This window comes from Rathayibacter sp. AY1C2 (assembly GCF_002931195.1).
In the GTDB taxonomy this organism is placed as follows: Bacteria; Actinomycetota; Actinomycetes; order Actinomycetales; family Microbacteriaceae; genus Rathayibacter.
The window spans coordinates 57,672-113,166 of the sequence record NZ_PSWG01000010.1 but is presented as its reverse complement, the minus strand read 5'-3'; the positions used below and the strand labels follow the sequence as shown (position 1 = coordinate 113,166).

The window sequence follows — 55,495 nt, the reverse complement described above, 5'->3', positions numbered from 1 at the left end:
TCGGCGTGACCCCGGAGGGGCGCGTCCTGCCCTATCCCAAGCCGCTGTCGGTGAAGCCGCTGACCGGATCGGCGCCGAAGGCGCAGCTGGCCCCCGGGTCGCTCGCCCTCCGACCGGTCCCGGAGGCGCCCCTGCGGCTGGCGGGAGTCCTCCTGCTCGAGCGCCGCGACGGCGTCGGGACGCCCTTCCTCGAGCACGTCGACCCGGTCGACGCGATCGAGGACCTGGTGCCGCAGACCTCCTACCTCTCGGCCCGCCCGCGGCCGATCGCCGATCTCGTCCGCACCCTCTCGGCGCTGGGCGGCGTCCGGCGACTGGTCTACTCCGAGGCCGCGAGCGTGGTGCACCTGGTCGAGGAGGTCTTCGCGTCCCTCGGCGCCGAGGCCCCGTCCGCCTGGTCCGAGGTGGTCTCCGTGCAGCTCGACCCTGTGGGCGAGGCCCTGCCCGGCACCGTCCTGCGCACCCCTGCGGACGACGCTGTGGAGCTCGCCGACGGCCAGCTGCTCGTGTTCTGCGGCGGCACCCTCGTGCGCCTGTCCGGCATCGGCCCGACGATCTGGCGCCAAGCCGGCCGGGGCTCCGATCTGCCCGGTCTCGTCGCCGCGGTGCTCGAGGAGGCGGGCCCGCCGCCCGCCGGCGTCGATGCGGAGGCGGTCGTCGAGTCGGCGGTCGTCGAGCTCGAGGGCCTCGGAGTGATCACGAGAGGGACTCCGCCGGAGCCCACCCCCGACGGGTGGCACGGTTGACGCGCCTGGCGCCGAGGGCGCGGAAGCGCTGTGTCAGAATTCGGAAGAACCCGTCTCCGGCGCCCGCCGCGTGATCCGTACCAGCGAAGGAAATCTGACTCTGTGGAACTTCGAGACGTCCTCCGGCTCCTGCGCGACCACTGGATCCCGATCGTCGCGGCGATCCTCCTCGGCACTCTCGTCGCCTTCGGCTGGTCGCTGACGCAGAAGCCGCGGTACGTCGCCGACTCGCAGGGCCTCGTCTCCGTCGCCACCACCGGTGCCGACGACAGCCAGGCGATCTACACGCAGCAGATCGCGCAGTCCGTCGCCAAGTCGAGCCTCGCCACGTACGTCCCGATCGCCACCTCGCGCGACGTGGCGCAGATCGCGATCGACAGCCTCGGCCTCGACGTCTCGCCCGCCACGCTGATCTCGGCGATCGCGGTGCAGGCCGACACGGTCGCCCCAGTGATGAAGGTCAGCGCCACCGCCTCCACCCCCGAGGGCGCGCAGAAGCTCGCCGATGCCTGGGTCGCGGCCATCGCCACCAAGGTGCAGCAGGTCAACCAGGAGACGGGCGTCGGCGACACGGTCTCCCTCACCGTCCTGCAGACCGCGGCGCTCCCGTCCTCGCCGGCGTTCCCGAACCTGCGCCTCGTCCTCGCGGTCGGCGCGCTCGCGGGCCTCGTCCTCGGTCTCGTCTACGCGTTCGTCCGCAACACTCTGGACCGGCGCATCCGCACCGCCGAGATGGTCGAGCGCCTGTTCGACCTCCCCGTGGTCGGCACCCTCCCCGTCGACAAGCGCCTCAGCGAGACCAACCGCATCGTCCCCGAGGCCGACACGACCGACTACATCAAGGCCGACGGCAAGCACGCACTCGCCGAGGCGCTGCGCGAGCTCCGCACGAACCTGCAGTTCATGAACATCGACAGCCCGCCGCGCATCATCGTCGTGACGAGCCCGCTGCCCTCGGACGGCAAGTCGACGGTGACCGCGAACCTCGCGGTGACGCTCGCCGCCTCCGGCCAGCGCACCGTCGTCGTCGACGGCGACCTCCGCAAGCCGACGGTCGCCAAGTCGTTCGGCCTCGTGCCCGGCGTCGGCCTGACCGACCTGCTGATCGGCAAGGCGGAGCTGCAGGACGTCCTGCAGCCGTGGGGCCCGTCCGGCAACCTCTGGGTGCTCGGAGCCGGGTCGATCCCGCCGAACCCGTCCGAGCTGCTCGGCTCCAACGGCATGGACATCCTCCTGCACGAGATCGCCCGCGAGGCCATCGTGATCGTCGATGCGCCGCCGCTCCTGCCCGTCACGGACGGCGCCATCCTCACCGCCCGCACCGACGGCGCGCTCGTGGTCATCTCCGCGGGCAGGACGACGACCGACGAGCTGGGCAAGGCGATCCAGAACCTCGAGCGGGTCAGCGGCCACACCCTCGGCGTGATCCTCAACCGCGTGCCCGCGCGCGGCCAGGTCGGCCGGGGCTACGGCTACTACTACACGAGCTACTACGGCTCCGAGCGATCGGGTGCCCGCCCGGACACGGCCGTCGAGCCCGAGCCCGCGTCGACCTCGGCCTGAGCGCCCCGCGATGATCTTCCCGGGAGACGACTCCGCCCGCCCCCCCCGCCGGAGCTGGCGACCGGACGAACCGGTCGCCGCCTCCGCCGCCCCCGTCTTCACCGTGCTCTCGGTCTGCACCGGCAACATCTGCCGGTCGCCGATGGCGGAGCAGCTGCTGCGCGCCGCACTCGCCGACGCGACATCACCCGCGGGAGGTCCGCTCTTCGCGTTCACGAGCGCCGGAGTGAGGACGCGCGACGGACTGCCGATGGACCCGGTCTCGGCCCGCTTCTCGGCTCAGCACGGGGGAGACCCGGCCGCGCACACGAGCGCGGTGCTCGGCGACGCGATCGTCGGCGACGCCGACCTCCTGCTCACGATGACGCGCGACCACCTGGTCGACGCCTCCCGGCGCTTTCCGTCGCTCCTCCTCCGCGGCTTCACGCTGCTCGAGTTCGCCCGCGTGCTGCCGTTCGTGCTGCGGGAGGTGCCGCTGCCGACGGTCGAGGACCCCGCCGCGCGGCTCCGCGCCGTCGTGCGGCTCGCCGCCGCCCACCGCGGGCGCGCCCCGCGGGGCGAGGGCGGCGACGACATCGAGGACCCGATCGGCCGCAGCGAGGCCGTGCACGAGCGCGTGGCGGCGCAGATCGCGGCGGCTGTCGCCGACGTCTCCCGTGATCTGAGAGCATTGGCGCGGCGGTAGTCGCGCGTCCGCGGGCGCGCTGACGCGTCGCCGCATCGCATCGCTCCTCCTCACCGTCGCGACCGCGACACGAACCCGCCACGATTCGGAGAACCCCTGTGAAGCTTTCTGTCATCGGCTGCGGCTACCTCGGTGCCGTCCACGCTGCCGCCATGGCCGAGCTCGGCCACGACGTCATCGGCATCGACGTCGACCAGAAGAAGATCGACGCCCTGGCCGCCGGCACCGCGCCGTTCTTCGAGCCCGGCCTCCCGGAGCTGCTGTCCTCCGGCGTCGCCTCCGGGCGCCTGCGCTTCTCGACCGACATGGCCGACGCCGCCGGTGCGGCCGTGCACTTCGTCGCCGTCGGCACCCCGCAGAAGCCGGGCGAGAACGCCGCGGACATGACCTACGTCGACTCGGCGATCGACGGTCTCCTGCCCTACCTCGAGGCGGACTCCCTCGTCGTCGGCAAGTCGACCGTCCCCGTCGGCACCGCTGCCCGCCTGGCCGACCGCATCGCCTCCTCCGGTGCGACCCTCGCCTGGAACCCCGAGTTCCTCCGCGAGGGCTTCGCCGTGAAGGACACGATCAGCCCCGACCGCCTCGTCTACGGCGTGCCCGCAGGCGAGGCCGGAGCAGCGGCGAAGGCGACCCTCGACGAGGTCTACGCGACGGCGCTCGCGGCCGAGACCCCGCTCGTGGTCACCGACTACGCCACCGCCGAGCTGGTGAAGGTCTCGGCCAACGCCTTCCTCGCGACCAAGATCTCGTTCATCAACGCGATCGCCGAGATCGCGGAGGTCACCGGCGCGGACGTCACGCAGCTCGCCGACGCGATCGGCTACGACGTGCGGATCGGCCGCCGCTTCCTGAACGCGGGCATCGGCTTCGGAGGCGGCTGCCTCCCGAAGGACATCCGCGCCTTCTCGGCCCGCGCCGACGAGCTCGGCGTCGGCGAGTCCGTCGCCTTCCTCAAAGAGGTCGACGCGATCAACCTGCGTCGCCGTCAGCGCGTCGTCGACCTCGTCACCGAGGGCCTGGGCGGCTCCGTCGAGGGCCGCCGCATCGCGGTGCTCGGTCTGGCGTTCAAGCCGGAGTCGGACGACATCCGCGACTCGCCGTCGCTCGACGTCGCCGCTCGCCTGCACGACCTCGGTGCGACCGTGGTCGCGACCGACCCCGAGGCGATCGAGAACTCGCGCCGCCGCTACCCCGAGATCACCTACACGACCGACGTCGACGAGGCGCTGGCCGGTGCCGACGCCGTGGTCGTCGTGACGGAGTGGAAGCAGTTCCGCGCCCTCGACCCCGCGGCCACGGCGGCGAAGGTGGCCAACACCTTCCTCGTCGACGGTCGCAACTGCCTCGACCCCGCCGCCTGGCGTGCGGCCGGCTGGGAGTACCGCGGCCTCGGCCGCTGACGCGGCGGAGCCGTCGTCTCAGCGGACGCGGCTCGGCTGATCCGCCACGACGCCGGAGGTGCCGCGGAGGGGGATGTGCGCGAAGGCGTCGTCCCACTCCGCCGCCCTCCGGCGTCGTCGTGCGCGGACGACCATCCGGAGCAGTACGCCGGCGACAGCGCCGAGGAGGGCGCCGGAGGTGTTCATCACGACGTCGTCGACGGTGGCGAAGCGCGCCGAGAGGAAGAGCAGCTGGCCCGCCTCGATGAGCGAGCTCACGACGGCGCCGACGGCGACGGCGACCCACGCCCTCCGGAGCCGCAGGTTGAGGGCCAGGAGCAGCCCCAGGGGCACGAACAGGGCGATGTTGGCGATCGACTCGATGAACGCGTAGTCGACCATCGGGAGGCCGTGCCGGGCGAACCAGGAGGTCACTCGGCCGAGATCCCCCCGCACTCCCGCATCGACGGGCGTCGGCCAGAAGGCGATCGCTGCGAGCGCGACCACGTAGGGCACGCTGATGGCGAGGGTGAGGCGGGTGAGCGACCGGGTCACGGTGCTCCTCTCGTCGGTCGTCGGGCGGGGGCGGCGACGACGGCGGAAGAACAGTCTCGCTCCCGGCTGCTGGGATCGGGCCGGGAGGCGCGGGGGAGTGGGCTGGAGGCACGCCCGTGCGCAGGACGCTCGGGACGCCGACAGGGGTGCTCGAGCCGGAGAGCGCGGGGCGGTGATCGCGCCGGCTCCGTCGTCGACCAGGCTCCGGCCCGGGCGAGCATCCGCCTGCGGGCGAGCCCCGCCACAGCAGAATTCCGAGAACGCCCCGGGAACGACGAAGCCCGGCCGGATCATCGATCCTGGCCGGGCTTCTCACCGGTCGGGGTAGCGGGATTCGAACCCACGACCTCCTCGTCCCGAACGAGGCGCGCTACCAAGCTGCGCCACACCCCGGTGTGCTCATCACGGAGAACCGCTCACGAGCCTCGACAATAGTAGCCGATTTCCGGACCGCCGTCGGACACCCCTCGTCAGGCCGCCGGAGTGAGCGTGACGAGGGTCACCTCGGGCCGGCAGGCGAAGCGCACCGGTGCGTAGATCGAGGTGCCGACTCCGGCGGACACGTTGAGGTACGAGCTGCGCAGTCCGTTGTCCCACGTCGTCGAGCCGGCGACCTTGTCGCGCGGGATGTCGCAGTTGGTGACGAGGGCGCCGAAGCCCGGGACGCAGACCTGCCCGCCGTGCGTGTGCCCGGCGAGGATCACCTCGGCGCCGCGGGCGACGAAGTCGTCGAGGATGCGCTGGTAGGGCGCGTGCGCCACGCCGATGCTGACCCCGGCCGGTCCGTCCTCCGCGCCGCGCAGCTCGTCCACGGCTCCGGCGACGAGGTCGATGCGGTCGAGGCCGATGTGCGGGTCGTCGACGCCGAAGAACTCGATGCGCGTCCCCTTCACCGTGATGCTCTCGGCGCGGTTGTTGAGGTCCACCCAGCCGAGCCCGTCCGAGAAGAAGCCGGTCAGCCCGTCGGTGTCGAGATCGGCCTCGTGCTGCTTGGGGTTCTTGGAGGGGCCGACGAAGTAGCGGAGCGGGTTCTTGATCCGAGGGCCGAAGTAGTCGTTGGATCCGTTGACGAAAGCGCCGGGGATCCCGGCGAAGGGCTCCAGAGCCCGGCGGATGCCGAGCACGCCGTCGCGGTGGCCGAGGTTGTCGCCGGTGTCGACCACGACGTCGGGCGCCAGGGCGAGGAGCGAGCGGATCCACTCCTGCTTCTTGCTCTGCCACGGGGCCATGTGCAGGTCCGACACGTGCAGGACGCGGATCGGCTCGGAACCGGCGGGCAGCACCGGGAACGACGTGCGCCGGACGGTGAACAGCGTCCGCTCGACGCCGATGCCCCAGGCCGCGGCGACGGCTCCGGCCGCGGCGACGGTCGCGAGGGCGGTGGTGAGGGGGCGACGGGTGCGTCCGGTCATGGGTCCTTCTCTCGCACGTCGGCCGCGAGCGCGGCCGCGTTCATTCTGCCGGACGCTCCCTCGGGAGCAGCCGGGGGTGCGGGGGCTCAGCCCGCGCGGGGCGGGGCGCCCGGTCCGGCGCTGATCTGCAGGGTGATCTCCGCGCCCCGGGAGACGCGCGACCCGGCGGGCGGGTTCGTCTGCGCGACCGTCCCTGCCGGGCGGTCGGAGGGGACCGGAGAAGTGTCGACGCGGACCGTGAAGCCGACGGAGCGCAGGCGTGCGGCCGCCGCAGAGGGGCTCTGGCCGGTGACCTGGGGCACGGCCTCCTGCGGAGCGTCGACGAGCGAGCGGACCGGAGCCGGGAACGCCGTCCCGCCGTACTTCGCGTCGGCGACGCGCATGATGCGCGGCCAGATCTGGTGGCGCACCTGACCGGCGTTCACCCGGTTGAGACTGAATCCGCGCATGGAGGTGAAGCCGGTCACGTTGCCGACCCAGGTGGCGGTGGCGACCTCGGTGCTCGCGCCGACCATCCACGTGTGCAGCGCGTCGTCCGTGGTGCCGGTCTTGCCGATGTGCGGCACCCCGGTGCGGGGGTTGGAGGGGGCGCCGGTGCCGCCCGTCACCACTTGCTGCAGGGCGTAGCCGGCGGTCGCGGCAACCTCCTCGGACATCCCCTGGCTGCACTCGGAGGCGGGCGGCGCGACGTCCGCGCCCGTGCGGTCGACGATCCGGTCGATCGCGATGGGCGTGCAGACGGTGCCCTTGTTCGCGAAGCCGGCGAAGGCCGTGGCCATCGTGAGCGGAGCGATCTCGTTGGTGCCGAGGATGGTCGGCGCGAGCTTCTGCAGCTCGGTCCCGTCGGCACGGTGCACGCCCATCGCCAGCGCCGTGTTGCGGATGCCGCAGAGGTCCAGCTGCTGGGCCATGGCGGCGAACGAGGTGTTGATCGAGCCGGTCGTGGCCTGCAGGGCCGTGGTCACTCCTCCGTTGCCGCCCTCGTCGTTCCCGGGGTTCCAGGACTCGCCGTAGTAGACGCCGTCGGGCTCGCAGCTGTCACGGAAGGTCGTGTAGGCGCGGCGGGTGCCGTCGACGCTCTCGCCGAGCGAGTGCCCCTCCTGCAGCCACTCCGCGAGGGTGAACACCTTGTAGGTCGAGCCGACCTGGAATCCCGAGGAGCCGCCGTACCCGAAGTCGGTGTTGTAGTTGACGCTCGTGTAGTTGGGGCCCGTCAGGTCCGGATCGTTGGAGTAGTCCTTGTTCTGGGTCATCGCGAGGATGCGGCCGGTGCCGACCTCGACCGAGACGCTCGCGCTGCCGATGTTCACGTTCGCCATCGACTTGGGCACCCAGTCGTCGGTGGCCGAGACGGCGGCCTGCTGCAGGTCGGAGTCGAGGGTCGTGTAGATCCGGTAGCCGCCGCGCTTGAAGGTGGCGTCGCGCTCGTCCTGGCTCGCACCGAACGCGTCGTCGTTCTTGATGACCCAGGTGACGTAGTCGCAGAAGAAGGCCGCGACTCCGGCCGTCTGGCAGCCGGTGCTCGGCTCGGTGATGTTCGGCGTCACGGGCTCGGCGACGGCCGCCTGCGCCTGCTCGGACGTCACCTTCGACTCGAGGTCCATGCGGGTGACGATGTAGTCGCGCCGGTCCCGGGTCTGCGGGTAGCCCTCCGCGGCGGGGTTCGCCGGGTCGCCGGGCCGGTCGAAGCGGAACTTCTCGGGGTTGTTCACGATCGCGACGAGCGCGGCGGACTGCGCGAGCGAGAGGTCCTTCGCGCTCACTCCGAAGTAGTAGCGGGCGGCCGCCTCGACGCCGTAGACGGTGCCGCCGAACAGGGCGATGTTGAGGTAGCCCAGCAGGATGTCGTTCTTCGGATACTCCTTCTCGAGCCCGATGGCGAGCCGCATCTCGGCGACCTTGCGCTCCGGAGTGGTCTCCGTGGCCTCGCGGTAGGCCGCGTCGCGCTCGATCGGATCGCTGAGCGCCTCCGCCTTCTGCACGAGCACGTTCTTGACGTACTGCTGCGTGATGGAGGAGCCGCCCTGGACGTCCCCGCCCATGGCCGTCGTCGCGGCCGCGCGGACGGTGCCGAGCAGATCGATGCCGCCGTGCTCGTAGAAGCGGGGGTCCTCGGAGGCGACCACGGCGTCCTTCACGAACGGCGAGATCTCGTCCCAGCCCACCTCGACGCGGTTCTGGGCGTAGAAGGAGGCGAGCAGCACGTCGCCGCCGGAGGAGTCCTTCGCGTACACGTCGCTCTTCTCGGCGAGCGTGCCGATCTCGAGGTACTCGGGGAGGTTGTCGAACATCTCCACCGTGTTGCCGGCGGCCATGCCGCTCAGCGCAATCGCCGGCGTCACCGAGGCGGCCACCAGGACTCCCGCGACGACGCTCATGGCGACGATGCCGATCAGACCGCCGACGGCGCCCCCGATAGTCTTCACGACTCTGGTCCCGCCCTGCCCCGACATAGAATCAGCGTAGTCGCCGCGCTCGGACGAGCCGCGGCGCTCATCCCGCCGACGCGCGGCGCTCAGCAGTCGTCCCGCACCGGCCGCACCCGAGGAGAGCCATGTCCGTCCCGCGCTGGGAGTACATCACCACCCCGCTGATGATCCACAACACCACGGCGATCCTGAACACCTGGGGATCCGAGGGCTGGGAGCTGGTCCAGATCGTGACCGGTCCCGAGGGCGGCCTCGTCGCGTACCTCAAGCGCCCCGTCGCCGAGGCCGGCGCGTGATCGCCGAGCGCCTCGCGGAGCTCGGCGTGGAGCTGCCCGCGGTCGCGGTCCCCGCCGGCGCCTACGTCCCCGCCGTCGTGCACGGCGGCCTCGTCTACACGGCGGGGCAGATCCCCTTCGTCGACGGCGCTCTGCCGCTGGTCGGCAAGGTCGGCGACGAGGTGTCGCCCGAGCAGGCGAAGGAGCTGGCCCGCACCTGCGCCCTCAACGCGCTCGCGGCCGTCGCCGACGCGATCGGATCGCTCGACCGGGTGACGCGGATCGTGAAGCTCACCGGCTTCGTCGCGTCCGCCTCCGGCTTCACCGGGCAGCCCGGCGTGATCAACGGCGCCTCGGAGCTGCTCGGCGACGTGTTCGGCGAGCCCGGCCGTCACGCGCGCTCGGCCGTCGGGGTGGCGGAGCTGCCCCTCGGCGCTCCCGTCGAGGTCGAGCTGATCGTCGCCTTCGACTGACGCACCGCCCCCTCCGGCCCACACGGCGGGAGGGGGCGGCGCCCGGTCAGTCCGCGGCGATCGCGGAGGAGATCACCGCCATCACCTGCGTGTCCGCGAGCGTCGTCGTGTCGCCCACGGCACGTCCCTCCGCCACGTCGCGCAGCAGCCGGCGCATGATCTTCCCCGAGCGGGTCTTGGGCAGCTCCTGCACCACGAAGATCCGCTTCGGGCGGGCGATCGCGCCGATGTGCTCGGCGACGTGCGCCTTCAGGGTGGCCTCGAGCTCGTCGTGTCCGTGGGCCAGCGCCTCGGCCTGGCTCGCCTTCGCGATCACGAACGCGACCACGGCCTGGCCGGTGGTCTCGTCCGCGGCTCCCACGACGGCCGCCTCGGCGACGACCGGGTGCGAGACGAGGGCCGACTCGATCTCGGCCGTCGAGAGGCGGTGGCCGGAGACGTTCATCACGTCGTCCACGCGCCCCAGGAGCCAGAGGTCGCCGTCCTGATCACGACGCGCCCCGTCGCCCGCGAAGTAGCGGTCGCCGAACTTCGACCAGTAGGTCTCGACGTAGCGCTCCGGGTCGCCCCAGATGCCGCGCAGCATCGCCGGCCAGGGCTCGGTGATCACGAGCAGTCCGCCCTCGTCGGCGCCGACCGGCGTCCCGGAGTCGTCGACCACGTCGATCGAGATCCCCGGCAGAGCTACCTGCGCGGACCCGGGCTTGAGAGTCGTCACCCCGGGCAGGGGGGACACCATCATCGCGCCGGTCTCGGTCTGCCACCACGTGTCGACGATGGGGGTGCGGCCGCCGCCGATGACGTCGCGGTACCAGACCCACGCCTCCGGGTTGATCGGCTCGCCGACCGATCCGAGCAGGCGCAGGCTCGAGAGGTCGAAGCGCTGCGGGATCTGCCGGCCGAGCTTCATGAAGGAGCGGATCGCCGTGGGCGCCGCGTAGAGGATCGTCACGCCGTGCTTCTCGACGATCTCCCACCAGCGGCCGGGATGCGGGCTGTCCGGAGTGCCCTCGTACATCACCTGGGTGGCGCCGTTGGCGAGCGGGCCGTAGACGACGTAGCTGTGCCCGGTGATCCAGCCCACGTCCGCGGTCGACCAGTAGACGTCCGACTCGGGGTGCAGGTCGAAGACCGCGCGGTGCGTGAAGGCGACCTGGGTGAGGTACCCGCCGCTGGTGTGCAGGATGCCCTTGGGCTTCCCGGTCGTGCCGCTGGTGTAGAGGATGAAGAGGGGCTGCTCGGCGGGGAACGGCTTGGCGACGTGGTCGGCGTCGACCGCCACGATCTCCTCGTGCCACCAGAGGTCGCGCCCCTCGTGCCAGGCGACCTCGTTGCCTCCGCGGCGCACGACCAGGACGTGCTGGACGCTGGACTCGCCGCCGAGGGCGAGCGCGGCGTCGACCGCCGGCTTCAGGGGCGAGACGGCGCCCTTGCGCCAGCCGCCGTCGGCGGTGATGACGAGTGTCGCCTCCGCGTCGTCGATGCGCGCGCGCAGGCTCTCGGCGCTGAAGCCGCCGAAGACGACGGAGTGGACCGCCCCCAGCCGGGCGACGGCCAGCATCGCGATGACCGCCTCCGGGATCATGGGCAGGTAGATCGCGACGCGGTCGCCGGCGCGGACGCCGAGGCTCGTGAGCAGGTTCGCGGCGCGCTTCACCTCGGCGGTGAGCTCGGCGTAGGTGATCGAGCGGGAGTCGCCGGGCTCGCCCTCCCAGTGCAGGGCGACGCGGTCGCCGTGGCCGGCCAGGACGTGGCGGTCGAGGCAGTTGTAGGCCACGTTCAGCTCGCCGTCGTCGAACCACTTCGCGAACGGGGGCTCGCTCCAGTCGAGGGTGCGCGTGAACGGTCGGTGCCAGTGCAGGAGCTCGCGGCTCCGGTCGGCCCAGAAGGCGAGGCGGTCGGCCGCGGCCTCGTCGTAGAGCGCGGCGGTCGCGACCGCTCCGGCGGCGAGATCGGCCGGCGGCGGGAACCGGCGGGTCTCGTGGAGGAGGTTGTCGATGGCGTTCCGGTCGGCGGCCGGGGCGTCGGGGGGAGTGGACATCTGCGATTCGCTCCTTCGCGAGTGAGACGTTCGCCGGCCCGCGCGGTCGGCGTCGCACCACCGTAGCGCCCGCCTCCAGCGGGGATCGCCGAGCGCCGCAAGCTGAGTGCGGGGCGGGTGTCGGATAAGAGTCCGCAGAGAACAGGATCCGGGCTTGGCGAATCGCGATCCGTCCCCTACAGTTGCATACGGCCGAATGAACTTCGGCCCAGCGGCGCAAGTGATTCCCCCCAATCCAGCGCCGCCGAGGCGGCACCTGTTCCCCCCAATGGGTGCCGCCCCCTTCTTCCCGCCTGATCCGGCGGACGGACGCCCCCGCTCGAGCCCTGCTCGCGGGGGCGTTTCCGCGTCGCCGGGACGTCTCCTCGTCGACTGGGCTTCTCTGCGCCGTGGGGCCCCTCCTCGGAGCGGCTCCCTGCCGAGAGCCCCGGGCCGCCCCTGCGCTCGCGTCCGGCCCGGGTCGTTCCTCCACAGGCGCCGACGCGGGCGTCTCTCCTCCGATCGGGCAGGGAGCGCCCCGGCGCGCGGAACGGGCTCCTAGCGTGCCGGGATGACCCGCGACTTCGTCCCCCTCGTCCCCGCCGAGCACCGCCGCGACCCGCTGCCGGTGCGGCCCGCCGCCGCCGGTCTCGGGCTGCTCGCGCCGCACGCCGCGGATCCCGCGGTGACCGACCTCTTCGTGAACGGCGGCGCGGGCCTCTGGATCGACCGGGGCGGTGGTGCGGAGCGGGTTCCGGAGTGGACGCTCGACGCTGCCGGAGCACGGCGGCTGGCCGTCGCGCTGGTCGCGGCCGGTGGACGGCACGTCGACGAGGCGAGCCCGTGCGTGGACGTCAGGCTCCGCCACGGGGTCCGCGTGCACGTCGTGCTGCCGCCGGTGGCGACCGGGGGAGCGCTCGTGTCGGTGCGGGTGCCGCGGTCGGACTCCTGGACGCTCGGGGAGCTGCAGGCGGCCGGGATGCTGGACGACGACGGAGTGCGGCTTCTGCGCCGGGCGGTCCGCGAGCGGTGGAACCTGCTGATCACGGGAGCCGGTGGATCAGGCAAGACCACCCTGCTCGGTGCCCTGCTCGGGTGCGCGGCGCCGACCGAGCGGATCGTCGCCATCGAGGACGTCGGCGAGCTCCGGCCGGCGCACCCGCACGTCGTCTCGCTCGAGGCTCGGCAGCCCAACCTCGAGGGCGCCGGTGCCGTGGGCCTGGACCGGCTCGTGCGGGAGGCGCTGCGGATGCGTCCGGACCGCCTGGTCCTCGGCGAGTGCCGCGGCGTCGAGCTGCGCGAGCTGCTGTCCGCGCTGAACACCGGGCACGACGGCGGTGCGGGGACCCTCCACGCGAACTCCCTCGAGGACGTGCCCGCGCGTCTCGAGGCGCTCGGGGTCCTCGCGGGACTCGGGCCCGAGGCGATCGCCCGCCAGACGGTCAGCGCGATCGACCTGGTGCTCCACCTCGAGCGCCGCGACGGGCGGCGGCGGCTGGCGGCATCCGGGACGTTCGCGCTCGACGCGGCCGGCCGCCTGAGGGTCGAGGACGGGTCGCTCCCGAGCGCCTCGAGGTCGAGCGCGTGACGGGCCGCGACGGGCTGGACGAGGTCGCGGCCGTCGTGCACCGACTGGCCGTCCTCCTCGCGGCGGGAGTGGCTCCCGCGTCGGCCCTCGGGCATCTCGCGGGGGCGGAAGGGGCGGACAGCGGGGACGCGCGGCGGCGGCGACTGCTCCGGGCGGTGTCGGAGGAGGCCGGCCGCGGGGGCGACGTGACGGAGGCGCTGCTGCGCGGGACGCCGGTTTCGCGGCGGAGCGGCTCGGAGCGGAAGCGGCCGCGACGGCGAGCGCCGGACACCGGTGAGGCGACCGCGTGGGCGGCGCTGGCCGCCGCGTGGCGGGTGGCCGCCGACTCCGGCGCGCCGGTCGCCGCCGCTCTCGGCGAGCTGGCGGAGTCCCTGCGCGAGCTGGCGCGCGCCCGCCGGGACATCGAGGTGGCTCTGGCCGGTCCCTCCGCCACCGGGAGGGTCGTGAGCGCGCTGCCGCTGGCGGCGCTGGGTCTGGGGGCACTGCTGGGCTTCGACGTGGTCGGCGTGCTCCTCGGGACGGTGCCCGGTGCGGTCTGCCTGGTCGGGGGAGCCGGGTTGATGGCGGCCGCGCACGCGTGGACGCGGCGCCTCGTCCGAAGCGCGGCCCCGGCCGATCCGGCGCCCGGGCTCGCGCTCGACCTCCTCTCGGTGGCGCTGGCCGGTGGCGGCTCGATCGAGTCGTCGCGCGCCCGGGTCGTGGCGGCGCTCGCCGAGTGCGGGCTCGACTCGGGCGAGCGCGTGTTCTCCGACGCGGACCCGGTGCTCGCCCTCTCCGCGGCGGCGGGCGTGCCGGCCGGACGCCTGCTCCGGAGCGAGGCGGCTCTGGTCCGGGCACGGGCGTCCTCCGGGGCGCGGGAGCGAGCCGCTCGGCTCGGCGTGACCCTGATGCTGCCGCTCGGGATCTGCGTGCTGCCGGCGTTCCTGCTGCTCGGAGTGGCTCCGATGGTCGTCTCGGTGCTGCTCTCGACGTTCTCGGTGGCGGCGTGACGCGGTCGACCGCTCCTCCACAGGGGCGGGACCGGGAGGCGTCTCCACGGATCGGCCGGAGGGTCGATCGGTGGGATCGGGAGTCCGCGATCCTCGGAGGAGGGGCGCGGAGCGGGGCGGAACGGAGCAGGACGGATGAGAAGTGACACGGCGATCAGCGGCGGGGGAGTCTCCCGGAGTCGAGGACTCGGTAGGAGCAGGGATGCGGGAAGTGGTGTGCCCGGAACGAGCCGGGGCTCGAGGAGCGGCGGAGGTGCGGCGTCCGGCGGAGGAACGGGCATCGACGTCTCCGCGGGGCGCGTCGAGTGGCGCCGACCCGGGTGGGGAGGTCTCGGCGCTCTGGGCGACGAGGAGGGGTCGGCGACGGCGGAGTACGCGATCGCGACGATGGCCGCGGTCGGTTTCGCCGGGCTGCTGGTGGTCATCCTCAAGGGCGACGAGGTGCGGAGCATCCTGACCGACCTGGTGACCCGCGCGCTCACCGCGGCGGGATGAGAGGCCTTCCGCTGCTGCGCGGGCGGCTCGTCCAGGAGGAGGGCTCGGCCACTGCCGAGCTCGCGCTCGTGCTCCCGGCGGTGGTCGCGGTACTGGCGCTGTGCCTGGGGTCGGTGGCGGCCTCGGCGCAGTACGTCCGGCTCGTCGACGCGGCCGCCGACGCGGCCCGGTCCGCGGCCCGGGGCGACGACCCCCGCACGCCGCTCGCCCGGGTGGCGGGGGCGTCGCTCACGGCGGGGGAGCAGGACGGACTGGTCTGCGTCGACGTCGCGGCCCGGCTGCGCCCGCTCCCGGCGGTGTCGCTCCCGGTCTCGGTCCGGTCCTGCGCGCTGGGCGGAGGCGGATGATCCGACGGCTCCCCGGGGCTGTCCGCGACCGGGAGGAGGGATCGGCCGCGGTCGTGGCGATCGGAGTCGTCGCGGGCACGATCCTGGTGACGGCCGCCGTGCTCGCCGGCTGCGCAGGAGTCGTCGGGCACCAGCGAGCGGTCGCCGCCGCGGACGCCTCGTCCCTGGCAGCGGCCGACGTCGCCTCCGGCCTGCTGACCGGGGATCCGTGCGGACGTGCCGCCGCCGTGGCCCGCGCGAACGGCGCCGAGCTCGTCCTCTGCGACGTCGACGGGGGCGTCGCGAGAACGGAGGCGGCCGTCGCCGCGGGTCCGCTCTCCCTCACGGCGCGGTCGAGGGCCGGCCCGCCGCCCTGAGGGCGGAGGCAGCAGCGGGCGTCGTCCGGACCGAGGTCCGGACGACGCCGCGGGAGCGCGTCAGTCGGAGGAGAGTCGCTGGTACCGGTACGCGGCGGCGGTCGGCAGGGCGCCCGCGCCCTCGTCGTGCTCGAGGCCGCCGGCGAGGAGGTAGATGTAGCGGGAGCCCGCCCTCGCCCCGGGGATCTCGAGGCGTGCGGCGGGGGCCTGATCGTCGCCGTATCCCCGGCGGAGGGTCTTGCCCTCCAGCGGTCCGTCGAGGAGCTTGGCCGTGTAGGCGGAGGTCGTGGTGGTGTGCGTCGTTGCCATGCCTCATCATGCGCCGATCGGCGCCGCGCGTCACCCCCGTCGTCGGCAGGCCGGGCAGGCGGCTCCGAGGCCGTGTCCAGCGTCCTCCCGAGGTCCCCGTGTCCTCGGGAGGGGGCAGGACGTCCGGGGTCAGTGTGTATGGTGTGCCTGTCGGGCGCCCCCGCCGATGGGGACGCGTCGCCGTTCCCCGCACCACGTCGCCGCGCACCGTCTCCCCGCAGCAAGGGGACGTCGGACCACTGGTCGTCCGACCCGACAGCACCAATCGAGGAGAACTGTGTCCGGCACGAAGAAGCTGGTGATCGTCGAGTCGCCGGCGAAAGCCAAGACCATCGCCCAGTACCTGGGCGACGGCTACGAGGTGCTCGCCTCCGTCGGGCACATCCGCGACCTCATCGAGCCGAAGAACCTCCCCCCGGAGCTGAAGAAGGGCCCGCTGGGCAAGTTCTCCGTCGACGTCGACAACGGCTTCGAGCCCTACTACGTCGTCTCCGACCAGAAGAAGAAGACGGTCGCCGACCTCAAGCGCGCGCTGAAGAACGCCGACGAGCTCTACCTCGCCACTGATGAGGACCGCGAGGGCGAGGCCATCGCGTGGCACCTCCTCGAGGAGCTCAAGCCCAAGGTCCCCGTGCACCGCATGGTCTTCCACGAGATCACGAAGGACGCGATCCAGAAGGCGCGCGACAACACCCGGGACATCGACACCTCCCTGGTCGACGCCCAGGAGACCCGCCGCATCCTCGACCGCCTCTACGGCTACGAGATCTCGCCCGTGCTGTGGCGCAAGGTCGGCCCCGGGCTCTCGGCCGGTCGGGTGCAGTCGGCCGCGACCCGCCTGGTGGTCGACCGCGAGCGGGAGCGCCTGGCGTTCGTGTCGGCGAGCTACTGGGACCTCGCCACCGTGCTCGCACCCGAGTCGGACGCCGCGGCGGGCTTCGACGCCCGCCTGGCGCGGCTCGACGGCAAGCGGATCGGAAGCGGCCGCGACTTCGACGACCGCGGTCAGCTGAAGGGCGACGTCACCGTCCTCGACGAGTCCACCGCCGGTGCCCTCGCCGAGGCGCTGCGCGACCCCGCCACCACGGTCCGGGTCTCGAACCTCGAGTCCAAGCCGTACTCGCGCCGCCCCGCCGCCCCGTTCACCACGTCCACGCTCCAGCAGGAGGCGGCGCGCAAGCTCCGCTTCTCGGCGCGCCAGACGATGAGCGTCGCGCAGTCGCTCTACGAGAACGGCTTCATCACCTACATGAGGACCGACTCGCCCGGGCTCTCGCAGCAGGCGCTGAACGCCGCACGCACTCAGGCCGCGTCCCTCTACGGAGCCGAGACCGTCCCGGACAAGCCCCGCCTGTACTCCGGCAAGAACAAGAACGCGCAGGAGGCGCACGAGGCCATCCGGCCCGCGGGCGAGACCTTCCGCACCCCGGACCAGCTCTCGGGCACCCTCCGCGGCAACGACCTCCGCCTCTACGAGCTCATCTGGAAGCGCACCGTCGCCTCGCAGATGGCCGACGCCAAGGGCTCGACCGCCACCGTGACGCTGCTCGCCGAGCCGGCCGGCGACGTCGCGAAGACCGCCGAGTTCACCGCCTCCGGAACCGTCATCACCTTCCGCGGATTCCTGCTCGCCTACGAGGAGGGGCGCGACGAGGAGCGTCACGGCGCCCGCGACGAGAAGGACGCCAAGCTGCCGGTGCTCGAGGTCGGCCAGAGCCTGGTCGTCGCCGAGGTCGAGGCCAAGGGCCACGAGACCTCGCCGCCCCCGCGCTACACGGAGGCGAGCCTGGTCAAGGCGCTCGAGGAGCTCGGCATCGGCCGGCCCTCGACCTACGCGTCGATCATCTCCACCATCGTCGACCGCGGCTACGTCACTCCGCGCGGGACCGCCCTCGTGCCCAACTGGATCGCCTTCTCGGTGGTCCGGCTGCTCGAGGACTTCTTCTCCGACCTGGTGGAGTACGACTTCACCGCCGAGATGGAGGGCGACCTCGACCGCATCGCCGGCGGCGAGGAGGACCGCGTCGCCTGGCTCAACCGCTTCTACTTCGGCGGAGGCACGCACCCCGGGCTCCGACACGTCGTGGACAACCTCGGCGAGATCGATGCGAAGAGCATCAACTCCGTCCGGATCACGGACGACATCACCCTGCGCATCGGCAAGTACGGCCCCTACCTCGAGGTGGCCCAGGAGGAGGGGCAGGAGACGCCGCGTCGCGTCAACCTGCCGCTCGAGCTGGCTCCCGACGAGCTCACGCCCGCCAAGGCGCAGGAGCTCGTCGACGCCCCGGTGCAGACCGACCGCGTGCTGGGAAGCAACCCCGACTCGGGCAAGACCGTCGTCGTCAAGGACGGGCGCTTCGGCCCCTACGTGACCGAGGTCGATCCGGAGCCGGAGACCGCGGCGGATCCCGCCACCGGGGAAGTCGTCGAGCCCGCGCCCGCGAAGCGCGGCGCGAAGAAGCCCGCTGTCGTGAAGCCGCGCACCTCCTCCCTCTTCAAGTCCATGGACGTCGCGTCGATCGACCTGGCGACGGCGCTGCGCCTGCTCGACCTGCCGCGCACGGTCGGCGACGACCCCGAGAGCGGCGAGCCGATCACGGCTCAGAACGGCCGGTACGGCCCGTACATCAAGAAGGGCACCGACAGCCGGTCGCTCACCAGCGAGGACCAGATCTTCGAGGTCGACCTGCCGACGGCGCTCGAGATCTTCGCCCAGCCGAAGTACGGGGCGCGACGCGCGTCGAGCGCGCTGAAGGAGTTCGAGGCGGACCCCGTCAGCGGCAAGCCGATCCGGATCCGCGACGGACGCTTCGGCGCCTACGTGACCGACGGCGAGACCAACGTCACGATCTCCAAGGGCCTCACGATCGAGGAGATCGACTTCGAGCAGGCGGTCCAGATGCTCGCCGACAAGCGCGCGAAGGGCCCGGCCAAGAAGGCTCCGGCCAAGCGCGCGCCGGCCAAGAAGCCCGCGGCGAAGACCACGGCGGCCAAGACGACAGCGGCCAAGACGACGGCGGCTAAGACGACGGCGGCCAAGACGACCGCGGCCAAGACGGCCGCGGCCGCCAAGAAGACGACCGCAGCGAAGAAGCCCGCCGCGCCCCGCGCCACCTCCGCGAGCCGCGCGGCCGCGGCGGCCGCCGCCGAGACGTCGGACGCGACCGAGTCGTGACCGGGCTGTTCGTCACCCTCGAGGGCGGGGACGGCGCGGGCAAGACCACGCAGGCCCGGCTGCTCGAGGAGTGGCTGGGCACGCGGGGCGAGACCGTCGTCCGCACCCGCGAGCCCGGGGGCACCGAGGTGGGCCTGCAGATCCGCGAGATCGTCCTGCACCACCGCGGCGAGATCGATCCGCGGGCCGAGGCCCTGCTCTACGCGGCGGACCGCGCCCAGCACATCGGGACGCTCGTGCGACCGGCGCTCGAGCGGGGCGAGGTCGTCGTGCAGGACCGCTACATCGACTCCTCCGTCGCCTACCAGGGAGCCGGGCGGGTCCTCGACGCCGTCGAGGTCCGGCGGCTCTCGGAGTGGGCCACCCACGACCTGAGGCCAGACCTCACCGTCCTGCTCGACCTCGACCCCGCCGTCGCGCGGGGCCGGCTCGACGCGGCCCGCACCCGCTTCGACCGGCTGGAGGCCGAGAAGGCGGAGTTCCACGGGCGCGTGCGCGAGGCGTTTCTGGCGATCGCCGAGACGGACGCCGAGCGCTTCCTCGTCGTGGACGCCGCTCTCCCCGTCGAGGAGATCGCGGCCGCGGTGCGGGAGCGGGTCGCCGCGCTCCTCGACGGTGCGTCGGCTGTCGGTGCTCGCGGTTAGCCTGGTGGCATGACCGTCTGGAGCCAGCTCGTCGGGCAGGAGCACGCCATCGGCGCCCTGCAGGACGCCTCGACGCCCCGGGACGACCGTGGCCGGGAGTCGTCGTCGATGACGCACTCCTGGCTCATCACCGGCCCTCCCGGGTCCGGCCGCTCGAACCTCGCCTACGCGTTCGCCTCCGCACTGCTCTGCCGCCACGGCGGCTGCGGGGAGTGCCCCGACTGCCGCCAGGTCGCCGCCCGCTCCCATCCCGACCTCGCCGTGCTGACCACCGAGCGCGTGATCATCTCGATCGACGAGGTGCGGCGGCTGGTCAGCAGCTCGCAGTACTCGCCCTCGGTGTCGCGCTACCGCGTCATGGTCATCGAGGACGCCGACCGGATGAGCGAGCGCACGTCCAACGTGCTGCTGAAGGCGCTCGAAGAGCCGCCGGAGCGCACGGTCTGGATCCTGTGCGCCCCGAGCGAGGCCGATCTGCTCCCCACCATCCGCTCCCGCGTCCGCTCCGTGCGGCTCCGCGTGCCGAGCATCGAGGACGTCGCCGGTCTCCTCGAGCGCCGCGACGGGGTCGACCCCGAGACCGCCGAGCGCGCCGCCCGCCAGGCTCAGAGCCACATCGGGATGGCGCACCGCCTGGCGACCGACGCGAACGCGCGCGAGCGCCGCGAGGAGACGCTCCGCATCGCCCTGCGCCTCCGCGGCGTCTCGGACGCGGTGCTCGGCGCTGCGCGGATGATCGAGGTCGCGACCGAGGACGCCAAGGCGATCACCCTCGAGCGCGACGAGGCCGAGCGGCAGCAGGCGCTGCGCTCGCTCGGCGTCGAGCCCGGGGGCACCGTGCCCGCGCAGCTCCGCTCGCAGCTGCGGGCGCTCGAGGAGGATCAGAAGCGACGCGCGACGCGGAGCCTCCGCGACGGCCTCGACCGGATCCTCGTCGACCTGCTCTCCCTCTACCGCGACGTGGTGCGCCTCCAGCTCGGAGCGCCCGGCGGCGTCATCAACGAGGAGGTCCGGACCGAGATGACCGCGCTCGCCGACGCGACTCCGCCCGACCGCACGCTCGCCGTCCTCGACGCGATCGCGACCGCCCGGCAGCGGATCGACGCAAACGTCTCCCCGGTCCTCGCTCTCGAGGCGCTGCTCGTCGTTGCGGCGCGCCGCCCGGTGGCCGCGTGAGGCGGGGGCGCCGGTCGGCCGTCGTCGTCGCGCTCGCCGCGGCCGCGTCCCTCCTGACCGGCTGCTTCGCGCCCGGCCCGAGCGTCGACCGGACCTCCACCCCCTATCCGCAGACCGTCGACGACTCGCTGGAGCGCTACTACTCGCAGGTGCTGGTCTGGGACGACTGCGGCGACGGCGCTCTCTGCACCGACGCGACAGTCCCGCTCGACTGGGACGACCCCTCGGGGGAGACGGCGTCGATCGCCCTGGTGCGCCGACCCGCGACGAAGGGACCGGCGATCGGCTCCCTGCTCGTGAACCCGGGCGGACCGGGAGCGTCGGGCGTCGACTTCATCCGCGACAGCGCCGACTACGCGGTCGACTCCGCGCTCGCCGCCCGGTACGACGTCGTCGGCTTCGATCCGCGCGGAGTGGGCGCCTCCACCGCGGTCTCCTGTCTCGACGCCGCGGGCCTCGACTCCTACCTCTACGACATCACGCCGGGGGAGCGGGGCAGCGACGAGTGGATCCAGGCGCAGCGCACGACCGCTGCCGCGTTCGCCGCCGCCTGCCAGGAGCGCAGCGGGCCACTGCTGCCCGAGGTCGGCACCCCGAGCGCCGCCCGTGACCTCGACGTGCTGCGCGCGGCGCTCGGCGACGAGACGCTGCACTACCTCGGCTACTCCTACGGCACGTTCCTCGGAGCGACCTACGCCGGGCTGTTCCCGGACCGGGTCGGCCGCCTCGTCCTCGACGGCGCTATCGATCCGGCGGCCACCTCGTTCGACGTGGTGCGCGAGCAGGCGAAGGGGTTCGAGAGCGCACTGCGCGCCTACCTCGCCGACTGCCTCCGCTCGGACGACTGCCCGTTCACCGGCACCGTCGACGCGGGGATGGCCCAGCTGAAGCGCATGCTCGAGGACGTGGACGCCTCGCCGATCCGGGCCGCCGACGGCCGGGAGCTCGGCGCGAGCACGCTGTTCACCGCGATCGTCTACCCGCTCTACGACGCCACGGCGTGGGGAGCGCTGAGCGAGATGCTGGCCGGCGTCCGCCGGGGCGACCCCGCGGTCGCGTTCCAGTACGCGGACGCCTACAACGGGCGCGACGCGGACGGCCGGTACGCGGACAACACCACCGAGGCGTTCCTCGCGATCAACTGCGTCGACTACTCCTACGACGCCGACACCGCCTCGATGCGCGCCGACGAGGCCGCTCTCGAGCAGGCCGCGCCGACCATCGGCCGCTACATGGCCTACGGCGACATCCTCTGCAGCGAGTGGCCGGCGGCGTTCGAGGGCTCCCGCGAGCCGATCACCGCGGAGGGCTCGGCGCCCATCCTGGTCGTGGGCACCACGAACGATCCCGCGACGCCCTACGTATGGGCGCAGGCGCTCGCGGGCGAGCTCTCCGCCGGTCACCTGGTCACCTACGACGGCGAGGGCCACACGGCCTACAACAAGTCGACGTCCTGCGTGAACGACGCGGTCGACGCGTACCTGCTCGAGGGGACCGTCCCGGAGGTGGATCCGCAGTGCTGACCGAGCAGGAGCGGTCCCGCGAGCAGCAGCCCGGGCTTCGCGAGCGCAAGCGCCTGGCCACGCGGCGGGCGATCGAGATCGCCGTCCTCCGCCTCGCTAGCGAGCGCGGGCCGGAGCGCGTAACCATCGACGACGTCTCGCGCGCCGCCGACGTCTCCACGCGCACCTTCTTCAACTACTTCGCCTCGAAGGAGGACGCGCTGGTCGGCGGGCTCCCGGTCATCGCCGACGAGACGGCGGCGGCGTTCGTCGCGGGCCGGGGCGCCGTGCTCGAGGACCTGCAGCGGGTCTTCGTCGCCGCGATGGAGGAGCCGCTCGAGGAGGACCGGGAGCTGCACGTCCTCCGCCGCGCGCTCTTCCGCGAGCACCCGCATCTGGTCGGTCTGAAGATCGCGGGCATGCGCGAGTTCGAGCTCGCGGTCGAGGGGCTCGTCGCCGAGCGTCTCGGCCAGGAGGACGACGACGCGGAGCGGGTGCGCAGCCGGGCGCGGATGCTGACGCTCCTCGGGCTCGCCGCCGTCCGCCACGCCTGGGCGGCCTGGGTCGATCACGACGGCCGGGAGGCCCTGCCCGGACGCATCGCCCGCTCCTTCGAGGAGCTCCGCGGCGCGCTCGCCTGAGCCGAGCGCGGCGGTCGCCGCCGCCGTCGCGGAGCCTCTGCTCGACCGCGCCGTCCTGATTCACGCCCGGGGGCGCGAGCAGGCTATGCTGTGTAATCGTGTCCGGGGCTCAGGCCCCGCGTGCACGCCGCCTTAGCTCAGTCGGCAGAGCGTCTCACTCGTAATGAGAAGGTCGTGGGTTCGATTCCCACAGGCGGCTCCCTCTCCCGTCATCCGCGACGTCCCGGCCGGATCCGCGAGTTCCCGGCCTCATCCGCGGCGTCCAGGTCGCGTCGAACTCGCGTCGCTACCCTGTTGCGGATGACCGACACGCCTCCTCCCCGCCGTCGCCGCACTCTCGTGGTCGCCGCGGTGCTCGTGGCCGCCGTGCTCGGTGGCGGCGCCTTCGGCGTGGGGACGGCCCTCGGCAGCGCCGCGGAGCCCGGGGCGCTGCCCGTCGTCTCGACCCCGACCGCCACCGCGACTCCCGCACCGACGCCGACGGCCACGGCGCGGCCCACCGCCGAAGCGGCGGCCGAGGCGCTCCGCACCTGCTCGGTGGCGGGGCTCGCCGCCGACCCGCGCCTGGGCTCGATGCAGGCGCGTGTGGTCGACGCCGCGACGGGCGAGGTCCTGTTCGACCGCGGGGGCGGGACCGCGTCCCGCACCGCCTCCGCCCTCAAGATCCTCACAGCCGCGTCGGCGCTCGCGGTCCTCGGCCCGGACACGCGCATCGCCACCACCGTGGTCCGCGGGAGCGAGCCCGGAAGCGTCGTCCTCGTCGGCGGGGGAGACCTCACCCTGACCCGGCTCCCGACCGGCCGGGAGTCGACCTACGCCGGAGCGGCCCACCTCGACGACCTCGCGGCGCAGGTCGAGAGCGCCTGGGAGGCGGACCCGTCCACCGCCGGGACGCCGATCACGTCGCTGGTGCTCGACTCCTCCCTCTACTCGGGCGAGACCTGGCAGCCGAGCTGGAACCGCAAGGAGCAGGTCGACGGCTACATGCCCGAGATCACGGCGCTCCAGGTGGACGGCGATCGCGAGGACCCCACGGCCTCGACCTCCGAGCGCGGCACGGATCCGGTCGGCCGGGCCGGAGAGGCGTTCGCCGACGAGCTGGACGGCTCGCCCGTGGTCTCCACCGGGACCGCTCCCGCGGGCGCCGCGGTTCTCGGCACGGTGGAGTCGGCTCCGGTCGGCACGCTCGTGCAGCAGATGCTGCTCGTCTCCGACAATGCGATCGCCGAGATGCTCGCGCGGCTCGTCGCGATCCGCACCGGCGCGGGCAGCGACTTCGCTGCCGAGCAGGCCGGTGTGCTGCAGGGGCTCGCCGGTTACGGCGTCGACACGTCCGGGATCGCGATCGTCGACGGCTCCGGCCTGAGCGACGACAACGCGGTCGCGCCGGCGTACTTCACCGAGCTGCTCCGGAAGGTGCAGGCCCGCGAGGGGCAGCTGGGGATCCTCCTGGACGGCCTGCCGGTGTCGGGCCGGACGGGCTCGCTCTCCTACTCCGACCGCTTCGCCGGCGACAACGCCGCGGCCGACGGCGCGGTGCGCGCGAAGACGGGCTGGATCGACACCGGCTACACACTGGCCGGCGTGGTCACCGCGGCGGACGGCACCGAGCTGACCTTCGCGGTCTACGCTCTCGGCGACGTCTCCGACTCGGCGAAGACCGCGATCGACACCCTCGTGACGGGCGTCTACCGCTGCGGCTCCTCGCTCTCCGACTCCTGACCCGGACGGGTCGACCTCCCGCTCCTCCTCTCCACCTCCTCCCGGAAGGCCCACGATGACCACCGCACTCCTGATCGTCGACGTGCAGAACGACTTCACCGAGGGCGGCGCGCTCGCCGTCACAGGCGGCGCGGCCGTCGCCCAGGGCATCACCGCGCATCTGGCGGCGCACGCCGACCGGTACTCCGCGGTGCTGGCCTCCCGCGACTGGCACGAGGGCGACTCCGACAACGGCGGCCACTTCGCGGTGGAGCCGGACTTCGTCGACAGCTGGCCCGTCCACTGCGTCGCCGGCACGGACGGCGCGCGGTTCCACCCGGCCCTGGACACCGCTCGGATCGACGTGCAGATCCTCAAGGGACAGGGCCGTCCCTCCTACTCGGCCTTCGAGGGCACGACGGAGGCGGGCGAGGAGCTCGGCGCCGTGCTCGCGGAGCGGGGCGTCACCGCGCTCGACGTCGTGGGACTCGCGACCGACCACTGCGTGCGCGCCTCGGCACTCGACGCGCGACGGGCGGGGCTCGAGGTCCGCGTGCTCGAGGACCTGGTCGCAGGCGTCTCCGAGGAGGCGAGTGCCGCGGCGCTGCGCGAGCTCACGGAGGCGGGAATCCGCGTCGAGCGGTCCGTCTGAGGGCTCGTCCCTCCACAGGGCTCAGGGAGGCGCAGGTCCTCGAGGCTCCCGGCGACCCCGCCCCCGGAGCGATCGCCCGTCCTACACTGGGAGGACGAGAAGCTCCTCCTGGCGCGGTCTGCGCGCTCCGATCCGAAGAAGTGGTTCCCTCCTGTGACTGATTCCGTCGCGTCCCGCGCCGCCGAGACCGCTCTGCTCGCCCGCATCCCCACGCAGCTGCTGATCGGCGGTGAGTGGGTGGACGCCTCCGGCGGCGGCTCGATCGACGTCGAGGACCCGGCCATCGGAGCGGTCCTGGTCTCGATCGCCGACGCGACTCCGGAGGACGGGGTCCGGGCGCTCGACGCCGCCGTCGCCGCCGGTCCGTCGTGGGCCGCGACGGCGCCGCGGAAGCGGGGCGAGATCCTCCGGCGGGCGTTCGACCTCCTGCAGGAGCGCACCGAGGAGTTCGCGCTCCTGATGGCGCTCGAGATGGGCAAGCCGGTCGCGGAGGCGAGGGGCGAGGTCGTGTACGGCGGCGAATTCCTCCGCTGGTTCAGCGAGGAGGCGGTGCGCATCAGCGGACGCTACGGAGTCTCGCCCGAGGGCAGCGGCCGGATGATCGTCTCGCAGCACCCGGTGGGCCCCTGCTACCTCATCACCCCCTGGAACTTCCCGCTCGCGATGGCGACGCGGAAGATCGCTCCGGCGCTGGCGGCGGGCTGCACCGTCGTCGTGAAGCCGGCCGAGCTCACTCCGCTCACCACGCTCGCCTTCGCGGCACTGCTCGCCGAGGCGGGGCTCCCCGACGGCGTGCTCAACGTGGTCACCACGTCCTCGGCGGGAGCCGTGTCGGCTCCGATCCTGTCGGATCCCCGCCTGCGGAAGGTGTCCTTCACCGGCTCCACGCCCGTCGGGCGCACGTTGCTGCAGCAGGCCTCCGAGAACGTGCTGCGGACCTCGATGGAGCTGGGCGGCAACGCGCCCTTCGTCGTGTTCGAGGACGCCGACCTCGACCGGGCGGTCGAGGGCGCGATGCTCGCGAAGTTCCGCAACATCGGCCAGGCCTGCACGGCCGCCAACCGCTTCTTCGTGCACGAGTCGATCGCCGAGGAGTTCGCCGCGCGGATCGTGGAGCGCGTGCGCGCTCTGCGCGTCGGCCGCGGCACCGAGGACGGAGTGACCATCGGCCCGCTGATCGACGAGCGCGCGGTCGAGAAGGCGTCCGCGCTGGTGGAGGACGCCGTCTCCCGCGGCGCGCGCCTGCTCACCGGCGGCGATCGGATCGAGGGGGCGGGCCACTTCTACCGGCCGACGGTGCTCGCGGGGGTCGACCGGGAGAGCGAGATCCTGCGCACCGAGATCTTCGGCCCGGTCCTCGCGATCGTGCCGTTCACCGACGAGGACGACGCCGTCGCGCTCGCCAACGACACCGAGTACGGACTGGTGTCCTACGTCTTCACGCGCGACCTCGCCCGCGGTCAGCGGATGATCGAGCGGCTCGCCACCGGGATGATGGGCCTCAACGTCGGCGTGGTGTCGAACGCGGCGGCGCCCTTCGGCGGGGTGAAGCAATCGGGCCTCGGTCGCGAGGGCGGACTCGAGGGGATCCACGAGTACCTCAGCACCAAGTACACGCTCACCCCCGACCCCTTCGCCTGATCCGGTGGAGCGGATCGAGGTCACCGCGCTCGACGACCCGAGGCTGCGCGACTACGCGCACGCGACCGACGTCGCGCTGAAGAACGCCCGCGGCCCGCACGGCCTGTACATCGCGGAGTCGGCGCTCGTGCTCGAGCGCGCGATCGCCGCCGGGCACCGGCCGCGCTCGGTGCTCGCCCTCGGCGGTTCGGCCGGCGAGGCCGAGCGCCTGGTCGGCCGCTTCGACGTGCCCGTCTTCACGGGCACGGGTGAGCTCCTGGCCGAGCTCACCGGGTACACCCTGCACCGCGGTCTGATCGCGGCGATTGACCGGCCCGTGCTGCCCGACCCGGCCGGCCTGCTCGCGGGAGCGCGCCGCGTCGTCGTGCTCGAGGACGTGGTCGACCCGACCAACGTCGGCGCGATCTTCCGCTCCGTCGGGGCCATCGGAGCCGATGCGGTGCTGGTGACGCCGCGCTGCTCCGATCCGTACTACCGCCGCGCCATCCGCGTGAGCATGGGAACGGTCCTCCAGGTGCCCTGGACGCGCGTCGGCGACTGGCCGTCGACGCAGCGGCTCCTGCACGGAGCGGGCTTCACGATCGCGGCGATGGCTCTGACCCCGGAGGCGGTGCCCCTGCGGGACTTCGCCGCCCGCGCTCCGGAGCGCGTCGCCCTCGTGCTCGGCACCGAGGGGCAGGGTCTCACCGCCGAAGCGCTCGCCGCCGCCGATGTCGCCGTCCAGATCCCGATGCGGCACGGAATCGACTCGCTCAACGTCGCTGCGGCGTCGGCGGTCGCGATGTGGGCGCTCGCCGAGCCCTCCTGAGAGGCGCGCCTGTGCCCCGTTGGGGGTGCCACTGGGGCGTGAGAGCGCGCCCAGCGCTCGCCGGAAGCATCGACTGCGCTACCGTGGCCGCACTCCCGCCCGCAGACGTCACGAACGAGGTCGTCCATGCTCCTGCGCACGACGCTCCGCCCGCCTGTCGCGCTGCTCGTCGGAGTCGCGCTCGCACTGAGCCTCACCGCCTGCTCCGGTCCCGCCGCGGAGGTGCCGGACGGGTCCGTGCGCGACTCGGGCTCCGTCGCGACCGCCGCCCCGGCGCCCACCGGCACAGCCGATCCCGAGAGCGGCGCGCGCATGACCCGCCTGATCAGCGACTGCCTCGCCCGCTACGGCCTGAGCGACCGGCCGCCGCTCGCGAGCCCGCTCGCGGAGGAGGAGGTCCGCCTGGCGGCGCAGCGCGCCCGTGACGCCTACGACGCCACCCTGACCGACTGCTCGGCGCAGGCGCTCGCGTCCGGAGAGCCGAGCAGTGATCCGACGGGGGAGCCCGGCAGCGAGCCGACCGACGAGCCCGACGCCGACTCCACCCCCGCTCCGGCGGGCTGACCGTGCGACTCGAGGGGACGTCCGCGCTGATCGCGGGGGGAGCATCCGGACTGGGAGCCGCGACGGCGACGGCGCTCGACGCCGCAGGAGCGCACGTGGTCGTGCTCGATCTGCCGTACGCGGTGGAGGCCGCGCGTCTGCCCGCCTCCGTGCAGCTGATCGCCGGGGACGTCCTCGATCCGGACGCCGTCTCGCGCGCCGTGGGGGCGGCGGGGGAGCTGCGCGTCGCCGTGAGCTGTGCGGGCGTGGCCACACCCGGGCGGCTGCTCGGACGCGACGGGCCACTGCCGCTCGAGCAGTTCGAGCGGGTGCTGCGGATCAACACGACCGGGACGCTCAACGTGCTGCGCCTCGCCGCGGCGTCGATCGCCGAGCGGGAGCCCGTCGACGAGGAGCGGGGAGTCTTGGTGACGACCGCCTCCGTCGCCGCGTTCGAGGGGCAGATCGGGCAGGCGGCCTACGCCGCGTCGAAGGGAGCCGTGGCGGCGATGACCCTGCCGCTCGCGCGCGAGCTCGCGGCCCGGCTCGTGCGCGTGGTGTCGATCGCACCGGGCACGTTCGACACGCCCCTGCTCGCCGGGCTGCCGGACAGGGCCCGCGAGGCGCTCGGCTCGGCGACGCCGCATCCGGCCCGCCTCGGACGCCCCGAGGAGTTCGCGGCCCTGGTGCGGCACATCGTCGAGAACCCCATGATCAACGGCGAGACCATCCGGCTCGACGGGGCCCTGCGGCTGCCGCCGCGCTGAGGGACGAGCGGGCGCAGGCTGCTGGTCGAGACGTGCGGGCGTCTCGAGACGCCGCTGCGCGGCTGGTCGACCGGCATGAGGCAGCGGCGGTCGCGAGACGCCGCTGCGGCGTCCGTCAGACGAGCAGCTGGTGCTTGGCGAGGTCCCGGTAGAGCGGCGTCGACTCGACGAGCTCGGAGTGGGTGCCGACTCCCACGACCTCGCCCTTCTGCAGCACGACGATGCGGTCGGAATCGACCACCGTCGACAGGCGGTGCGCGATCACCAGCAGGGTCCGGTTCTCGGCGACCGCGTCGATCGCCAGGCGCAGGCGCTGCTCGTTGAGGCCGTCGAGGCTCGACGTGGACTCGTCCAGCAGCAGGATCGGCGGGGCCGCCAGGAGCGCGCGGCCGATCGCGAGGCGCTGACGCTCGCCGCCCGAGAGCATCACTCCGCTCTCGCCCACCGGCGCGTGCAGGCCGAGCGGGTTGCGCTCGAGCACGTCGGTCAGGTTCACCGCCTCGAGCACCCGGAGGCAGTCGGCGTCGTCGGCGTCGGGGCGGCCGAGGACGAGGTTCTCGCGGATGGTGCCGGCCAGGACCGGGGCGTCCTGCTCGACGTAGCCGATCTGCGCGCGGAGCGCGTCGCGGTCGATGGCCGTGATGTCGACACCGCCGAGTCGGACGACGCCGGCCTCCGGGTCGTAGAACCGCTCGATGAGGGCGAGGATCGTGCTCTTGCCCGCTCCCGACGGCCCGACCAGGGCGGTGCGCTTGCCGCGCGGCACGGTGAAGGAGACGCCGCGCAGGACGGTGCGGTCGCGCTCGTCCGCTACGGCCGCCGCGTCGGGCACGGCGCCCTCCTCGTAGGAGAACACCACGTCCTCGAAGGAGATGGCCTCCTCCGCCACGCCGGCGCCGAGGCCGCCCGCGGAGGCGTCGCCGTCGCCCTCGATCGGCAGGTCGATGATCTCCTGGATGCGGCCGAGGGCGCCCAGCGCCGAGTTCACCGAGGTGATGGCGCCGATGAAGTTGCCGAGCGGCATCACCATCATGAAGAGGAAGAGGATGAACGAGACCAGCTGGGCGATGTCGATCGCGCCGGACGCGACGCGGTAGCCGCCGACGCCGAGGACGGCGAGGAAGGCGACCTGCATGGCGATCCCCGCCACCGGCACCACGAGGGCCGAGACGTGCGCGACCCGGATCCCGAGGCGGTACGCCTCCGTCGCGTGCTGGTCGACGACCGCGATCTCGCGATCGGTGGCTCCGGCGGCACGGATCGTCCGGACGGCGCTGATGGCGCGCTCGACGGCCGCGGCCAGATCGCCGACCTTCTCCTGGGCCTTGCGGCTGGCGGTGCGGATGCCGCGGCCGAGGGTCAGCGCGAGCCCGAGGGCCACCGCCACCACCGCCACGATGATCAGCAGCAGCACCCAGTCGATGACGGCCATCGCGATGATCGCGCCGACGAAGACGAGGGAGCCCGCGATCGAGTCGACGAGCCCTTGGGTCAGCACCGCGCGCAGGAGCGTGGAGTCGGAGCCGACGCGCGAGACGAGGTCGCCGGTGCGGCGCGCGTCGAACTCCCGGATGGGGAGGCGCAGCAGCCGCGCGACGAGGCGGCGGCGGCTCGAGAGCACGATCCCCTCGCCGGTGCGCTGGAGCAGGTAGTGCGCGAAGCCCGAGATCAGCCCGGAGGCCACGACCAGGCCGACGAGGGCCCACACCAGCGGGCCGAGATCGAGACCGGACTGGACCCGGGTGATGACCTGGCCGACGAGCAGGGGCTGGCCGAGGCTCGCCGCCGCTCCGAACAGGCTGAGGACCACGACGACCGAGAGGATGCCGCGGTGCTCGAGCAGGTAGGGCACGAGCTGCGAGAAGGAGGCGCGGGGTCCGTCGTCGCGGGAGGGTCGTCGTCCGCCGCGCCGGGAGGTGGTGGTGCTCATCGCCCTCCATTCTGCCCCGTCGTCGCTGCGAGCAGGCCGCCAGAGGGCGGGCCCGGTGCTCAGGGAGGCGGCGGAGACGCGGACGGCCCGCCGGGGGATCCCGACGGGCCGTCCTCTGCAGGAGTCCTACGAGACGTTGTCGTGGTACGACGCGTTCTTCGTCTCCTTGGAGAGCAGGAGCGCGATCAGCGTCAGCACGGCCGCGGCGCTGAGGTAGAGGCCGACCAGCACGGTGCTGCCGCCCGCCGCCCTCCAGAGCGCGACCGCGATGATCGGCGCGAGGGCCGCTCCGAGGATCGACGCGAGGTTGTACGCCATCGCCGAGCCGGTGTAGCGGACGTTGGTCGGGAACAGCTCGGGGAGGACGGCGCCCATCGGGCCGAAGGTCAGGCCCATCAGCGTGAAGCCGAGGATCAGGACCGCCATGACGCCCGCGAAGCCGGCGCTGAACAGGGGCACGAAGAGCAGGCCGAACACGAGGATCGCCGCGGTCACCACGAGCAGCGTGCGGCGGCGGCCGAAGCGCTCCGCGAGCGGGCCGGAGACGAGCGTGAAGATCCCGAAGAACACGACGCCGACGATCAGCATGACGAGGAAGTCGTTGCGCGTGTAGCCGAGGCCCGGGACCGCGCCGTCGACGGGTGAGGTGCCGTAGGTCAGCGTGAACGTGGTCATCAGGTAGAAGAGCACGTAGGTCGCCAGCATGATGAAGGTGCCCAGGATGAGCGGGCGCCAGCTGGTGACGAAGACGCGGGCGAGGGGCAGCTTGGCGACCTCGCCCTTCTCGACGACCTTCTGGAACGCGGGCGTCTCGACGAGCTTGAACCGTACGTAGAGCCCGATGATCACGAGCACGGCGCTCGCCAGGAACGGCACGCGCCAGCCCCACGCCGCGAACGTCTCGTCGCTCATCGTGCTCGCGAGCACCAGGAACAGGACGTTGGCGACGATGAAGCCGATCGGTGCGCCCAGCTGCGGGAAGGTGCCGTAGATGGCGCGCTTGCCGGCCGGTGCGTTCTCGGTCGCGAGCAGCGCGGCTCCGGACCACTCGCCGCCGAGGCCGAGGCCCTGGCAGAAGCGCATCACGACGAGCAGGAACGGAGCGAGGAACTCCCAGCCGGGCGTGAGCGCGGTGGGCAGGCAGCCGATCAGGAAGGTCGCGACGCCCATGGTGAGCAGCGAGGCGACGAGGGTGCCCTTGCGGCCGACGCGGTCGCCGAAGTGGCCGAAGATGATCGACCCGATCGGGCGCGCGATGAACGCGACGCCGAAGACGGCGAAGGAGGCGAGGAGGGCCGTGGCCGGGTCCTCGTTGACGAAGAAGAGCGACGGGAAGACCAGGACGGCGGCGGTCGCGTAGGCGTAGAAGTCGTAGAACTCGATCGAGGTGCCGATGAGGCTGGCGAGGATGACGCGGCCGCGGGAGTTCTGCGGGGCGGCTGCTGGCGCGTCGGAGACGGCGGGAGAAGACATAAGGGAGGGGCTCCGTGTGGACGGCGGCTCCCCCCCCCGAGCCGGCGGGGCGGGGCGTCGATCGGGCGTCGCGGGCCGCTGAGGCGAGGGGGAGGAGAGAGGGGTCGCTCGTGACGACCCGTCCACTTTACTCCGTGTTCTCCCAGGTTCGTGTGCGGGCGGCCCCAGGACGGGGGCCGCCCGCAGTGGTTCAGCCGCGCAGCGAGCGGAGGAGCAGAGCGGTCGAGACCGCCGCCTCGGCCGCCTCGCGCCCCTTGTCCTCCTTCGAGCCGGGAAGGCCCGCGCGATCGATGCCCTGCTGCTCGGTGTCGAGGGTGAGCACGCCGAAGCCGACCGGCTTGCCGGTCAGGATCGAGACGGTGGTGAGCCCGGAGGTGGCGGCGTCCGAGACGTACTCGAAGTGCGGGGTGCCGCCGCGGATGATCACGCCGAGGGCGACGACCGCGTCGGCCCCCGCCTCCAGGGCCGCCTTCGAGGCGACGGGCAGCTCGAACGAGCCGGGCACGCGCACGAGCGACCAGGACGCTCCGGCCTCGTCGAGGGCTCGGCTCGCTCCGGCGATCAGGCCGTCGCTGATCTGCTCGTGCCAGGTCCCCGCGATGACGACGACGCGCAGTCCTGCGCCGTCGAGAGGGGAGGTGGTGGGGGCGCCGCTACCGGCCATTGCTACTCCTTCGTGGTGGCGCCGGCGATCCCGGCGTCGAGGGCGAGGCCGGAGATCCCGGCGTCGAGGGGGTCGTGGTCGAGGACGCTGTCGAGGGTGTGGCCCATGCGGTCGCGCTTGGTCTCGAGGTAGCCCTCGTTGAAGGCGCCGACTCCGACGACGAGCGGCACGCGCTCGGCGACGACGATGCCGCGGTCGGTGAGCTGGCGGACCTTCTCGGGGTTGTTGGTGAGCAGGCGGACCTCGGTGAGGCCGAGGTCCTCGAGGATCCCGACCGCCGCTCCGTAGTCCCGCGCGTCAGCGGGGAGCCCGAGGGCGAGGTTCGCGTCGAGGGTGTCGAGGCCGTCCTCCTGCAGGCGGTAGGCGCGCAGCTTGTTGATCAGGCCGATGCCCCGGCCCTCGTGACCGCGGAGGTAGACGACGACGCCGCCGTCCCGCTGGATCGTGTCGAGGGCGGCGTCGAGCTGGGGCCCGCACTCGCACTTCAGCGAGCCGAACGCCTCGCCGGTCAGGCACTCGGAGTGTACGCGCACCAGGGCGGGCCGCCCCGCGGCGACCTCTCCCGCGAGGATCGCGACGTGATCCGCTCCGGTCTGCCGGTCGCGGTAGGCGCGGATGCGGAACGGGCCGTGGGTGGTCGGCACCGTGGTCTCGACCTCGAAGCTCACGCGCGCGCTCTCCGGGACCGCGACCGTGACGGGCACCTCCGCGTCGCAGTGGAACTCCTGCAGGTACGCGATGAGGGCCGCGACCGTGGTCACCGGCACGCCCTCGCGCTCGCCGAGAGCGATCAGCCCGGGCAGCCGCATCATCTCGCCGTCCTCGGCGACGATCTCGGAGATCGCGCCCACGGGGTACAGGCCGGCGAGCTTCATCAGGTCGACCGCCGCCTCCGTGTGCCCATCGCGCTCGCGCACGCCGCCGTCGACGGCGCGCAGCGGCAGGATGTGGCCGGGGCGGTTCAGGCGGGAGGGGGTCGCCTCGGGGTCGGCCAGCACGCGGAGGGTGTGCGCGCGGTCGGAGGCGCTGATGCCGGTGGAGAGCCGGTCGGCCGCGTCGACGGACAGCGTGTAGGCGGTGCCGCGCGGGTCCTCGTTCTCGACCACCATCAGCGGCAGGGCGAGGCGGTCGGCGATCTCGTTGGTCATCGGCGCGCAGATGAACCCGGAGGAGTGGCGGACCATCCAGGCGATCGTTTCCTGGCTGGCGAGCTGGGCCGAGACGATGACGTCGCCCTCGTTCTCGCGGCCCTCGTCGTCCGCGACGATGATCGGGCGCCCGGCGCGCAGCGCCTCGACGGCCTCGGGGATGGTGGCGAGGCTCATGAGCGGGCCTCCGCGATCGAGCGCAGCGCGAGCATCCGCTCCACGTGGCGGGCCAGGACGTCGGTCTCGATGTTGACCTGATCGCCGATCGCGCGCGCGCCCAGCGTGGTGACGGCGAGCGTCTCGGGGATCAGCGAGACCTCGAACCACTGCTCCGGCTCGGCGGCGGGGCTGATCGCCGAGACGGTCAGCGAGACGCCGTCCACCGCGATCGAGCCCTTGTCGACGACGAGCGGAGCGATGCCGGTCGGCAGCGAGAACCGCAGCACCCGCCAGGCCTCGCCCGGTGCGATCGCGAGCAGCGTCGCCGTGCCGTCGATGTGGCCCTGGACGATGTGGCCGCCGAGCCGGTCGCCGACCAGCGCGGCGCGCTCGAGGTTCACAGGGTCGCCGACGCCCACGGTGTCGAGGGTCGACATCCGCAGGGTCTGCGCCATGACGTCGGCGGTGAAGCCCTGGTCGGTGTGCTCGACCACGGTGAGGCAGACGCCCGAGACCGCGATCGAGTCGCCGTGCCGCACGCCCTCGACGGCGAGGGGCCCGCGGATGCTGAGGCGGATCGCGTCGGCGCCCGCCTCGACAGCGGTCACGACGCCCTTCTCCTCGATGATTCCGGTGAACATCAGTGGGTCTCCATCTGCAGGGCGTGGGGGAGGCGGGCCGGGGTGCCGGCACCGCCCGCGGGGAGGACGTCGGGGCGCGCGGTCACGAGGAGGTCGTCGCCGAGGATCTCGACCGAGCGGAGGGAGAGGCGCCGGGCCCCGCCGATGCTCTCCACGCCGAGGTCGCCGAGCGCGAGGCGGGGGCCGCCGAGGAGCGCGGGCGCGAGGAACACGAGGTACTCGTCGACCAGTCCGGCGGCGACGAGCGCGGAGGCGAGGGTCGGTCCGGCCTCGACGTAGACGCTGCGGATCTCGGCGAAGTAGAGGTGCGCGAGGACCGCGGCGAGGTCGCGGGTGCGCTCGACCACGACGGCGCGGGGGTGCTCGTGCAGGCGGGCGCCTGGCGGCATGGGGCGCGTGCCGACGACGACGGGCACCGGCTGGTGGGCGAGGAGCTCGCCTCCGTCGCCGCGGGCGGTGAGCGCGGGATCGTCGGCGAGGACGGTCCCGGTGCCGACGACAATCGCGTCGTGCGCGGCACGCTGCTCGTGCACGCGCTGCCGGGCCGCCGCTCCGGTGATCCAGCGGCTGCTGCCGTCCGCCGCCGCGGTGCGGCCGTCGAGGGTCGAGGCCCACTTGAGCGTGACGAAGGGGCGGTGCAGGCGGGTCGCGGTGAGCCACGGGTGGAGGAACTGCTCTCCCTCCTCGGCGAGCACGCCCTCGATCACCTCGACGCCGGCCTCGCGGAGGGTGCGACCGCCGCCGGCCGAGCGCTCGCCCGGGTCCGGCACGGCGTAGACGACGCGGGAGACGCCCGCCTCGATCAGGGCGCGGCTGCAGGGACCCGTGCGCCCTGTGTGGTCGCACGGCTCGAGCGAGACGACGGCCGTCGCGCCCTCGGCGGCGCCCGCCGCGACGTGCGACAGGGCGTCGACCTCGGCGTGCGCGGTGCCGGCTCCGTGGTGCCAGCCCTCGCCGAGGACGGTGCCGTCGGGCGCGAGGATCACGCAGCCCACGCGCGGGTTGGGTCCGCGGGCGGGCCCGCGCTCGGCGAGCGCCAGCGCCCGGCGCATCGCGTGCTCGTAGTCGATCGTCATTCCCGGTTCTTCCGTTCGTCGCCGAACTCCGGGGTCTCGATCGACGGTGCGCGGGCACCGTCGCTCAGCATCGCGCGGTGATGCGCGACGCTCGTGCTGCCTCTCCTCCGGACTTTCACCGTCGGTCCTGGAGTTCCACCAGGTCAACCGCCGCCCCTCTCGAGGGGCTGCGGCTCGCGGACTGTGACCGCCGGTTCGGAATTCCCACCGACCCCGGAGCACGTGCTGTCCGGTCAGCCTACTCACCCGCCGCCCGGAGGGAGCCTCCGCGCGTCACACTCCCTGCGCACGGTCGGCTCCGTGCGTCCCGGAGCCCGTCGGCGCTGCGGTCGCCCGTCGTCTCCGCACGGTGGACGGCCGCGCTGCGTCCCCTCCGTCGATCACTCTTCGTTTGCCGTAGAGGTCGGTTGCATCCCAAATTGGATAGTCCGATCGTTCGACTCCGGTTGGCGTATACCGGCCGGGCTGGTCAGACACGGAATGTCCTCCACCGGCGACGGAGATTTTCGCCGCTCAATGGCGCGACGAGAATCTCCGTCGATCGAGGCTCCGAGGTCAGCTCTCCCGCTCCTCCGCGCGCATGCGCCTCCTAGCGCGTCGAGCTACCTCCACGGTAAAAGCAGTGAGGACCAGTCCCGTTCCAGGCCCGACGAAGGGCGTGAGAACGGCGCGTGCATCGGTGAACCAGAACAGAAGCAATAGAACCGCTGTACCGCCGAACAGCAGAAGCGCCAATCCTCCAAGGATGGGATTGCGCAATTCTCGGCGCATCGCCCGACTGAGATCGTGATCAGAGGCCATTGAATCTCCTTCGCTGTTCTTCGCGCGCTCTAACAGCGCTGGATGACCGGGTGCAGAGAGCCACCTATAGTGAGGTAGCGTGCGCCGAGGCACTGGCCAGAGTTGTTCGCTTGAACTGCGGCGACGTGGAATACGGCGCCGTAAGCGCCGCACACCGCTCCGAGGGGGGCGAATGCGGCCGTCATTGATCCGCACAGTAATCCTGCCGCTGCTGCGGTAGATTGCGACGCGGTTTTCGTCTCGGTTCTGTTGAGCATGATTGTACAGAATGCGATGTCACAGGCGAGGCTGGGGTCGGCGACCACGGGATAGGATGCGCCCGTGTGATGCACTCTCTGCACCAGCGTGCCGCCGTCGATCGAGAAACTGGTCCTGACAGGAGCGCCGGTGGAATCTGAGGCCCAGGCCGGATTTATGAAGTTGACGGTCCGTCCGTGTGAATCCTTCACCGCAACCGAGTGGTCGATGAACTCAAGGATGGCGGGTTCTCCATCCACGGTCACGTCGAATCTGTAATCAGATGGGGCTGCCTGGTCCTTGATGAGAGCAAAGCCCGCATTGAGAACATGGCCTGCCCCTGTGAACGCGTAATCGTAGGAGTCGCTCATGTTGTAGACGAGCGCGCCTGAAGGCCCGACGCTCGCCGATCGGACAGCGGTTCCTGGAGTGATGCCGACGCTGTGGTTCCTGTATTCGGCCGTGAGGCCGGACTTCGTCGAGAGGGAGCCGCTCGGCTCCAGGTGCTCTGATTCGGAGCTTAGTCGAGCGGCGCGTTCACTGGAGGCGGCGATAGGCGTGAGCAAGCCGAGAGATTGCATTGTCGATTCTGCTGTTCGGGTCGCTGTGACGACTCCCGGTTCGGCCGTCGCAGGTGTCGCGACCAATGAAGTGAAAGCAAGTACGGTGCCCATGAGCAGCGCTAGAACCGATCTTCTGGTGCCTGGCAAGAACATTTCCTTCTCTCAACGTCATCTTTGACACCAGTCACAATTGCAGGGTTATCGCAGATCATCAATGATCGGGCGGGTTCCAGAAGTCCGATGGCGCGTTCGGAGGACCATTCGCCTAATGGTGTCCTTGGCGGGTCGCTCTCGTCGAGTCCCGCGCGGCGGAGGGCGCTCGGTTCAGTTCCGGTGCTCGTCCACCCAGCGCGGGAAGGGGTCCGCGTACTCCGCCCAGGCGGCGGGGCCGGCCAGCAGCTCCTCGGGGGTGAGCAGGCAGCTCTGCAGGACGGCGGTCAGCCTCCCGGTGTCCAGGCCCGTCCCGAAGAAGGCGAGCTCCTGGCCGAGAGGCGCGTCCTCGTCCCAGCTGAGCAGGCTGGTCGGGTCCAGCGTCAGCACGTCGCCGGCGACGGACCACGAGCCGACCCGGTCGGCGCGCGTCGCCAGGCGCACCAGGCCGCGGGAGCGGAGGATGCGGCCCACCTTCTCCGCCACCAGCTCCCCGTGGACCGCCGTGCTCAGGCGGCCGGGGTGGAAGGGCAGTGGATCGCGGAACACGAACTCCTCGACGGTCGTGCCCGAGGCGCGGCGCCGCGAGGTCCCGTTGAGGGCGCACTGCCAGCCCATCGAGGAGGCGATCGCGTGCGCGCGCCGGGGGTGGAGCCTCCGTGGCTCCGCCGGGAGCTCACCGGCGGGGAGGAGATCGGCGGTGGGGGCGAGTGCTCGCAGGAGGTCGCGGACGAGTGCGGTCCGCTCGGGGTCGCTCTCGGAGAGGGGCTCGGCGAGGGCGATGAGGCTCGAGAACTCCAGGCGGGCGGCGAGGCGCTCCGCCGAGTCGAAGGAGGGGCCCGCGCCGCCGCAGAGCACGCGCAGGATCTCCTCCGTCGACGTCACGGCGACCACGTCGAGGATCGCGATGAGGGTGTCGGCGGGATGCCGCTGCGCGCAGAGGTGCTCGAGCACGAGTCCGATCTCGAGCGGGTCGGCCTGGCCATCGAGGGCGACGACCGTGTGACCGCGGTGGCCGTCGTCGGCGTCGGCCGCGAGGCGCCGGTGGAGCTCCTCGGCGAGAGCGGGACCGTCGGCGCCGGGCGGATCGACCTCGAAGGCGATCCGGGACTCGGGCCTGCCGGCGAGGAGTGCGGCGGTCCGCCCGGCGTCGCGGGGGTCGGTCGCGGTGACGAGGGTGACGGCGAGGACGGGGGGTGCGGGGTGGTGGGGCTCCATGGACCGCTACTCTATCGATAACAGTTCTCATTAACGACAGGAGCATCCGTGAAGGTCCGCAACTCCCTCAGGTCGATGAAGGCGCAGCCCGGCTCGCAGGTGGTCCGCCGCCGCGGCCGCGTCTTCGTGATCAACAAGCTGAACCCGCGCTTCAAGGCACGTCAGGGCTGAGTGCCGACGGGAGGGTGCGAGCCCTCCCGTCGTGCACGGCCTCAGTGCTCGTCGTAGTGGCCGGCGTGAGCGGCGTGCTTGTGGCCGTCGTGGACGAAGTCGACGTGGTCGTCGTGCTGCACGGTCTCGTGCCCGCAGGCGTCGCCGTGCTCGTGGTCGGCGGTCGAGTGCTCGGCCTCCGACTCGTGCTCGTCGTAGTGGTCGCCGTGCAGGGCGTGGTGGTGCGTGCCGTGGACGTAGTCGACGTGGTCCTCGTGCTGCACGGCCGGGTGACCGCAGCCCTCGCCGTGCTCGTGCTCGGTGACGGGGTGCTCGGCGTGGAGATCGGTGGTGCTCATGGTGCTGCCTTTCCGGATGCGGGGGCCGCGGACGCGACGGGCTCCAGTCGACCAGATCCATAAACGCATTGCAATGGATGCGCCTAATCGAGAGCGATCATCGTTCCCGACAAGGACGGAGGTCACCCCTCCAGGGCGTGCCGGACAGCGTCGTCGACGATGTGCGTGACGTGGGTGTCAACGACGGAGTAGTGCGCCTCGCGGCCCACGCGCTCGACCGCGACCAGCCCGGCGGTGCGGAGCATCCGCAGGTGCTGCGAGACCAGCGGCTGCGAGAGCCCGGTCACCTCGGCCAGCCGCCCGACCGTCGACGTCTCCTCGGTGAGGGCCCGGAGCAGGCGCAGCCGGGAGGAGGAGGACAGCACCTTGAAGAGCTCGGCGGCGGGTTCGAGGTCCTCGGTCATCTGCTCATGTAAGCAGAGGTGCATGCGCCGTGTCCGCGCGGCGCCCCGCGCGCCTCCGGCTACCCTCGGTGCGATGGACGAGGACAGGTACGGGCAGGACGTGCTCGCCGGCGACTGGCGCGCCCGCGGCAGGGTCGAGGTGGCGGTGGTCGAGGCCGAGCGCGATCTGGTGGTCGAGGAGGTCGCCTCCGGCTTCGTGGGTGCCGTGCTCGGCGTGGAGCTGCGGATGGTGCGGCTGGAGGACCGGTTCGGCAAGGTCCGCGTGTTCCCGCTGGGGCCCGGGTTCCTCCTCGAGGGGAAGCCCGTGTCGCTGAAGGCGCCCGGGCTGAAGCGCGACGCCGGCCTCGGTCGCGCGCGCTCCGCCTCCGGCTCCTTCCACGTCGCCGACGCGAAGGCGCGGGTCGCCCTGCCCAGCCGCATCTACGTCGAGGGCCGGCACGACGCCGAGCTGGTCGAGAAGGTCTGGGGCCACGACCTGCGGGTCGAGGGCGTCGTCGTCGAGTACATCGAGGGCGTCGACAACCTCGACGAGCTGGTGCGAGAGTTCCGGCCCGGTCCGGGGCGCCGCATCGGCGTGCTCGTCGACCACCTGGTGCGCGGCTCGAAGGAGTCGCGGATCGCCGACCAGGTCGCCGCCGGTCCGCACGGCGCCCACGTCCTCGTCGTCGGCCACCCCTACATCGACGTCTGGCAGGCCGTGAAGCCCGGCCGGATCGGCCTGGAGCGCTGGCCCGAGATCCCGCGCGGCACCGAGTGGAAGCACGGGATCTGCGAGGCGCTCGGCTGGCCGCACGAAGAGCAGGCCGACATCGCGCGCGCCTGGCAGCGCATCCTCGGCCGGGTGCGGACCTTCCAGGACCTGGAGCCGGCGCTGCTGGGCCGGGTCGAGCAGCTCATCGACTTCGTGACGGAGCCCGCATGACCCGGCACGCGGGGCTCGGCCTCGCCCTCGACGCCGTGCTCGTCCTGGTCTTCGTGCTGATCGGCCGCGGGAGCCACGACGAGGGGTCGGCGCTGATCGGCCTGCTCACCACGCTCTGGCCGTTCCTGGCGGCGCTCCTGCTCGGCTGGGTCGTCACGCGCTCGTGGCGCTCCCCGGACCGGATCGTGCCCGCCGGGCTCGTCGTCTGGGCGGTGACCGTCGCGGGCGGGATGCTCCTGCGGATCGCCTCCGGGCAGGGCGTGCAGTGGAGCTTCGTGATCGTGACGGCCGTCGTGCTGGCCGTGTTCCTCCTCGGCCGCCGCGCTCTGACGCGGCTGATCGCCCGCCGGCGCTAGGCGGACCGGCGGCTCAGCCCACCCGCACCCCGAAGTGCTCCGCGAACAGCGGCAGCAGGAGGCTGAGCTGCAGCTCGGAGAGGGTGGCGCCGCGGAGGCCGTCCAGCCCGGTGAGCACGTGCAGCTCGGCGCCGCGCAGATCGAGGTGCTCGATCCGGGCCCGGGAGAGATCGAGGGAGCGGACGTCGCAGTCGACCAGGCGCAGCCGCGTGCCGGTCGCACCCGCCAGGTCGAGCTCGTCGATCGTGCAGCGCTCGAGCAGCACGTCGCGCACCGCGGCTCCGCGGAGGTTCAGGTAGCCGAGCTTGCAGTCGGCCACGCGCACCTGCTCCCAGGTGCTCTCGTAGAGCTCGGCCGAGCCCAGCCGCGAGGCGAGCAGCTCGACGGATCGGAGCCGGCTCCGCGGCGCCGAGAGCCCGGGGACGTCCAGCCGCTCGAGCCGCGACTCCGCGATCGACGCGGCCCGCAGCTGGGCGCCGTCGAGGACCACTCCCTCCAGCACGCACTCGCTGAAGGAGGCCGCGGTGAGATCGGCGCCGGTGAGGTCGGTGCCGGCGAAGCGCAGTCCTTCGGCGTGCTCCCGGGCGCCCGTGTCCCCGGCGTACCCCTCGGCGAGGCCGTCGAGGAGGAGGGGGTCGAGCCGGGGAGGAGCGGTCGCGTCGCGCACGCGGCGAGCCTAGTGCTGGCACCATGGCGGCATGCCCCGCCTGCTCGCCGTGTGCCGCGTCGCCCGCCTCCTGCCCGACTCCGGCACGGTCGGCGTGACCGCGATCGACAAGCGGCCGGTCGAGGGTCCCGTCGGAGTGCGCGACCTGGGCCTCTACGGCGACGTGCAGGCCGATCGCGCGCACCACGGCGGCCTCGACAAGGCGCTCTACGCCTACTCCGACGAGGACGCGCTCTGGTGGGCGGAGCGCCTGGGGCGGCCGGTCGCCGCGGGGATGTTCGGCGAGAACCTGCGGATCGCGGGCCTCGACGTGAGCGGAGCCGTGATCGGCGAGCGCTGGCGGATCGGCGAGGCGGTCGAGGTCGAGGTGACGATGCCGCGGACGCCGTGCGCGACGTTCCAGCGGGCCCTCGGAGAGCCCCAGTGGGTGAAGCGCTTCGCCGACGAGGGGCGCACCGGCGCGTACCTGCGGGTGCTGCACCGCGGATCGGTGGAGGCGGGCGACGCCGTCGAGGTGCTGAGCCGGCCCGGGCACGGCGTCCCGGTCGACCGCTGGTACCGCGAGCACAGCCCGGCGGACGCCCAGGCGCTCCTCGAAGCGGAGGAGGCGGGTGCGCTCCGGCCGGCTCCGGCGCTGCGGGCGTCGATCGAGCGGGCGCTCGCCTGACCCGGTCTACTCCCCGCGCGCCTCGCGCTTGAGGCGGCGCTTGACCGCTCGCTCCGTCAGCACCGTCAGGTAGTCCTGCACGGGCCGGTCCTGCAGGTCCGCGAGCTCCTCGCGCACGAGCGGCGCGACCTGCTCCTCGGAGTGGTCGGGGAACTTCTTGCGCACGTTCGCGGTCACGTCGCGCACCACCTGGTCGAGATCGAAGTCGGTCGTCATGCGGAGATCCTGGCCCCTCCAGGTGAACAGGAGGGGCGCGGAGCCCACGGCCCCGCGCCCCTCCTCCGTGCCGATGGTCAGCTCGCGGCGACGGCGATCTCGTTCGGCGTGACGTCGAGCTCGCCCGTGGCGACGACCTCTCCCGTGGTGAGGTCGACGGCGTGGATGCTGTCGGCGGCCGGGTCGGTCACGTAGGCGATGTCCCCGGCGACCGTGATCGCGGGGTGCGGGTCCTGCCACTCGACCGGGCTCTCCCAGGCGTCGACGACGGGGTAGGAGGCGGTCAGCTCGCCGGTCTCGGGGTCGAGGACGTGGATCGCGCCGTCCGAGGCGATCATGTACGCCAGGTCATCGGGGCCGCGGGCGACGCCGCGGAAGGTGTACTCGACGCCCTCGGGCAGGTCGACGACGTCGAGGGTCTTCGCCTCGGTGTCGATCAGCGCCACGCGGTGCAGGAGGTAGCCCTCGGCGTCGCGGTCGTCCTTGTAGTCGCCGACGATGATCGGGCTGGTCTCGCTGACCCAGGCGTTGCCCATGCGGCCGTACGGCTGGTCCGGAGCCTCGAGCTTCGTGATCTCGCCGCCGTCGTAGACCAGGGCGCCGTTCTCGCAGCCGAAGACGACGACCTCGTTCTCGGCCGTGCCCTCTCCGTGGACTCCGGGGCACTGGTCGTTCGTGGCCGTCACGGCGCCGGCGGCGTCGCGCACCTCGATGCCGTTGCGACCGTCGGCATCACCGACCGTGGTGAGGAAGGTGCCGTCCTCGAGGACGATCGAGACGCCGTGGTGCGCCTCGACTCCCGGGATGGTCTCGGTCTCGGGCATCCCGTCCGAGGACGCCAGGTCGGCGGTCTCGAGGACGGTCGTGTCGCTCGTGCCGTCGGCGTAGAGGACGGTCTTCCCGGCGTGCCGGACGACGTGGCCCGGAGTGTCCGCGGGGAAGACGATGTCCGTCAGCTCCGGCTCGCCGCCGGTGCCGGCGGCGGTGTCGAGGAGCGGGAACCCCTCGCTCATGGTGACCAGGACGTGGCGGTCGTCGCCGGCGGGGTTGAGGCGGGTGAACTCCTCGGAGTCCAGGTCCGCGACGGTCTCGAGGGTCTCGCCGTCGAGGACGAGGATGCCGCCCTCGTAGGCGACGGCGACGCGGGCGCCGGCGGCCGCCGCGGCCTCGGTGGCCGGCGCGGTGGACGCGGAGGACTCGGCGGCCGGGGTCGAGCTCGACGAGCAAGCCGCGAGGACCGTGATCGAGCAGGCGGCGATCAGGCCGAGGCCCGCCCGCCGGACGTGGGGATTCTGCATGGGTGCTTCTTCTTCCTGGTGGTGGATCGGAGGGCTCACGGGGAGAGCCCGGTGGCGATGCGCTGCGTGTTGACGCGCATCATGGCGAGGTAGTCGGGAGCGCCGCCCTCGGGCCCCGTCAGGGACTCCGTGAACAGCTCGACCACCTCCACGCGGATGTCGGCCTCGCTCGCCAGCGCCTGGACCAGGCGGTCGGGAGACGAGGACTCCGCGAAGATCGTGGGGACGCCGGTCTGCTCGACCGCGTCGACGAGATCGGCGAGGTCGGAGGCGGACGGCGCCGCGAGGGTCGTGCCTCCCGGGATGACGGCGCCGACGACGTCGAAGTCGAAGCGGTCGGCGAGGTACCCGAAGACGTGGTGGTTGGTGACGAGGGCGCGGCGCTCGGCGGGGATCGCGGCGAACGCCGCGGCCATCTCGGAGTCGAGCCGCTCGAGCTCGGCGCGGTAGCGGGCCGTCCGGTCCCGGACGGCGGCCGGATCGACGCCGTCGAGCGCGGCGAGCACGGGCCCGAGGGAGTCGACGACGTCGATCATCCGGCCGGGGTCCGTCCAGAAGTGCGAGTCCGGGCTCCCCTCCGCGTCTCCCTCGCTGTAGTCGAGGACGTCGACGGCGTCGCCGGCGACGAACGCGGGGACGTCCTCACCGGAGGCCTCGTCGAGGTGCTGCTGCAGGCCCTCCTCGAGTCCGAGCCCGTTCGAGACGACGAGGTCGGCGGAGCGCAGGCGCGCCGCCTCCTGCGCCGAGATCTCGAACGAGTGCGGGTCGGCGTCGGGCTTCATCAGCGTGACGACCTGCGCCTCATCGCCGACGAGCTCGCCCACGACGTCGCCGAGGATGTTGGTGGAGACGATGACGAGGGGCCTCTCGTCCTCCTCCGCGGACGTGCAGCCCGACAGGAGCAGGACCGCCGCGGCGGACGCGAGGGCCCAGCGGCGCCTCATCGGCCCGTCTCCGCCGTGAGGGCCGGCTCGGTGGCGGTCTCGAAGGTGCGGGCGAGGCGCGCGCCGTCCGCGTAGTCGATCTCGTGCAGCTTCCGCTCGGCGGGTGCGCTGAGGTAGGCCCGCTGCTGGTCGGCGATCAGGACGGGCCGCGAGCCGTCCGCGGTCGTGTCGGCGACGAGGGGCGCGGTCTCGGCGAGGACCGCGCCGTCGGAGCCGTCGAGCACCAGCACGCGGCCGTCGGCGGCGAGGGCGAGGACGGTCTCGTCCGCGTCGTCCACCGCGGTGACCTGCGCCAGCGGGGCGGGAGAGGGGAGGAGGCTCCAGGAGCGCTCCCGGGTGTCGAGGAGCCAGATGCCCGCGTCCCCGGCGAGGCCGGCGACCGTGGGGCGGCCCTCGCGGTTGTCGAAGGAGGCGGCGGGTGGCGCGGTGGTGCCGGCGGGGTAGGGGATCCGCTCGACGATGAGCTCCTCGTCCTCGATCGACGCCAGGAGTGCGCCGTCGGAGCAGCCGATGACGGCGCCGACGCGGGTGGTGATCGTCCCGGCGGGGTCGGGGCAGGCCTCGCGGAGGCCCGTCGGCTCGCCGTCCGAGTCGTAGCCGGCGACGGCCGCTCCGGATCCGGACCCCTCGGTCACCAGTGCGGACGAGCCGACGGGCACGACCATCCCGGGTCCGGGCTCGACGTCCTTCCGGAACCGCTCGACGATCGCCCCCTTCGACAGCGCCTCGGTGTCGAGGAGGACCGCCTCGCCGGTGTCGGGGAAGAAGAGTCCGGTTCCGCCGGTGGTCGAGAGGTTCGTCGTGGCGACGACGGCCGTCCCGGAGCCCTCGACCGTGCCGATCAGGCGGGGGTCCGCGCGGTAGTAGTGGAAGTGGTCCACGTGGTCCCAGGTCCACACGCCGCTGTCGACGATCTCGACGCCCGCATCGGTCTGGGCGAAGAGGTAGCGGCCGTCGGTCGTCATCGCGCTCGGTGCGCCGATGGTGCCGAGGCCGGTGACCGTCTCGTCGAGGAGGTCGAGGTGCGACACGGCGCCCGACGGGTCGATCGACGTCAGCCCCAGGCGCGGCTCGGCGAGCTCGACGGCGTTCGCGACGGGGCCGTGGCCGGAGCCCGTGTCGTCCGCGGCCGGCGCGGAGGCATTGGTCGAGCAGGCGGCCAGGCCCAGCGCGAGAGCGCCCAGGAGGACGGTGGAGGCGGTGGTTCGGGAGTGCACGGAGTCCTTTCGAGGGTGAGCGGGGGAGGAGCGGTGCCGGCAGGGCCTCATGCGGCGACCGGCTGAGGGCCCGACCGGGACGCGAGGGCCGACGCGGCCGAGCGGACCGCCCAGGACACCGCGGCGACCGCGATGGCCGTGCCGGCGACCGAGGCGCCCGCGGCCGTGGCCGCGTGCCAGGAGACGAGCAGGCCGACGAGCACGGAGGCCGCGCCGAGGATCGACGCGAGCAGCATCCGGGTCGGGATGCGCGTGGTCCAGTGACCGGCGGCCACCGCGGGAGCCAGCAGGAGCCCGACGACGAGGAGCGAGCCGACCGCCTGGTAGGAGGCGACGACGGCGAGGGTCACCAGGCCGACCAGCGCGGCCTGAGCCGAGCGCGGACCGAGGCCGAGCACCGCGGCGATGCGCGGATCCAGCGCCAGGGCGACGAGCGGGCGGTGGAAGGCCGCTGCGACGAGGAGGCCGACTCCGGCGGCGGCGGCGAGCAGCCCGATGTCGACGGGAGTGATCGCGAGGATGTCGCCGAAGAGGATCGAGGTCGCGTCCGTGGCGAAGCTGCCCGAGTGCGAGATCACGATGACCCCCAGCGCCAGCATGGCGACGAAGAGCAGGCCGATGCTGGTGTCGTAGGACAGTCGTCCGCGCCGCTGCAGGGCCGCGATGCCGAGGCTCATCAGCACCGCGCTGGCTGCGCCGCCCACGAGGACGGGCGCGCCGAGCACCGTCGCGAGGGCGACGCCGGGGAGCATCCCGTGGGCGAGCGCCTCGCCGAGGAAGGCCATCCCGCGGAGGACCACCCAGGTGCCGACGACGCCGCAGAGGACCGCGACGAGGACGCCGCCGAGGAGGGCGCGCTGGAGGAAGTCGAGAGCGAACGGCTCGAGGATTCCGGCGAGGAGGCTGAGCATGGTGCCCGACCGTACACGATAATGAGAACGGTTATCACTCCTGTACGCTCGTCGGGATGAACGTCTCACCCCTGCCCGAGCCCCCGGTCCGCCTCCGAGGCGCTCACGTCGACTTCGGCTCCCGCCGCGCTCTCGCGGGGGTCGATCTCGACGTCGCCGCGCGCTCGCTGACCGTGATCGCCGGGCCGAACGGCGCCGGCAAGTCGACGCTCCTGGAGGTGATCGCGGGAGTGCGTCCACTGACGTCCGGCACGCGGGACGTCACCGGAGCGATCGCCTTCGTGCCGCAGCGGGCGTCGATCCCGGACCGCCTCCCGGTCACGGTGCGCGACGTGGTCGCGGTGGGCACCTGGGGTCGGCTCGGCCGCCTCCGCCGCAGCGACGCGCGCGCGGCGGACGCGATCGCCACCGCGCTCGAGCGGATGGAGATCGCCGCGCTCGCCCGGGAGCCCTTCGCGGTGCTCTCCGGCGGTCAGCGGCAGCGGGCGCTCCTCGCCCAGGGGCTCGCCCGCGGGGCCGGCCTGCTGCTCCTGGACGAGCCCACCACCGGCCTCGACTCGGCGAGTGCGGAGCGGATCCGGTCGGTCCTGCGCGCGGAGGCGGACCGCGGCGCGACGGTGGTCTGCGTCTCGCACGACCCCGCCGTGCTGGCCGACGCCGACCGCGTCGTCGGACTCGTCGACGGGGCCCTCGCTCCGGCGGACCGATCCGTCACCCGCGGCCCGTGAGGCGGGGGCGCACGGGCCGTCCGTGACGGATCGCACCCGAGCGACGGGCCGCGGGCTGGGAGGATGGGGGGATGACCTCGACGCTGCTCGACCGCATGCCGACGCCCGACGCGGACGGGCGCGTCGACGACGACGCGGTCTACCTGGCCTTCACCGAGTGGGCGGAGTCGCGCGGCCTCCCGCTCTACCCGGCGCAGGACGAGTCCATGCTCGAGATCGCCTCCGGCTCCAACCTGATCCTCTCGACGCCCACCGGCACCGGCAAGTCGCTCGTCGCGATCGGCGCGCACGCCGCGGCGCTCGCCTCCGGACGCCGCAGCTTCTACACGGCGCCGATCAAGGCGCTCGTCTCCGAGAAGTTCTTCGCGCTGGTCGACGTCTTCGGCGCCTCCAACGTCGGGATGGTCACCGGCGACTCCTCGGTGAACGCCGACGCGCCGATCATCTGCTGCACGGCCGAGATCCTCGCGAACCTCGCGCTCCGGCACGGCGAGGACACCCCGGTCGACCAGGTCGTGATGGACGAGTTCCACTTCTACGCGGACCCGGCGCGCGGCTGGGCCTGGCAGGTGCCGCTGCTCACCCTCCCACACGTGCAGTTCGTGCTGATGTCGGCCACCCTCGGCGACGTGACGGCGCTCGCCGCCGACCTCAGCCGCCGTACGGGCCGGGAGACCGCCCGGGTCACCGGCGTGGAGCGCCCGGTGCCGCTGCACTACTTCTACGAGATCGCGCCGATCCACGACTCCATCGAGGAGCTGCTCTCGACGAACCAGTCGCCGGTCTACGTCGTGCACTTCTCGCAGGCGGCCGCTCTCGAGCGCGCGCAGGCGCTCACCAGCGCGAACATCGCCACCCGCGAGCACCGCGACCGCATCGCCGAGGTGATCGGCGGCTTCCGCTTCACCACCGCGTTCGGCAAGACCCTGTCCCGGCTGCTCCGGCTGGGGATCGGCGTGCACCACGCGGGCATGCTGCCGAAGTACCGCCGCCTGGTCGAGCAGCTCGCCCAGCAGGGCATGCTGCGCGTGATCTGCGGCACGGACACCCTCGGCGTCGGCATCAACGTCCCGATCCGCACCGTGCTGCTCACCGCGCTGACCAAGTACGACGGCACCCGGACCCGCCAGCTCTCGGCCCGCGAGTTCCACCAGATCGCCGGCCGCGCCGGTCGCGCGGGGTACGACACCGCCGGGACCGTGGTCGTGCAGGCCCCCGAGCACGAGTCCGAGAACCGGAAGGCTCTCGACAAGATGGGCGAGGACCCGAAGAAGCGGAGGAAGTGGGTCGCCAAGCGCGCGCCGCAGGGCTTCGTCAGCTGGGGCGAGCCGAGCTTCCGCAAGCTCGTCGACGCCGAGCCCGAGACGCTGACCTCGCACATGACGATCACGTCGGCGATGCTGCTGAACGTGATCGCCCGCGGCGGCGACGCCTACGCGAACGTGCACGCCCTGATCTTCGACAACCACGAGCCGTGGAAGCGGCAGCTGCAGCTCGCCCGCCGGGCGCTCGGCATCTACCGGACGCTGCGGGAGGCGGGCGTGGTCGAGCAGAGCGTCGGCGCCGACGGCGTGACCCGCATCCGCCTGACCGTCGACCTGCAGCCGAACTTCGCGCTCAACCAGCCGCTCTCGCCGTTCGCGCTGGCCGTGTTCGACGTTCTCGACCCGGAGTCGCCGAGCTTCGCGCTCGACGTGATCTCGGTGCTCGAGGCGACCCTCGACGACCCGCGCCCGATCCTGGGGGCCCAGCAGTTCCAGGCCCGCGGCGAGGCCGTCGCCGCGATGAAGGCCGACGGGATCGAGTACGAGGAGCGGATGGAGCTGCTCGAGTCCGTCACGCACCCCAAGCCGCTCGAGGAGCTCCTCGAGGCGACCTTCGAGACCTACACCGCGGCGCAGCCGTGGGTGAAGGACTTCGAGCTCTCGCCGAAGTCGGTCGTGCGCGACATGTACGAGCGGGCGATGTCCTTCGGCGAGTACACCGCGTTCTACAAGCTCTCCCGCTCGGAGGGACTGGTGCTGCGCTACCTGTCCGACGCGTTCCGCGCGGCCCGGCAGACCATCCCCGACGAGCTGAAGAACGAGGAGCTGCACGACCTGATCGAGTGGCTGGGCGAGCTCGTGCGCCAGGTCGACTCCTCGCTGGTCGACGAGTGGGAGGAGCTGGTCAATCCGGCGCTCCACGCGGCGGACCAGGCGATCGTGCCGCCCGCTCCGCGCCGCCTCACCGCGAACCACCGCGCCTTCCGCGTGCTGGTGCGCAACGAGATGTTCCGCCGGGTGACCCTCGCCGCCCTCGACGACCACGAGGCGCTCGGCGAGCTCGACGCCGCCGCCGGCTTCGACGCCGACGCGTGGGGCGCCGCGCTGGACGACTACTACGACGAGCACGACAGCATCGGCATCGGGCCCGACGCCCGGGGGCCGAAGATGCTGCTCGTCACGGAGGAGCCGACGCAGTGGCTCGTGCGGCAGATCTTCGACGATCCGGCCGGCGACCACGACTGGGGGATCTCGGCGACCGTCGACCTCGCCGAGTCGGACGAGCATGGTGCGGCCGTCGTCCGCGTCACCTCGGTCGGCCGCCTGGACTGATCAGCGGCCGCGCTTCTCCCGGCGCTGCATCTCGGCGGCGATGTCCGCCTCGGTGATCTCCTTGCGGGCGGGACCCCAGATCGACGCGGCCTGGCCGACGACGCCGATCCCGATCCCGATCATCGGCCAGATCGGCCAGAAGTAGCCGTCGGCCCCTGTGCCGACCCAGACGGCGGTCGTGATCGCCGAGACGCTCGCCCATCCGCCGACCGATCCCAGGAAGTCGCGGCGCCGCTTGACCTCGCGCACAGCGAGCGCGCGCTCGGCGTCCTCGACGCGGGCGGTCTCCACCTCCTCGCCGGAGGCGGCCGCCGGGACGACCTCCGCGGACCGGTCTCGCCGGGCGGACGGGTCCGGAGTTCCCCACTCGTTCGTCATGCGGCCAGCCTACGCACGGGCCGTCGGCAGCGGTACGCGGGCTTCAGGCGGCGGTACGCGGGCTCAGGGGGCGGCCGCCTGCTCCGGCTGGCAGTGCGGGCACCACCAGGTGCGGCGCTGCTCGGGGTCGTCGCGGACCTCGTCGCGGACGAGCACCGTCGTGCCGCAGCGCAGGCACGGGCGCCCGGCGCGCCCCGCGACCCAGTGCCGCTCGCCGCGGCGGGTGTCACCGGTGGTGGTCTGAAACATCCCCGGGATCGTGACGGAGGCGCGGAGGCCTCTCGCCGCGGTCGCCACGAGGGCGCGGACGTCGAGGGAGCCGATCGGCCGCCAGGGCCAGACCCCGCGGAGGAAGCAGACCTCGTTGGCCCAGAGGTTGCCGAGGCCCGCGAGGCAGCGCTGGTCGAGGAGTGCGGCGACGACGGGCCGGTCCGGGAGGCGGGAGAGGCGCCGGACGGCCTCGTCGGCGTCCCAGTCCGCGCGGAGCGGGTCGGGCCCGAGGTGCCCGACGGCGCGCGGCTCGTCGCGGGTGGCGAGGAGCTCGACGACCGGGAGGTCGATGCCCCACACGGTCGAGTCGTCGTCGAGGCGGAGGCGGACGCGGACGTCCTTCTGCACCGAGCGGGGGACCGCTCGGCCGGGAGCGGTCACGGTCCAGGAGCCCTGCATCCGCAGGTGGGTGTGCAGGGTCGTTCCGCCGGAGAAGCGGGTGAGGAGGTGCTTGCCGTGGGTGTCGTGCTCGAGGATCCTCAGCCCGGCGAGGGAGGTGCCGGCCGCGTCCCCGGAGCGCAGCTCGCCCTCGAGGACGGTGCGGCCGTCCGCCGCCCGCCTGAGGCGGGCAGCGAGACGGTGCACACTGTCTCCCTCGGGCATCCCCGAACTCTAGGAGCCGGAGCTCGTCGAGGTCAGGGGTCGCGCGGGATCAGGCGCCGCGGTACGCCTGCTTGTAGACGCGCTCGGTGCCGTCGGGCGCGGTGACCTCGATGGTCGCCGTGCCGGCCTTGATGGGCTTGAAGACGGTCACGGTCTTGACCGTGAACGACTGGCCGGGCTTGACCGTCTTCTTCGTCTTGCTGCCGTACGCCGTCGTGATCTCGATCGAGACCGTCTCGTCGCCGTTGTTCACCGCCGACACCGTCAGCGTCCGCACGACGGCGAGGCGCTTGGTGGAGGCGGTGGTCGCGACGTCGATGACCGTGACGGGCTCGGGCTCCGGGTCCGTCTGGGTCTCGGGCAGGTCGAGGCCGACGACGACCGGGTCGTGGTCGCTGGAGCGGTACGCCGAGGTGTCGTAGAAGATCGTCGCGTTGTAGTCGTAGCGGCTGTACTCCAGTGCCACGGACTCGCCGCTATTGATGTTCCAGGTGTCGACCCCGGTGACCGTCCTGTCGGCCGCGGGCGAGGCGAAGACGTGATCCAGCGAGCCGACCGCGCCGTCGAACGAGTACGAGTACTTGCCGTCCTTCGCACCCTGGTCGATGTAGCCGGCGTCGGTGATCACCTTCACCGGGTCCTCCTTCGAGTAGGCGTTGAAGTCGCCCAGCAGGTAGACGAGCTCGGTGGCCTTCTCGGTGCGGAGGCGGTCGGCGAAGGCGACGAGGGCGGTCGCCTGCTTCACGCGCGAGGCGTTCGAGGCGCCCTGGCCGTCGCCCTGGTCGGCGTCGGCGCCGGATCCGGAGCCCTTCGACTTGAAGTGGTTCACGATCGCGACGAACTCGCTGGCGCTGTCGCCGAGGAGGCGGAACTCCTGGGCGAGGGGCTTGCGGGCGTTCGAGAAGTTCACCGTGTCGTTGAGCACGACGGACTCGCCGACCGGCTCGATGACGGCCTTCTTGTAGATGAAGGCGGTGCGGATGACGTCCTCGTCCGCGAGCGCGGGGAGCGCTGCGGGGGAGGGTACGTAGGCCCAGACCTCGGAGCCGGCCGCCGTGTTCAGCGCGGCGGTCAGGGTGGCGAGGGCCTCGTCGCGCGGCTTGCCGAACTTGGCCGAGTTCTCGATCTCCTCGAGCGAGACGACGCCCGCGCCGAGGGTGTTGATCGCGGTCACGATCTTGGCCTGCTGGCGCTCGAGGTCATCGGCGTTCGCCGCTCCGCGGGCGTCGCAGCCGCTGTTGACCGTGACGGGGTCGCCGTCGCGGTCGGTGTAGAAGGTGCAGCCGGTGATCGAGTCGCCGGTGGTGGAGAAGTAGTTGAGCACGTTGAAGGACGCGATCGAGAGGTCGCCGCCGACGGCCTCGGGCTTCGCGGTCCGGGTGTTCGCGAAGGTCGCGGGCTGCACGTCGCCGGCGTTCTCGACGGTCAGCTGCGTGGTGGGCTGGAAGGCCCAGCCGCCGTTGCGGTAGTCGAGGACGACGGGGCGGGTGAAGGTCGCCGGAGCACCCACGCGGATCGGCGCGGTGGTGGTGAGGTAGGGCAGCGGGATCGCCTTGTTCGCGGCGGCGCCGAGGAAGTTGATCGAGGCGCCGTCGTCGAGGGTGATCGCGCGGGCGGCGTTGTCGGCGACGACGGCCGCGAGCTCCGGCGAGCCGGGGCGGGCGACCTCGGTCGGCGTGAGCAGCGGGGACGTGCCGGCGGCGAGGCCGACCGAGCCGAAGCTGTTCAGGTCGAAGGTGTCGGTGACCGTGTAGGCGCCCTGCGGAGCGATCAGCATGCTCTCGAGCACCTCGCGCTCGGCGGCGGTGCGGGGGAGCGCGACGGCGGCCGGGACCGGCGCTGCGGCGGCGTCGTCGAGCTTCACGACGGTCGCGGCCGAGGTCGGGGTGAGCTCGGTCAGGCCGTTGTACTCGCTCACCTCGCCGGTGATGCGCAGGTGGTCGCCGATCGCGACCGACCCGACGGAGGCGGAGGAGAAGACGAAGACGGCGTCGGAGGCCGTGCGCGAGCTCTCGCCGCCGGTGCCGGGGGTCTGGATGACGTAGCCGTTGTAGCCGCCGGACGGGTAGCGCGCGGTGACGACGCCGGAGGTGGTGACGGTGCTGCCGACGAGCGGCGACGCGTCGCCGGTGCCCTGGATCTCCGCGATGGAGACGGCCGGGATCTCGGCCGGCGGGGTGGTCGGCGGGGTAGTCGTCGGCGGCGTCGTGGGCTCGGGCTCGGATCCTCCGCCCGCGGCCTGCGGGGTCGGTGCGCCGAGCGCGAAGTCGGCCGAGTTGACGTCGGTGTCGCCGGTGGCGGTGTCTGCGCGGGCGATCGTCTGGGTGAGGGAGGGCACCGTGGCGACGGACGACTCGAAGGTGTTCGAGGTGCCGTAGCCGACGAGGTCGATCACCGCGTCCGGCTGGGCGGCGGCGCCGGTGGGCGGCGCCACGAGCGCCGAGGTCCCGTCGACGAGGAAGAGGGTGCCGCCCGCGGCGGCCATGTTGAGGCCGTTCGCGCTCTGGTCGGGCGTCGGCAGGGCCGCGCCGTTGGTGCCGTTGCTGGCGCCGGCGAGCAGGAAGTGGCCGCCGGCGGGCACCGAGCCGGTGAGCGGCACGGTCGTGGTGGGGTTCGCGGTGCCGGTCGCCGAGCGGTACTGGATCGAGAGGCCGCCGAGGGCGATCTCGGCGGCGGTGGGGTTGTAGAGCTCCACGTAGCGGTTGCTGAACGCGGCACCGGCGGAGCCTCCGCGGGCGAAGACCTCGCTGATGACGAGCTCGTCGCCCGAGGGCGCGGCCGCGGCGGAGGTCGCGACCAGCGGAGCGGCCGCCAGGGCCAGTCCGGTCAGGGCCGCCAGGCCGAGCCCGCGCCTCCGGCGGCGGTCGGGCGGGGTGGGAGAGTCGGGCATGGTGGTCCTCTCGATCGCCGCTCGGAAGAGCGGTCGCAGCGTCGTCGCCGCGCGGCGCGGCCGGCGCACCCCCGGAAGGGGCACGCATGGTCACGCTATGCAGTGCGGGTGCCCGGCCTGTGAACCGGACGTTTCATGAACGTAAACTCATCCACCGACATCGGGGCGCGCGGGTGCCGCTCGCGGCGCGTTCGCGGCTTCGCGGGCCACACTCGTCGGATGATCTCCTTCGAGCTGGCCCGTGCCCTGCGCACGGCGGGCGTGCGCTGGACGCCCCGCACCGGTGACCGCTTCCGCATCGAGCGGGAGGGCTTCGACGGCGACGTCTTCACCGTCAGCGACATGACCATCGAGGCGCACGAGTACCCGAGCGGGACCGTCCTCGGCTTCAACGGCACCACGGAATGGGCGCTCGACTCCGTCTCCCTGGAGGACTCGCTCTGGCTGCCGCGGGAGGACCAGCTGCGCGAGCTCCTCCGCGGGACCTTCCGCTCCCTCCGTCGCCTCGCCGAGCCGGAGACGCGGTTCGCCGTCGAGGTCGAGCTCGGCGGCCGGGCGCGGACCTTCGAGGACGCGGCGGCCGAGAACGCCTACGCGGAGGCGCTGCTCGCGCTGGTCAGCTCGGTCGCGGTCGACCTCGACGACGTGGACGAGCTGGACGCGGCCGACGAGCCCGACCGGGCGGCCGAGCGGGCCTGAGGCTCCGTCTGACCCCGACCCTCCGCATCCGGCGGGGCTAGGACGCCGCCTTCTCCGCCGCCGCGGTCTTCTTCGGGGTCCGCTTCTTCGCAGGCGCGTCGGCGCCCTTCTCCGTGTCGGCCTTCTTCGCCGCGGGCTTCTTCTTCGCGGCGGTCGTCGCCGGAGCCTTCGCCGCCTTCTTCGGGGCGGGCTTCGTCGCGGCCTTCTTCTCGGCGGGAGCCTCCTCCGCCGGCGCGCCCTTCGCCCCGCGGCTGCGCTCGACCGAGCGCTTGAGCGCCTCCA

55 protein-coding genes, 2 tRNA genes and 1 riboswitch (2 of these 58 only partly in view) are annotated in these 55,495 nt (G+C 72.8%); of the genes, 30 read left to right on the top strand and 27 right to left on the bottom strand.

Annotated features, from left to right (window positions below):
• From C5C55_RS09465 to C5C55_RS09450, 4 genes are all read left to right on the top strand, one after another.
• A protein-coding gene (locus C5C55_RS09465) for a hypothetical protein (RefSeq protein ID WP_104233743.1) crosses the window boundary here: on the top strand, positions 1-746 show its 3' portion. Its footprint begins 370 nt before the window's first position; the window shows 746 of its 1,116 coding nt (coding positions 371-1,116); the start codon falls outside the window, past its left edge; its stop codon occupies positions 744-746.
• Positions 747-848: 102 nt separating this feature from the next.
• Positions 849-2,309 carry a polysaccharide biosynthesis tyrosine autokinase gene (locus C5C55_RS09460; RefSeq protein WP_159939611.1) on the top strand — a complete coding sequence of 487 codons (1,461 nt, stop codon included), beginning with the start codon at positions 849-851 and terminating at the stop codon, positions 2,307-2,309.
• A 10-nt stretch (positions 2,310-2,319) separates the two neighbouring features.
• Entirely contained in the window at positions 2,320-2,994 is a 675-nt protein-coding gene (locus C5C55_RS09455) for a low molecular weight phosphatase family protein (protein ID WP_104233741.1), read from the top strand.
• Positions 2,995-3,092: 98 nt separating this feature from the next.
• Positions 3,093-4,397 carry a UDP-glucose/GDP-mannose dehydrogenase family protein gene (locus tag C5C55_RS09450; protein WP_104222179.1) on the top strand — a complete coding sequence of 435 codons (1,305 nt, stop codon included), beginning with the start codon at positions 3,093-3,095 and terminating at the stop codon, positions 4,395-4,397.
• A gap of 18 nt (positions 4,398-4,415) precedes the next feature.
• On the opposite strand, the gene C5C55_RS16865 is transcribed toward C5C55_RS09450, so the two are convergent.
• The 4 genes from C5C55_RS16865 to C5C55_RS09430 form a co-directional block, all read right to left on the bottom strand.
• Positions 4,416-4,931: a VanZ family protein gene (locus tag C5C55_RS16865; protein WP_258065113.1), complete on the bottom strand. Its 516-nt coding sequence runs from the start codon at positions 4,929-4,931 to the stop codon at positions 4,416-4,418.
• A 319-nt stretch (positions 4,932-5,250) separates the two neighbouring features.
• Positions 5,251-5,324: transfer RNA gene (locus tag C5C55_RS09440), tRNA-Pro, on the bottom strand.
• 77 nt (positions 5,325-5,401) lie between these two features.
• On the bottom strand, positions 5,402-6,343 hold the full coding sequence (locus tag C5C55_RS09435) for a metallophosphoesterase (RefSeq protein ID WP_104233739.1): 942 nt from the start codon (positions 6,341-6,343) through the stop codon (positions 5,402-5,404).
• A gap of 86 nt (positions 6,344-6,429) precedes the next feature.
• The gene (locus C5C55_RS09430) at positions 6,430-8,769 is read right to left on the bottom strand and encodes a transglycosylase domain-containing protein (protein ID WP_181067824.1); all 2,340 of its coding nucleotides are present in this window, start codon (positions 8,767-8,769) and stop codon (positions 6,430-6,432) included.
• Between the two features lie 128 nt (positions 8,770-8,897).
• Here C5C55_RS09430 and C5C55_RS16585 point away from each other — a divergent pair, with 128 nt between their 5' ends.
• Together C5C55_RS16585 and C5C55_RS09425 are read left to right on the top strand one after the other, a co-directional pair.
• Complete coding sequence (locus C5C55_RS16585; protein WP_164861113.1) at positions 8,898-9,068, top strand: hypothetical protein; 171 nt, start codon at positions 8,898-8,900, stop codon at positions 9,066-9,068.
• Positions 9,065-9,520, top strand: coding sequence for a RidA family protein (locus C5C55_RS09425; RefSeq protein ID WP_219812178.1), 456 nt, complete (start codon positions 9,065-9,067; stop codon positions 9,518-9,520). The genes C5C55_RS16585 and C5C55_RS09425 overlap by 4 nt, the downstream gene beginning before the upstream one ends.
• A gap of 46 nt (positions 9,521-9,566) precedes the next feature.
• Here C5C55_RS09425 and acs read toward each other — a convergent pair whose 3' ends face one another.
• On the bottom strand, positions 9,567-11,561 hold the full coding sequence (gene acs / locus C5C55_RS09420) for an acetate--CoA ligase (RefSeq protein ID WP_104233737.1): 1,995 nt from the start codon (positions 11,559-11,561) through the stop codon (positions 9,567-9,569).
• A 550-nt stretch (positions 11,562-12,111) separates the two neighbouring features.
• On the opposite strand from acs, the gene C5C55_RS09415 reads away from it, so the two are divergent.
• The 5 genes from C5C55_RS09415 (at position 12,112) to C5C55_RS09395 (ending at position 15,315) form a co-directional block, all read left to right on the top strand.
• Entirely contained in the window at positions 12,112-13,128 is a 1,017-nt protein-coding gene (locus C5C55_RS09415) for a TadA family conjugal transfer-associated ATPase (protein ID WP_104233736.1), read from the top strand.
• Positions 13,125-14,117 carry a type II secretion system F family protein gene (locus C5C55_RS09410; protein ID WP_104233735.1) on the top strand — a complete coding sequence of 331 codons (993 nt, stop codon included), beginning with the start codon at positions 13,125-13,127 and terminating at the stop codon, positions 14,115-14,117. The genes C5C55_RS09415 and C5C55_RS09410 overlap by 4 nt, the downstream gene beginning before the upstream one ends.
• Before the next feature lie 339 nt (positions 14,118-14,456).
• Positions 14,457-14,612 (top strand): DUF4244 domain-containing protein, encoded by a 156-nt coding sequence (locus C5C55_RS17015; RefSeq protein WP_258068897.1) that lies wholly within the window; start codon positions 14,457-14,459, stop codon positions 14,610-14,612.
• A complete protein-coding gene (locus tag C5C55_RS09400) occupies positions 14,609-14,959 on the top strand; it encodes a TadE family type IV pilus minor pilin (RefSeq protein ID WP_104233733.1) in 351 nt (116 codons plus the stop codon). The genes C5C55_RS17015 and C5C55_RS09400 overlap by 4 nt, the downstream gene beginning before the upstream one ends.
• A complete protein-coding gene (locus tag C5C55_RS09395; RefSeq protein WP_104233732.1) occupies positions 14,956-15,315 on the top strand; it encodes an Rv3654c family TadE-like protein in 360 nt (119 codons plus the stop codon). Before C5C55_RS09400 ends, C5C55_RS09395 begins: the two co-directional genes overlap by 4 nt.
• Positions 15,316-15,375: 60 nt before the next feature.
• On the opposite strand, the gene C5C55_RS09390 is transcribed toward C5C55_RS09395, so the two are convergent.
• Positions 15,376-15,624, bottom strand: a complete 249-nt coding sequence (locus C5C55_RS09390) for a hypothetical protein (protein WP_104222197.1) — start codon at positions 15,622-15,624, stop codon at positions 15,376-15,378.
• Positions 15,625-15,901: 277 nt separating this feature from the next.
• Here C5C55_RS09390 and topA point away from each other — a divergent pair, with 277 nt between their 5' ends.
• The 12 genes from topA (at position 15,902) to C5C55_RS09330 (ending at position 28,877) form a co-directional block, all read left to right on the top strand.
• Positions 15,902-18,802, top strand: coding sequence for a type I DNA topoisomerase (gene topA, locus C5C55_RS09385; RefSeq protein ID WP_104233731.1), 2,901 nt, complete (start codon positions 15,902-15,904; stop codon positions 18,800-18,802).
• On the top strand, positions 18,799-19,446 hold the full coding sequence (gene tmk, locus C5C55_RS09380; RefSeq protein ID WP_104233730.1) for a dTMP kinase: 648 nt from the start codon (positions 18,799-18,801) through the stop codon (positions 19,444-19,446). The genes topA and tmk overlap by 4 nt, the downstream gene beginning before the upstream one ends.
• A gap of 9 nt (positions 19,447-19,455) precedes the next feature.
• Positions 19,456-20,622: a DNA polymerase III subunit delta' gene (locus tag C5C55_RS09375; RefSeq protein ID WP_104233729.1), complete on the top strand. Its 1,167-nt coding sequence runs from the start codon at positions 19,456-19,458 to the stop codon at positions 20,620-20,622.
• Positions 20,619-22,145 carry an alpha/beta hydrolase gene (locus tag C5C55_RS09370; protein WP_104233728.1) on the top strand — a complete coding sequence of 509 codons (1,527 nt, stop codon included), beginning with the start codon at positions 20,619-20,621 and terminating at the stop codon, positions 22,143-22,145. Before C5C55_RS09375 ends, C5C55_RS09370 begins: the two co-directional genes overlap by 4 nt.
• Entirely contained in the window at positions 22,139-22,765 is a 627-nt protein-coding gene (locus C5C55_RS16580; RefSeq protein ID WP_181027157.1) for a TetR/AcrR family transcriptional regulator, read from the top strand. Before C5C55_RS09370 ends, C5C55_RS16580 begins: the two co-directional genes overlap by 7 nt.
• A gap of 126 nt (positions 22,766-22,891) precedes the next feature.
• A tRNA-Thr gene (locus C5C55_RS09360) sits at positions 22,892-22,964 on the top strand.
• Positions 22,965-23,065: 101 nt separating this feature from the next.
• The gene (dacB, locus tag C5C55_RS09355) at positions 23,066-24,487 is read left to right on the top strand and encodes a D-alanyl-D-alanine carboxypeptidase/D-alanyl-D-alanine-endopeptidase (RefSeq protein ID WP_104233727.1); all 1,422 of its coding nucleotides are present in this window, start codon (positions 23,066-23,068) and stop codon (positions 24,485-24,487) included.
• Between the two features lie 55 nt (positions 24,488-24,542).
• Entirely contained in the window at positions 24,543-25,118 is a 576-nt protein-coding gene (locus tag C5C55_RS09350) for a nicotinamidase (protein ID WP_104233726.1), read from the top strand.
• A 153-nt stretch (positions 25,119-25,271) separates the two neighbouring features.
• Positions 25,272-26,759, top strand: a complete 1,488-nt coding sequence (locus C5C55_RS09345; RefSeq protein ID WP_104233725.1) for an NAD-dependent succinate-semialdehyde dehydrogenase — start codon at positions 25,272-25,274, stop codon at positions 26,757-26,759.
• Between the two features lie 4 nt (positions 26,760-26,763).
• A complete protein-coding gene (locus C5C55_RS09340; RefSeq protein WP_104233724.1) occupies positions 26,764-27,567 on the top strand; it encodes an RNA methyltransferase in 804 nt (267 codons plus the stop codon).
• A 126-nt stretch (positions 27,568-27,693) separates the two neighbouring features.
• Positions 27,694-28,131: a hypothetical protein gene (locus tag C5C55_RS09335; RefSeq protein ID WP_104233723.1), complete on the top strand. Its 438-nt coding sequence runs from the start codon at positions 27,694-27,696 to the stop codon at positions 28,129-28,131.
• 2 nt (positions 28,132-28,133) lie between these two features.
• On the top strand, positions 28,134-28,877 hold the full coding sequence (locus C5C55_RS09330; RefSeq protein ID WP_104233722.1) for an SDR family NAD(P)-dependent oxidoreductase: 744 nt from the start codon (positions 28,134-28,136) through the stop codon (positions 28,875-28,877).
• Positions 28,878-28,992: 115 nt separating this feature from the next.
• Here the strand turns inward: C5C55_RS09330 and C5C55_RS09325 are convergent, their stop codons facing one another.
• The 9 genes from C5C55_RS09325 to C5C55_RS09295 form a co-directional block, all read right to left on the bottom strand.
• A complete protein-coding gene (locus tag C5C55_RS09325; protein ID WP_104233721.1) occupies positions 28,993-30,807 on the bottom strand; it encodes an ABC transporter ATP-binding protein in 1,815 nt (604 codons plus the stop codon).
• Between the two features lie 126 nt (positions 30,808-30,933).
• Entirely contained in the window at positions 30,934-32,280 is a 1,347-nt protein-coding gene (locus tag C5C55_RS09320; RefSeq protein WP_104222221.1) for an MFS transporter, read from the bottom strand.
• Between the two features lie 190 nt (positions 32,281-32,470).
• Complete coding sequence (gene ribH / locus C5C55_RS09315) at positions 32,471-32,944, bottom strand: 6,7-dimethyl-8-ribityllumazine synthase (protein WP_104233720.1); 474 nt, start codon at positions 32,942-32,944, stop codon at positions 32,471-32,473.
• Between the two features lie 2 nt (positions 32,945-32,946).
• The gene (ribA, locus tag C5C55_RS09310) at positions 32,947-34,269 is read right to left on the bottom strand and encodes a GTP cyclohydrolase II (RefSeq protein WP_104222225.1); all 1,323 of its coding nucleotides are present in this window, start codon (positions 34,267-34,269) and stop codon (positions 32,947-32,949) included.
• On the bottom strand, positions 34,266-34,892 hold the full coding sequence (locus tag C5C55_RS09305; protein WP_104233719.1) for a riboflavin synthase: 627 nt from the start codon (positions 34,890-34,892) through the stop codon (positions 34,266-34,268). Before C5C55_RS09305 ends, ribA begins: the two co-directional genes overlap by 4 nt.
• On the bottom strand, positions 34,892-35,968 hold the full coding sequence (ribD, locus tag C5C55_RS09300) for a bifunctional diaminohydroxyphosphoribosylaminopyrimidine deaminase/5-amino-6-(5-phosphoribosylamino)uracil reductase RibD (protein ID WP_258065115.1): 1,077 nt from the start codon (positions 35,966-35,968) through the stop codon (positions 34,892-34,894). Before ribD ends, C5C55_RS09305 begins: the two co-directional genes overlap by 1 nt.
• A 91-nt stretch (positions 35,969-36,059) precedes the next feature.
• Positions 36,060-36,192: riboswitch (FMN riboswitch) on the bottom strand.
• A 331-nt stretch (positions 36,193-36,523) separates the two neighbouring features.
• A complete protein-coding gene (locus C5C55_RS16330) occupies positions 36,524-36,769 on the bottom strand; it encodes a hypothetical protein (RefSeq protein ID WP_146078468.1) in 246 nt (81 codons plus the stop codon).
• Positions 36,770-36,798: 29 nt separating this feature from the next.
• Complete coding sequence (locus C5C55_RS16325; protein ID WP_146080925.1) at positions 36,799-37,587, bottom strand: hypothetical protein; 789 nt, start codon at positions 37,585-37,587, stop codon at positions 36,799-36,801.
• A 306-nt stretch (positions 37,588-37,893) separates the two neighbouring features.
• Positions 37,894-38,937 carry a GTP-binding protein gene (locus C5C55_RS09295; protein WP_104233718.1) on the bottom strand — a complete coding sequence of 348 codons (1,044 nt, stop codon included), beginning with the start codon at positions 38,935-38,937 and terminating at the stop codon, positions 37,894-37,896.
• A gap of 48 nt (positions 38,938-38,985) precedes the next feature.
• Here C5C55_RS09295 and ykgO point away from each other — a divergent pair, with 48 nt between their 5' ends.
• On the top strand, positions 38,986-39,108 hold the full coding sequence (gene ykgO / locus C5C55_RS09290) for a type B 50S ribosomal protein L36 (RefSeq protein WP_104226896.1): 123 nt from the start codon (positions 38,986-38,988) through the stop codon (positions 39,106-39,108).
• Positions 39,109-39,149: 41 nt separating this feature from the next.
• Here the strand turns inward: ykgO and C5C55_RS16860 are convergent, their stop codons facing one another.
• Positions 39,150-39,446 carry a hypothetical protein gene (locus C5C55_RS16860; RefSeq protein ID WP_104222233.1) on the bottom strand — a complete coding sequence of 99 codons (297 nt, stop codon included), beginning with the start codon at positions 39,444-39,446 and terminating at the stop codon, positions 39,150-39,152.
• A gap of 122 nt (positions 39,447-39,568) precedes the next feature.
• The gene (locus C5C55_RS09280; RefSeq protein WP_104233717.1) at positions 39,569-39,850 is read right to left on the bottom strand and encodes a metalloregulator ArsR/SmtB family transcription factor; all 282 of its coding nucleotides are present in this window, start codon (positions 39,848-39,850) and stop codon (positions 39,569-39,571) included.
• Between the two features lie 73 nt (positions 39,851-39,923).
• Here C5C55_RS09280 and C5C55_RS09275 point away from each other — a divergent pair, with 73 nt between their 5' ends.
• Together C5C55_RS09275 and C5C55_RS09270 are read left to right on the top strand one after the other, a co-directional pair.
• Positions 39,924-40,772 carry a DUF3097 domain-containing protein gene (locus C5C55_RS09275; RefSeq protein ID WP_104233716.1) on the top strand — a complete coding sequence of 283 codons (849 nt, stop codon included), beginning with the start codon at positions 39,924-39,926 and terminating at the stop codon, positions 40,770-40,772.
• Positions 40,769-41,128, top strand: a complete 360-nt coding sequence (locus tag C5C55_RS09270; protein WP_104233715.1) for a DUF3054 domain-containing protein — start codon at positions 40,769-40,771, stop codon at positions 41,126-41,128. The genes C5C55_RS09275 and C5C55_RS09270 overlap by 4 nt, the downstream gene beginning before the upstream one ends.
• A gap of 13 nt (positions 41,129-41,141) precedes the next feature.
• Here the strand turns inward: C5C55_RS09270 and C5C55_RS09265 are convergent, their stop codons facing one another.
• The gene (locus tag C5C55_RS09265) at positions 41,142-41,795 is read right to left on the bottom strand and encodes a pentapeptide repeat-containing protein (RefSeq protein ID WP_104233714.1); all 654 of its coding nucleotides are present in this window, start codon (positions 41,793-41,795) and stop codon (positions 41,142-41,144) included.
• A gap of 31 nt (positions 41,796-41,826) precedes the next feature.
• Here C5C55_RS09265 and C5C55_RS09260 point away from each other — a divergent pair, with 31 nt between their 5' ends.
• Positions 41,827-42,462, top strand: coding sequence for an MOSC domain-containing protein (locus C5C55_RS09260; protein ID WP_104226901.1), 636 nt, complete (start codon positions 41,827-41,829; stop codon positions 42,460-42,462).
• A 6-nt stretch (positions 42,463-42,468) separates the two neighbouring features.
• On the opposite strand, the gene C5C55_RS09255 is transcribed toward C5C55_RS09260, so the two are convergent.
• The 5 genes from C5C55_RS09255 to aztB all read right to left on the bottom strand — a co-directional run bounded on the left by C5C55_RS09255 (position 42,469) and on the right by aztB (position 47,048).
• Positions 42,469-42,678, bottom strand: coding sequence for a three-helix bundle dimerization domain-containing protein (locus C5C55_RS09255; protein ID WP_104262881.1), 210 nt, complete (start codon positions 42,676-42,678; stop codon positions 42,469-42,471).
• A gap of 77 nt (positions 42,679-42,755) precedes the next feature.
• A complete protein-coding gene (gene aztD / locus C5C55_RS09250) occupies positions 42,756-43,976 on the bottom strand; it encodes a zinc metallochaperone AztD (protein ID WP_104233712.1) in 1,221 nt (406 codons plus the stop codon).
• A 35-nt stretch (positions 43,977-44,011) separates the two neighbouring features.
• On the bottom strand, positions 44,012-44,920 hold the full coding sequence (gene aztC / locus C5C55_RS09245; protein ID WP_104233711.1) for a zinc ABC transporter substrate-binding protein AztC: 909 nt from the start codon (positions 44,918-44,920) through the stop codon (positions 44,012-44,014).
• Entirely contained in the window at positions 44,917-46,137 is a 1,221-nt protein-coding gene (locus C5C55_RS09240) for an ABC transporter (RefSeq protein WP_104233710.1), read from the bottom strand. Before C5C55_RS09240 ends, aztC begins: the two co-directional genes overlap by 4 nt.
• Positions 46,138-46,184: 47 nt before the next feature.
• Complete coding sequence (gene aztB / locus C5C55_RS09235) at positions 46,185-47,048, bottom strand: zinc ABC transporter permease AztB (RefSeq protein ID WP_104233709.1); 864 nt, start codon at positions 47,046-47,048, stop codon at positions 46,185-46,187.
• Between the two features lie 56 nt (positions 47,049-47,104).
• Between aztB and aztA the strand changes: the two genes are divergently transcribed.
• Both aztA and C5C55_RS09225 read left to right on the top strand, forming a co-directional pair.
• Positions 47,105-47,776: a zinc ABC transporter ATP-binding protein AztA gene (aztA, locus tag C5C55_RS09230; RefSeq protein WP_104233708.1), complete on the top strand. Its 672-nt coding sequence runs from the start codon at positions 47,105-47,107 to the stop codon at positions 47,774-47,776.
• Positions 47,777-47,847: 71 nt separating this feature from the next.
• Positions 47,848-50,373 carry an RNA helicase gene (locus C5C55_RS09225; RefSeq protein ID WP_104233707.1) on the top strand — a complete coding sequence of 842 codons (2,526 nt, stop codon included), beginning with the start codon at positions 47,848-47,850 and terminating at the stop codon, positions 50,371-50,373.
• Here the strand turns inward: C5C55_RS09225 and C5C55_RS09220 are convergent, their stop codons facing one another.
• The 3 genes from C5C55_RS09220 to C5C55_RS09210 all read right to left on the bottom strand — a co-directional run bounded on the left by C5C55_RS09220 (position 50,374) and on the right by C5C55_RS09210 (position 54,514).
• The gene (locus C5C55_RS09220) at positions 50,374-50,751 is read right to left on the bottom strand and encodes a 2TM domain-containing protein (protein WP_104222259.1); all 378 of its coding nucleotides are present in this window, start codon (positions 50,749-50,751) and stop codon (positions 50,374-50,376) included. It lies immediately after the preceding gene.
• Positions 50,752-50,814: 63 nt separating this feature from the next.
• On the bottom strand, positions 50,815-51,624 hold the full coding sequence (locus C5C55_RS09215; RefSeq protein WP_104222261.1) for a DNA-formamidopyrimidine glycosylase family protein: 810 nt from the start codon (positions 51,622-51,624) through the stop codon (positions 50,815-50,817).
• 49 nt (positions 51,625-51,673) lie between these two features.
• Positions 51,674-54,514, bottom strand: coding sequence for an ExeM/NucH family extracellular endonuclease (locus C5C55_RS09210; protein ID WP_104233706.1), 2,841 nt, complete (start codon positions 54,512-54,514; stop codon positions 51,674-51,676).
• 219 nt (positions 54,515-54,733) lie between these two features.
• On the opposite strand from C5C55_RS09210, the gene C5C55_RS09205 reads away from it, so the two are divergent.
• A complete protein-coding gene (locus C5C55_RS09205) occupies positions 54,734-55,213 on the top strand; it encodes a pilus assembly protein CpaE (RefSeq protein WP_244229602.1) in 480 nt (159 codons plus the stop codon).
• A gap of 37 nt (positions 55,214-55,250) precedes the next feature.
• On the opposite strand, the gene C5C55_RS09200 is transcribed toward C5C55_RS09205, so the two are convergent.
• Positions 55,251-55,495, bottom strand: partial view of a Ku protein gene (locus C5C55_RS09200; protein ID WP_104233705.1) — the 3' portion only. The gene runs 748 nt beyond the window's last position; the window shows 245 of its 993 coding nt (coding positions 749-993); its start codon lies off the right edge, out of view; it ends in the stop codon at positions 55,251-55,253.

Bases quoted from the DNA above. Each gene is read 5' to 3' on its own strand.
- C5C55_RS09325 (WP_104233721.1), bottom strand. From the start codon at position 30,807: ATGAGCACCACCACCTCCCGGCGCGGCGGACGACGACCCTCCCGCGAC.
- C5C55_RS16330 (WP_146078468.1), bottom strand. From the start codon at position 36,769: ATGGCCTCTGATCACGATCTCAGTCGGGCGATGCGCCGAGAATTGCGC.
- aztC (WP_104233711.1), bottom strand. From the start codon at position 44,920: ATGAGGCGCCGCTGGGCCCTCGCGTCCGCCGCGGCGGTCCTGCTCCTG.
- C5C55_RS09215 (WP_104222261.1), bottom strand. From the start codon at position 51,624: ATGCCCGAGGGAGACAGTGTGCACCGTCTCGCTGCCCGCCTCAGGCGG.
- C5C55_RS16325 (WP_146080925.1), bottom strand. From the start codon at position 37,587: ATGCAATCTCTCGGCTTGCTCACGCCTATCGCCGCCTCCAGTGAACGC.
- C5C55_RS09280 (WP_104233717.1), bottom strand. From the start codon at position 39,850: ATGACCGAGGACCTCGAACCCGCCGCCGAGCTCTTCAAGGTGCTGTCC.
- C5C55_RS09260 (WP_104226901.1), top strand. From the start codon at position 41,827: ATGCCCCGCCTGCTCGCCGTGTGCCGCGTCGCCCGCCTCCTGCCCGAC.
- C5C55_RS09335 (WP_104233723.1), top strand. From the start codon at position 27,694: ATGCTCCTGCGCACGACGCTCCGCCCGCCTGTCGCGCTGCTCGTCGGA.
- C5C55_RS09305 (WP_104233719.1), bottom strand. From the start codon at position 34,892: ATGTTCACCGGAATCATCGAGGAGAAGGGCGTCGTGACCGCTGTCGAG.
- C5C55_RS16860 (WP_104222233.1), bottom strand. From the start codon at position 39,446: ATGAGCACCACCGATCTCCACGCCGAGCACCCCGTCACCGAGCACGAG.
- C5C55_RS09400 (WP_104233733.1), top strand. From the start codon at position 14,609: ATGAGAGGCCTTCCGCTGCTGCGCGGGCGGCTCGTCCAGGAGGAGGGC.
- ribA (WP_104222225.1), bottom strand. From the start codon at position 34,269: ATGAGCCTCGCCACCATCCCCGAGGCCGTCGAGGCGCTGCGCGCCGGG.
- C5C55_RS09225 (WP_104233707.1), top strand. From the start codon at position 47,848: ATGACCTCGACGCTGCTCGACCGCATGCCGACGCCCGACGCGGACGGG.
- dacB (WP_104233727.1), top strand. From the start codon at position 23,066: ATGACCGACACGCCTCCTCCCCGCCGTCGCCGCACTCTCGTGGTCGCC.
- C5C55_RS09270 (WP_104233715.1), top strand. From the start codon at position 40,769: ATGACCCGGCACGCGGGGCTCGGCCTCGCCCTCGACGCCGTGCTCGTC.
- C5C55_RS09220 (WP_104222259.1), bottom strand. From the start codon at position 50,751: ATGACGAACGAGTGGGGAACTCCGGACCCGTCCGCCCGGCGAGACCGG.
- C5C55_RS09205 (WP_244229602.1), top strand. From the start codon at position 54,734: ATGATCTCCTTCGAGCTGGCCCGTGCCCTGCGCACGGCGGGCGTGCGC.
- aztB (WP_104233709.1), bottom strand. From the start codon at position 47,048: ATGCTCAGCCTCCTCGCCGGAATCCTCGAGCCGTTCGCTCTCGACTTC.
- C5C55_RS09320 (WP_104222221.1), bottom strand. From the start codon at position 32,280: ATGTCTTCTCCCGCCGTCTCCGACGCGCCAGCAGCCGCCCCGCAGAAC.
- ribD (WP_258065115.1), bottom strand. From the start codon at position 35,968: ATGACGATCGACTACGAGCACGCGATGCGCCGGGCGCTGGCGCTCGCC.
- acs (WP_104233737.1), bottom strand. From the start codon at position 11,561: ATGTCCACTCCCCCCGACGCCCCGGCCGCCGACCGGAACGCCATCGAC.
- C5C55_RS09435 (WP_104233739.1), bottom strand. From the start codon at position 6,343: ATGACCGGACGCACCCGTCGCCCCCTCACCACCGCCCTCGCGACCGTC.
- aztD (WP_104233712.1), bottom strand. From the start codon at position 43,976: ATGCAGAATCCCCACGTCCGGCGGGCGGGCCTCGGCCTGATCGCCGCC.
- C5C55_RS09455 (WP_104233741.1), top strand. From the start codon at position 2,320: ATGATCTTCCCGGGAGACGACTCCGCCCGCCCCCCCCGCCGGAGCTGG.
- C5C55_RS09390 (WP_104222197.1), bottom strand. From the start codon at position 15,624: ATGGCAACGACGCACACCACCACGACCTCCGCCTACACGGCCAAGCTC.
- C5C55_RS16585 (WP_164861113.1), top strand. From the start codon at position 8,898: ATGTCCGTCCCGCGCTGGGAGTACATCACCACCCCGCTGATGATCCAC.
- C5C55_RS09415 (WP_104233736.1), top strand. From the start codon at position 12,112: ATGACCCGCGACTTCGTCCCCCTCGTCCCCGCCGAGCACCGCCGCGAC.
- C5C55_RS09395 (WP_104233732.1), top strand. From the start codon at position 14,956: ATGATCCGACGGCTCCCCGGGGCTGTCCGCGACCGGGAGGAGGGATCG.
- C5C55_RS09375 (WP_104233729.1), top strand. From the start codon at position 19,456: ATGACCGTCTGGAGCCAGCTCGTCGGGCAGGAGCACGCCATCGGCGCC.
- C5C55_RS09295 (WP_104233718.1), bottom strand. From the start codon at position 38,937: ATGGAGCCCCACCACCCCGCACCCCCCGTCCTCGCCGTCACCCTCGTC.
- ribH (WP_104233720.1), bottom strand. From the start codon at position 32,944: ATGGCCGGTAGCGGCGCCCCCACCACCTCCCCTCTCGACGGCGCAGGA.
- C5C55_RS09275 (WP_104233716.1), top strand. From the start codon at position 39,924: ATGGACGAGGACAGGTACGGGCAGGACGTGCTCGCCGGCGACTGGCGC.
- C5C55_RS09350 (WP_104233726.1), top strand. From the start codon at position 24,543: ATGACCACCGCACTCCTGATCGTCGACGTGCAGAACGACTTCACCGAG.
- C5C55_RS09210 (WP_104233706.1), bottom strand. From the start codon at position 54,514: ATGCCCGACTCTCCCACCCCGCCCGACCGCCGCCGGAGGCGCGGGCTC.
- C5C55_RS09255 (WP_104262881.1), bottom strand. From the start codon at position 42,678: ATGACGACCGACTTCGATCTCGACCAGGTGGTGCGCGACGTGACCGCG.
- aztA (WP_104233708.1), top strand. From the start codon at position 47,105: ATGAACGTCTCACCCCTGCCCGAGCCCCCGGTCCGCCTCCGAGGCGCT.